Origin of the sequence: Exiguobacterium sp. s59, assembly GCF_018617475.1 — a bacterium.
Lineage (GTDB): Bacteria > Bacillota > Bacilli > Exiguobacteriales > Exiguobacteriaceae > Exiguobacterium > Exiguobacterium aestuarii.
Map to the genome: position 1 here is coordinate 168197 of NZ_JACSKG010000002.1, position 57671 is coordinate 225867.

Sequence of the window (57671 nt, forward strand, 5' to 3'; positions counted from 1 at the left end):
AGTTCGAGTAACCGAATGCCGATCAAATCCCCGTCTGCTGCGCGGTCGTCCACGAGATGCTCAATCGGATACGTTTGACGATATAGGATGTCGATTCGCTCACCGGATGGCGTGTAAACGCCGTCTTCGTCGACGAGTAAAGCGTGCAACGGTACGAATTCAGACGGTAAGTCAAGCGTTTCTTGTAAGAAGCGCGCCGTCCACTTGTCTTCGATATTGTCATCATGTGCCGTAAAGACAATCTTTGGAGTACCTTCTCGAGAAAGTCGTTGCCACGCGGCGACGATAGCTTTCCGCAGCTCGGTTTTCAGTTGGGCGGTGGCTTCCCTGTTCGGGTCGAGGAGACCAAACTCAGAAGCGACCACACCGTTCACGTCAAACAGCTCTTTAATAAAGGTCGGCGTATCTGCATTGAACTCCATCAACTTGAGTTGACCGTCTTTCATGATCCAGTCGTAACGACCGATGATCGTCTCCTGTGGCATCGTCTTCTCCCGTAAGAACGGCAGGCTCGCCTCGGGATAACCAAGCAGTCGGAGCGTCTCGTCAGGTAGCGTGCGTAACAATTGATTCATCTTCCGGAAAATCGAGTCAACCGCCTCGGTCGCCTCTCGGACAGAGGCAACCTGCGAGGCGGTCATCTCGAAACAATCGTATAAGGCATATTCTTCATCGTTTAAATCGGGCCAAAAATAAGGGATTTGACTGTAAAGTTCGTCACGCGTCATCCGCCGAATCCACCTTTAGAGCCACTGCCGAGTCCAGATTTTGATGATCCTGAATTTGAGCCGTTCGATACGGCGCCAGTCGCACCACCGTTGGCTTTATATGTCTTATATGACGAAGAACTCTTCAATGCGTTTTTTGAGCGGAACAGGCTTCCGAGTAAGAAGTAACTGCCGTAGTGCGGAGAACGGTCGTCATCGCAATAATACGACTCGGTCTCGTCATCCCAGTCCCAATCGTCACATTCGTAACCGGTCGGCTCTTCCGGGAGCGCCGCTTCTTCATATTCATCCCCACCGCAAGCAGCAAGGGAAGTCGTCAATACCGCGACGGAGAGTCCGCTTAAAATTTTCTTGCTTGTCTTCATGTTGATTCCTCCAATTCATAACCCGTCGGTGTGACGTAGATGACATACACACCACGATCTTCATCTGTTTCTGCTGAATCGCGTTCATATTCTTTGCCGGCGACATACAAGTACTGGCTCCCGAGCATGGCAAGCGCATCGAGGTGGCGGTCGACGTAATAGGCTTCGAGCAATGGGTTGTCAAATCGGTCATCGAGTGTGCGGATTTCGACTTTGATTTCGCTCGTTTCGTGCTTGTCCATCGGTCCCTCTGTATAGCGATCGACATAGATTAAAAAGTACTGATCGCCTTCTAGGGCAGACGAGCGCTGTTTGTATGTCATGCCGTCTTTGACGAAAAACTCACATTCGCGACGGGCCAACACTTCATCTAATCCGAGAGACGTGTAATGGTATAGTGGTTCGAACGATAATTCATTTTTATAGAGACGATACTCTAAGACGATTGAGTTCATATGTCAGTCCTTCCTTTTTTCTTTTTATACGGAATCACCATCAAAATGGTTTCGTGAATCTTTTTGTGGATACGTTTAGTATATAAGAGAGAAGGAGGGGGAAACAGTGCATATCTTATTTCGTTTATGGAAAGGGTTAGCGAAATTATCATTTTTGAATGTCATCTTAGCTTCGATTGGCATCATTATCCTAGGAACCGTGCTCGGTTACTGGTTAGAGCCAGAAACATTCGGGTCATTGTTTGATTCGTTCTGGTGGACGATGACGACATTGACGACCGTCGGATATGGAGATTTTTATCCGTCCTCCGTGGCAGGGCGATGGCTCGGGATTTTCTTATTCCTATTCGGGATTGGGATTATCGGGGCGTTGATTGGAAAATTGGTTGAAATCGGTGCGACGTTTCAACGGTTAAAACGGGAGGGAAGACTAGTGTATCGTGGAGAGGGACATTATGTGTATATCGGGTGGTCCCCGAAGACGAGAAAGGCAATCGATGAAGTGCTCAACTATGAACCGAAAGCAGAGATCGTCCTCATTGACCAGTTAATCGAGGAGCCGTACGTGCATGATCAAGTTCACTTCGTATCAGGAGATGCTTCAGATGAAGCGGTATTGTTGCAGGCGAACGTCTTGAAGGCACGACGCGTCGCCATTTTCGCGGATGCGCGCATCACGGAGACGTTACTCGCCGATGGGAAATCACTCTTGATCGCGTCAGCGGTCGAGGCGCTATCTTCTGAGCATCAGGTGGACTTGCATACAGTCGTTGAAGTGTGTGAAGAGCGGAACATCTCGAAATTCAAACACGTCCGGGTCGACGACTTTATTTTAGCGAACGACTCGGTCTCGCTCTTGATGGCGAAAGCGACGTTACAACCAGGAACGACGGCGATTTTCCGTCAATTGTTAAGCAAACAGTCGGGTGGGAACATTCAAGCCTTGAAACCAAAGGCCGAGTGGCAAAATGTTCGACAAGCGAACACGGCTTTACTTGAATCAGGGGTGACGCTCATCGCGGTCAATGACCGATTGGATGTGGCGACGATGCTCGATTTGCCGCTACAGGATTCAGACATGCTTTACGTCGTCTGTCACGACGATGTATTTGAACGATTATCGTAAGGAGTGAAACCATGCATAACGGAACGTTTATCCGAAAGATGACACGCATGCAAAACGTGCAACGATGGGACGAGTATGCCCCACATTATCATGACAACGCAGCGAGTCATAGCTTTCGTGTCGCGGTCTTCAGCTTGATCGCGGCTTATGTGGAGAAAGAGAACGGACGTGAAGTCGACTTGCTCGATTTGCTCGGGAAAGCTATTTTCCACGACATGAATGAAGTGCAGACCGGTCCAATCATGCACCGGACGAAAAAAGAACCGACCTTGATTGGGCACATCGAACGTATGGAGCGGACAGCAAGTCTCGGTCTTGTCGAACTGCTATCGCAATCGTTACGTCCTCACTTCCACCGTTTTGTTGTCGAGGCGGAAGATGATTCGTTCGAAGGGCGAATCGTGGACGGAATCGATTCATTCGATGCGATGCTGTTCGTGCGACGGGAAGTCGCACATGGCTCTCCGCATTTCGATGACAAACTAGAAGAGATGAAAGCCGCGCTTCGTCATCACCCGATTGATTCGGTCCGTTGGCTGTTCGATCAGGTTGAGGCAGAGACCGATGTGTTACGCTTCATCGAGAACGTCATGCGGATGGACAGTGTCCGGCGCTGGAAAGGTCGCTTCAATACGATTGATGACAACGATGCGATTCATGGTTTTCGGGCTGCCGCGCTCGGCATGTTCAGTGGACTCCTGGAGCGTGAAAAGTATAGTGTTGATGTCGATGTTGCCGAGCTTGTCGCTCGATTACTCTGTCACGACTTAGTCGAAGGCGTCACCGGGGACGTGCTCGGACCTGTCAAACATTCGACGAAAGAGACAGGGGCCGCATTTGAGGCATACGAGCGATCAGAGAGTGAACGTCTTCTCGGGTTGTTGCCGGCATATATGCAGCCGGCGTTCCGTCGATATATGGCTGATTCGAAAGATGATACGTATGAAGGGATGCTCGTCGACATGATGGATAAGCTTGATGCGCTCATCAAGATGAACATGGAGCGCAAGATGAACGGGGCTGAGTATGAGGTCACGTATCGCGAGCAACTCCGTAAAGTCCAGATGCGTTATGAGAACCCGAGTATGATCTTCTTCCTCGCCTATATTTTGCATGACCTGGATTACGTGACAAGTTAATGAATAGGCGGATGGCACAAGCCATCCGTCTTTGTTTCGTTCGACTGAACTATTCAAATGAAAAATAGTTAGGGAGAGAGAACTGTTTTTAGCTGTCTATCTATGCAACAAAATCAAAATCCTTCACAATGATTAATGCAAGCGCTTTCATTAATCGAATGAGGAGGAATGAATGATGTTGAAGAAACGACAAGGGATTGCTGTCTTAGCTGGAGTGACATCGATTGCACTGCTTTCAGGGCAACCGGTCGCACAAGCAGCAACCCCACAAAACGGTACGATGATGCAATATTTTGAATGGTACGTCCCAAATGACGGACAGCATTGGAACCGTCTCTCGAATGATGCGCAACATTTGAAAGACATTGGGGTCTCCACCGTTTGGATTCCGCCGGCATATAAAGGGACGTCGCAAAATGACGTCGGGTACGGTGCCTACGATTTGTATGATTTAGGCGAGTTCAATCAAAAAGGGACGACGCGGACGAAGTACGGGACGAAAGTACAGCTACAGTCGGCGATTTCAAACTTACGCGGAAAAGGAATCGGCGTATATGGAGATGTCGTCATGAACCATAAGGGGGGAGCGGATTATACGGAATCGGTCCAAGCGGTCGAGGTCAATCCTTCCAATCGAAATCAGGAAACGTCTGGGGAATATTCGATTTCTGCCTGGACTGGATTTAATTTTGCGGGAAGGAACAATACATACTCGCCATTCAAATGGCGTTGGTATCATTTTGACGGGACCGACTGGGATCAGTCACGTAGTTTGAGCCGGATTTACAAATTTAGAAGTACAGGTAAAGCATGGGATAGTGAAGTATCTGGAGAGAATGGGAACTACGACTATTTGATGTACGCCGATATCGACTTCGAACATCCGGAAGTGCGACAAGAAATGAAAAACTGGGGGAAATGGTACGCGGATTCGCTCGGGCTTGATGGCTTCCGTCTCGATGCGGTGAAACATATCAACCACTCCTATCTAAAAGAATGGGTAACGAGTGTCCGTCAAGCAACAGGAAAAGAAATGTTCACGGTCGCCGAGTATTGGAAGAACGACCTCGGGGCCATCAATGATTACTTGGCGAAGACAGGCTATACCCACTCGGTATTCGATGTGCCACTTCACTACAACTTCCAAGCGGCAGGGAACGGTGGCGGTTATTATGACATGCGCAATATCTTAAAAGGGACAGTCGTCGAGCAGCATCCGACACTTGCCGTCACCATTGTCGACAACCATGATTCGCAACCGGGGCAGTCACTTGAGTCAACGGTCGCGAACTGGTTCAAACCGCTCGCCTATGCGACGATTATGACGCGTGGTCAAGGGTATCCAACACTATTCTATGGGGATTATTACGGGACGAAAGGGACGACAAACCGTGAAATCCCAAACATGTCAGGGTCGCTTCAACCGATTTTGAAAGCGCGTAAAGACTTCGCCTACGGTACGCAACATGACTATATTAACCATCAAGACGTCATCGGATGGACACGTGAAGGTGTGACAGACCGGGCGAAGTCAGGTCTTGCGACGATTTTGTCGGATGGACCGGGTGGGTCGAAATGGATGTATGTCGGGAAGCAGAATGCAGGAGAAGTGTGGAAAGACATGACCGGAAATAACGGGCGTCTCGTGACGATCAATGCGGACGGTTGGGGCGAGTTCTTCGTCAACGGCGGGTCGGTTTCCATCTATACGCAGCAATAAATCCATCAGACTTGTCTCACTAAAAATGAGACAAGTCTTTTTTCTGAATTTTCACCACATATTTTTTATACATGATATAATGACCTAGTGTTAATTCTTGATAGGGACGACTTTCCGATCCATGAATTCACATTGAACAACGTCGGTTGTTGGTTTCATTTATATTTATGCGTTGTCACGCTGTTGAATTCAAGGAGGTTGTTATGAGTAAAGAAAAGATTGCCCAATTAAGAAAGCACGTCTCGCCGTTTGAAAAGTCCGATATCCGGATTAGTGTGCGGCAGATGATCAATACGATTTTACCGTTTCTCGTATCGTGGTTTTTAGCGTATCAACTACTGAGTGTCTCGATTTTCCTGACATTGCCGTTCACGTTGATTGCAGCAGGATTTGTCGTGCGCATGTTCATCATCTTCCATGACTGCACGCACGGTTCGTTCTTTAAAAATAAGAAGGCGAACGCGATTGTCGGAACAATCACAGGAATCTTGACGCTATTCCCTTACGAGAAGTGGAAGCGAGAGCATGCGATTCATCATGCATCGAGTGGAAACTTGGATAAACGAGGTGTCGGGGACATCTGGGTCATGACGATTGAGGAGTACATCGAAGCCTCGAAATGGACGCGATTGAAGTATCGCCTGTATCGCCATCCACTCGTCATGTTCGGACTCGGACCGCTCTGGCTCATTCTCGTGACGAGCCGCTTCAATCGAAAAGATGCTCGTAAAAAAGAACGCCAAAACACGTATATCATTAACATCTCGCTCGTCGTGTTATACAGCGCGTTAATTTATTTGGTCGGTTGGCAAGCTTTCCTCATCGTGCAGGGAACGACGATGTTCATCGCCGGCGTACTCGGGATTTGGTTGTTCTATGTCCAGCATACGTTCGAAGATTCATACTTCGAGGATGAGCAGGAATGGGATTATGTGAAGGCGGCGATCGAAGGGAGCTCGTATTACGAGTTGCCGAAAGTGCTTCAATGGGTGACGGGTAACATCGGTTTCCATCACGTCCACCATTTGAGCCCGCGTGTCCCGAACTACCATTTGGAGAAGGCACATACGTCAACACCGCCATTGCAGCGGGCGACAACGATCGGACTGTTTTCAAGTTTGAAATCGTTACGCTACAAATTGTACGATGCGAACAATAAAACATTCGTCACGTTCCGGGAAGTGCGTCATCTCTTGCGCCGAACGAACGCGGCATAAAAAAAGCTTGTCCCCGTCAAAAGGGACAAGCTTTTTAGCGTTTCCAGACCCATTCATCACTCTCATACTTTTTGACGAGCAAGTCAATTTCGGACTGTTGGTCTTCTGTGAAGACGAGCGGTTCGAACGTCAACGAGAAGGCGTCCTTGAAGCCGGTCTCGAACGCGGCGGCCACTTCGTCAAAGGAGACGAAGCGCTGTAACGTATCGTTCAAGGCGACGGCTTTCTCGCTGAACCGACTTTTGGCTTCACGCTTTTCGGCTTCCTCCATCGCGAAACAGTCGAACAATACCTCATCGTCGACAGAAAGAGGGATGGATCCATGTTGAAGGACCGCCCCTTGGTGGCGCACTTGCGCGCTACCCGCAATCTTTTTCCCATCGACGGCCAATTCATAGTAGGAAGCCGCATCGAAGCAGACAGCGGATTTCGGTTTGCGGAGTGCTTCGCGGTCCTCTTCTGTCAACGGGACCGAGAATTCGGCCGGTACACCGAGCTCGTGGTAACCACGGCGGACCCCTTCCGTGAGCAAGCGATAGCTCTCGATGATATTTGTCGGCAGGGCCGGTGTCGATTCGGGCAAGATGACGCTATACGTCAACTCGTCCGCGTGCAATACAGCCCGTCCTCCTGTCAGGCGACGTACGACCGGGATGTTGTTCGCCGTGAGGGCGTCACGGTCCAAGTCACGTGTCGCCCGTTGGAAACGCCCGACGCTGATCGCATGAGGTGCCCATGAATAAAAACGGAGCGTCGGTTTGAGTTCTCCCTTCGCGACCCAATTGGCGATGGCTTCGTCAATCGCCATGTTTTCGGCCGGTGAAGTCGATTCGGTTCTAAGTAAGTGCCACGTCGTACCAGTCATAATCTCTCTTCTTTCTGTTAGTCGATTGGCAACATCGTGTGGCGACGTGCCTTGTGTACTTGTTCATCCGCATGGTAAGACGAACGGACGAGCGGACCTGCCTCACAATGTGAGAATCCTTTTGATAGCGCAATCTCTTTCAACTCAGCGAACTCGTCTGGATGATAGTAACGTTCCACCTCGAGGTGTTTCTTCGTCGGTTGTAAGTATTGTCCGAGTGTCAAGATGTCGACGTTGTGCGCACGGAGGTCATCCATCGCTTCAATCAATTCTTCTTTCGTCTCCCCGAGTCCGACCATGATCGACGACTTCGTCGGGATATCCGGATTCAACTCTTTGGAACGCTTCAAGAATTCGAGTGTGCGGTCATATGTCGCTTTGGCACGCACTCTCGGTGTGAGGCGGCGAACCGTCTCTAAGTTATGGTTCATGATGTCAGGACCCGCATCGATCAACGTTTGTAAGGCAGAGAAGTCACCCATCATGTCAGACGGAAGTACTTCGATGGATGTCTCCGGATTCATAGAACGGACGGCGCGAACCGTTTCCGCGAAGACCGTCGCTCCGTAATCGTTCAAATCATCGCGTGCGACGGCAGTGATGACGACGTGCTTCAAGTTCATGAGACGGACCGATTCGGCGACGCGCTTTGGTTCTTCCCAATCGAGCTCGTTCGGTTTACCTGTCGTGACAGCGCAAAAGCGGCAGGCACGTGTACAAATACTCCCTAGAATCATGAATGTCGCAGTCCGACGTACCGCCCAGCATTCATGAATGTTCGGACACTTGGCTTCCTCACATACCGTATGTAGATTTTTCTCGCGCATCATCTTCTTCAGACCGGTATACGTGTCATTCGTGTTCAATTTAATCTTTAGCCATTCCGGCTTTCGTTTCAGTTCCCCTCTTGCCACAATAATTTCCCCCTTTTTGAAAGTTAACCTGTATCGAATTGAGTTTACCAAAAAAAGAATCAAAAACGAACCACGGAAATTATTGGTTTTGCCAATACAGTTTTCTGTGTATCAAAACAGAAACATTGTTTCAAAATGGTTACGCTTTCACGGGAGTGATTGTTTCTGAAAAGTGGAGTTGCTATACTGTTGTTGACCACCTGAATAAGAACCAAATGTAACTGATGCGATCAGGCATGGGGTGAACGAGCGTTGATGAGGCAACGCTTCTTCCTCCATGCCTTTTCGTTTGGGGGTCAGTCAAATTGGACTAAGGGGAGTGGGAACATGAACAAGGCATTGAACTGGACGGCAACTCTCGGATTGACGACGGCACTACTGATCTCATCGGTTCCGGCAGCGGATGCGGTCGTGGCGGAAGGGACGCCGACGATGTCGATTGACCAGCGTGTCAATACGAAGCTAGAGTCGATGACGCTCGAACAAAAAATCGGGCAGATGATCATGCCGGACTTCCGGCTTTGGAACGGGGCGAACCATACATCTCTTGCACCGGAAGTGGCGCGTGTCATCGATCGTTTTGATCTCGGCGGCGTGATTCTGTTTGCGGAGAACGTGAAAGAGACGGAGCAGACGACGAAACTCGTTCACGATTTACAGGAAGTCGTGAAGCAAGACGACAGTAACGATATTCCGCTCTTTGTCACGATTGACCAAGAGGGAGGCATCGTGACACGTCTCGGGACAGGGACGAACTTACCTGGGAATATGGCAATCGGCGCAACGCGAAACAGTCAATATGCATATGACGCTGGGAATATCATCGGTTCTGAACTACACGCACTCGGGGTAAACGTGAACTTCGGACCGGTACTTGACGTCAACAATAATCCGGGGAATCCGGTCATCGGGGTCCGTTCTTTCTCGAGTGACCCTGAACTAGTCGGTGAACTAGGTTCGGCGATGACGCAAGGCATTCAAGACCAAGGTGTCGCGGCGACGGCGAAGCATTTCCCGGGTCATGGAGATACCGCCGTCGACTCGCATTATGGGTTACCGGTTGTCGATAAGTCGCTCGACGAGTTGCGTGGTCTCGAGTTGCTCCCGTTTAAACGTGCCATCACGGAAGGGATCGATATGATTATGACGGCACACATCGGTATGCCACAAATCGAAGACGAGGTCGTCGAGTCGGATCGCGGCACATTCCCGCTCCCGGCGACACTTTCGGACGATGTCATTACAGGAGTGCTTCGTGAGGAGCTCGGATATGATGGGATTGTTGTGACCGATGCGCTCAACATGCAAGCCATCACGGACAACTTCACGGAAGCAGAGGCAGTCATCAAGACGTTTGAGGCAGGCGTCGATATCGCGCTCATGCCGACGATTTTGCGTTCAGAGGCAGACGTGATCAAACTCGAAGCTATCTTTGAAGAAGTCATCCAAGCGGTGAAAGATGGCCGCCTATCTGAAAAGACTATTGATGAATCAGTCGAACGTATTTTGACATTGAAGGCAGAGCGTGGCATTTGGGGAGAGACAATCGATTCGACGACACTCGAGGCGAAGCTGACAGAAGCGAACGCCGTCGTAGGTAGTGCGGAGCATAAAGCGAAAGAACGGGAAATCGCGGAAGCGGCCGTCACCCTCGTGAAGAATGAGGACAAGACACTCCCGTTCAAACCGAAAAAAGGGGACACGGTGCTCGTCTTGTCACCAGCAAAAGATCAGACGGATAGCATGGTGAAGACAATCAAGTCGCTCGAGAAGAACGCCGGGAATATGAAAGACGTGAACGTCATCACGGCCAACTATTCGGCGTCAACGCCACACTTGGCGCAGAATCCGGCGCTACAGCAACAAGTTGAGGCAGCCGATTATATCATCGTCGGTTCGAACGTGAACAATAGCGCGAAATTGAAGCCAACGTCAGCTGACCATTACGTGCCGGCCGAAGTGTTCCGTTACGCGAACGAGACAGGGAAGAAGTCGGTCTTACTCAGCTTGCGCAACCCATACGATGTCGCCGTTCAGCCAGACGCTCCGGCGCAGCTCTTGATTTATGGGTTCAAAGGCGACCCGAACGGACCGGACTCAGAAGCAGGGAACTTGAAATCGGCCGGACCAAACTTGCCGGCGGGCATTCGTGCCATCTTCGGTGAAGTGAAGCCGCAAGGGACGTTGCCAGTAGACGTACCGAAATTTGTGGACGGTGTGTTCCAAGACGAGAACTATGCACAGTTTGGAGATGGATTTACGAACTGGAATCGCTAAATGAAAATGAGCTCACCCGATAGAGGGGAGCTCATTTTTTATGCCTCGAAGTAGGCGATGACGAGTAGACCTGGACCGGTATGGGCACCGATGGCAGAGCCGACAAGTGTTTTCGTGATATGTTTCGGTTGGACATGCTCACGAACCATCTTCTCGAACTGTTCCGCTTTTTCTAGATCGTCACCGTGACCGATGAACAAGTGCCCGTTCTCGACGAGTGGCTTCGATTCCATCGTCCATTCGACCATGCGGCGCATGACTTTTTTGTGACCACGTACTTTTTCAATCGGCACGAGCTTTCCGTCCTCGACCGTCAGTAACGGCAGAATCGTCAACAAATCACCGATGAAAGCACTCGCTTTCGAGACACGTCCGCCGCGCATCAAGTATTCGAGTGACTCGACCGTGAACAAGTGACGGATCTTTCCAACGAGCGAAGCGGCATACGCGACCGTTTCTTCGTACGTATGGTCTTGCCCGTACTCCGCGACCGTCTTGACGAACAATGCTTGTCCGACCGAAGCCGTTCGCGTATCGAGAATCTCAAAGGTGCTGTCTGGATACTCCTCTTTGAGCATCTCCCCGACCATGACAGCCGTTTGGTATGTACCGGAGAGTTCTCCGGAAAATGCGAGATATAAAAACGGGATTTCGGCTTCAAGGTGTTGACGGAAACAATGCTCGATTCGCGACGCCTCGATTTGGAACGTCTTCGGCGTCTTGCCTTGACGCATTGCGTCGTACACGTCTTTCGCTTGAATCGTCTCTCCATCTAAAAACTCTTCGTTGTCGATGATGACACCGAGCGGTAAAATCTCAAGACCGTATTCGATGATTTGATCGTGGGTCAAATCGGCCCCGGTGTCTGTGATCAGTTTAAACATTGGATGAATCACTCCTCTGTTAATTGTTGTTCAATCTCGCGTAATGGTTCATTCCGTTTCCACATCCGGTCAAGTTGACTCACGAGTGTCGTTTGTTCTTCAGCCGTCAGTGACGCGTTTTGGAGCGTGCTGACTGTGGAAAGAACGCGGTAGGCCCGTGTGAGGACGTCCTGAACCGTAAGGGGGATACCGAGCAAGTCTTCAAGCGACGCCATCGTTTCCGGTACAATGGTAGGGTACGTAAATTTGGTCGTTTCCCCTTGAATCGCTAAGTCATAGAAGTCGCGGATGATTTCAGCACGTGCGCTGCCACTCTTCCTGACGCTCAAGTAAATTTGAACGGCGACGCCGCCACGGACGCGTCGTTGCGAAATACCGGCGAACTTTTTACCGTCAATCGACAAGTCGAAACTTCCCGGACAATAGGAGCCGACGACTTCCCCTGGGACGATGTCGTTCGTGACGTCTTGGAACATCTGTTGGATGAGTGAGGTCATGGCCTCATAGCCGCTGTCGATTTGAATCCCGTCTTTCTCGGGTAAGATTAAAGATAAGTTGAGGACATCATCGTCTAGGACGACGGCGAGTCCGCCTGAGTTTCGGACGACCGGTCGAAAGCCGCGCTCATGTAAATACCGGACCCCATCTTTTAAATGAGGCAACCTTGCATCTTGAATTCCGAGTACAATCGTATCGGTGTGCACCCATGCGCGCAAGACGGCGCCTAGTTGTTGGGTGGAAGCACACAACGTATCATCAGTCGCAAACGATTGTTCCGCTTGAAACATCGGGCCGAGGCTCGATTGGTCGATCACACGATAGCTCGGTTGGTTTAGTAATGGATGGATCATATACTTAATTCCTTTTCACAAATAATTTTCCTTCTCATTATAGCATGGAGGGAACGATTCGTTTGAAGTCGAATCTAGAACATAACGAAACGTAGGAGGGCATGTCATGTACTCGTCACGAGGACAATTATCTGGATCGAAAGTGTTTAAAGATCCGGTACACCGTTATATTTACGTCTACGATCATCTGATTTGGGAACTGATTAACACGAAAGAGTTTCAGCGCTTGCGTCGCATCAAACAACTTGGAACGTCCTTTTTAACGTTCCACGGCGCGGAGCACACACGCTTCCATCATTCTCTCGGCGTCTATGAGATTGCGCGCCAATTGATCGACCAGTTCCAACAATATCCAGAATGGGATGACCGCGACCGTGAATTACTGCTAGCAGCGGCGCTCTTGCACGATGTGGGTCATGGACCATTCTCGCACGCGTTCGAACATGTCTTCTCGGTTCGACATGAAGTGTGGACCGAGCGAATCATTCTAGGAGATACCGAGGTCAATCAAGTGTTGTCCGAGATGGGTGTCGGGTTCGCGGAAGAAGTGGCCGCCATCATCAATAAGACGCACCCGAACCGCTTGATTGTCAATATGCTCAGTTCGCAGCTTGATGTCGATCGGATGGATTATTTGCTCAGAGATGCGCATTTTGCGGGCGTCAGTTACGGGAAGTTTGATTTAGAACGGATGTTGCGCGTCCTCAGACCGGATGAAGACCAAGTCGTCGTCAAACAGTCGGGGATGCATACGATCGAAGATTACATCATGCGCCGCTATCAGATGTATTGGCAAGTGTACCTTCATCCGGCGACACGTTCGAGCGATCTTCTCTTAAAAGCGATTCTCGAGCGGGCACAGGAACTGTATGAGAGCGGGTATCCGTTTAAGATGACACCGAAGCACTTCTTACCGATTTTCGAACAAAACGGCATGTCACTTGACCAATATCTGAAGTTGGACGAGACGGTCGTCTACTTCTATTTCCAAGAGTGGATGGAAGAAGATGACGCGATTCTAGCCGATTTATCGAGCCGCTTCGTGAATCGGCGTTTATTGAAATATAAAAACTTCCCGGAGGCGAACCGCGTCCGCTATATGGAACGGTTACGTCAAACAATGGACGAGATCGGATTACCGCCCAAATACTATTTACTCGAAGATCAGCTGAGTCAATTGCCGTACGATTTATATAAAGGACAGGGCAAATATGAAGGCATTTATCTCCAGATGAATGATGGGGAGCGGAAAGAGATTTCGGAAGTGTCCATGCTCGTCCAATCGATTTTGAACTCGAGACAATCCGATGAAAAAATTTATTATCCAGAAGATGTGTTACTGAACTTAAGGGAGCATGCGAATGAGAAATCGTGGCTCTTGTCGACATTGAAATCCGAATAACCCGCAAAGGGGCGTGACACGATGGAGATTGCGACATTGATTGGTGGAATCGGGATTTTTTTGCTCGGGATGACGTTACTCACAGATACGCTCAAAAAGTGGGCCGGTACACGACTGCGTCATCGGTTGAACCAATTCACTGATGGCTCGCTGTCGGGTGCGACACTTGGGGCGACGCTGACAGCCTTATTCCAGTCCTCTACCGTGACGACGTTGATGACGATCGGCTTTGTGAGTGCGGGTCTGATTACGTTCACGCAAGCTTTGCCACTTGTCATCGGGGCGAACGTAGGTAGCGCGACGACCGGATGGATTATCGCCATCCTTGGCTATAATGTAGACGTACGTCAATTATTCTTGCCACTCATCGGAATCGGAATGGCGTTTCGTCTCTCAGCTCCACGTTTTCGCCGAGTCGGGCTTCTATTCGTCAGTATCGGTCTCATTTTTGTCGGGATTGGGACGCTACAGGATGCCATGGGAGATGCGGTGACGTTCTCGTTCGGACCAGTCGGGTCGATGAGTCTCACTCAACAAGCACTCCTCATTGGAATCGGTTTTGTGATGACCGTTGTCCTCCAGTCGTCGACAATCGGGCTCGTCTTAACGATGACCGCCCTTGCGACAGCTGCGATCACACTTCCACAAGCCGCTTACTTGGTACTCGGTCAAAGTGCTGGAACGAGTCTCGTCGTGGCACTCGGTTCGATTGGGGGCTGGAAGTCGGCTAGACGTATCGTGTTAGGCCACGCCATCTACCACGTGTCAATCGTTCTCATCGGATGGCTAACGTTCCCGATTCTCTTTTTTGTCGTCAATCGAGTAGCCGATTGGTTCAACTGGAACGACCTGTTACGCCTCGCCTTATTTCATACGACATTCCATGTGTTAGGGGCGCTTTTGTTTTTACCGCTTTATCAACCGTTTGCAAAACGTCTCTTAAAGTTGATTCCGAGCCGCTCAGAAAAATTGACACGCCTGCTCGACAAGAACATGTCTCAACTCCCGACCGTCGCCCTTGAGGCGGCACGGCGGTCCCTACTTGAAATCGAACGCTATTTAGGAAACGAGACCGAGTTGCTCGTTCGAGAGGGACGTCTCCGTGAAGATGAGTTGACGCTCGTCGATAAGACGCTGAGCGATGTACGTGTCTTTTTGAGTACGATTCGTCTCGACGATGTCGGGAAGCAGAACGATTACGGGCAACATTTGTCCCTGTTGCATACGATTGATCACCTCGAACGGTGGTTATACGTGTTGCGAGAAGTCGAGCCGGTTCAGTCACTGCGGGACACCGATTTTTTGGCGGCACGTGAACTCGTCTTGCACGAACTCGACCTTGTGCATCAATTGAACCATCATACGCCACCGGAAGACTCGAAGATGTGGAAGCAGGCATCGAAACAGCTGGCGGAGTATCGGAAGGCGCATCGCTCGGAGCTGTTAGAAGAAACGGCTGCGAATCAGCTAGAGATGGAGCAGACGATTCAAAAAGTACAAGTGCTACTCTGGCTCGACCGCATCGGTTACCACATTTGGCGGGCGACGCGTCACTTGATTAAGCCGACCGTACCGAGTGAACGGTTCGAAATGAACCGAGAAGACTGAAGGAAAATGGAGGAATGAGAATGGCAACATGGGTGACTCACTTTCGAATCGCGGAGGAGATTCTCGAGACGGATTCCGCGTTTGAGCGCATACCTTTTTTAGTAGGGAATATCGGTCCAGACTGTGGGCTGGTCGGAGCGGATGGACGTCCAGAACCGCCGAAAACAATCACACATTTCAAAACCGAGAACGGAATATCTGCTGACCTGTTCAAACAGACATATTTAGATGGGAACACATCAAAATCTGATGCGGTATGGTCTTATTTGGTAGGCTATTATTTTCATCTGGTCACAGACGAGTATTGGGTGCGGTTGACCCGTGCGAAAAAAGAAGAGCCGATTGTACGGGCGATCGTCGGGACACCAGACTATACCCGTTTAGTCAAAACGGACTGGTATGGAATCGACTTTGAATATCTGGCAAAACATCCGAATCATATCTTTTGGACGGACTTCCGCCACATCCATGGATTCGAAGACGTGTTACCGTTTTTCCCTCAAGGACAGACGGCGCAACAAATTCAAAACATCACATCCTTTTATGAGACGCACCCGTTCGACCCACATCATGAATATGTATATATGTCACCTGAAGAGGTTGATTCTTTCGTCGAGGAAGTGCTGGATGGTCTAAAAACGAAGATTCAAGAAGTTCAACGTATACATAGTTGACGTGGTGCTTAGATGAAAAACGGACTCCGATTCAAGGAGTCCGTTCGTCACTTATTTTTTGTCCGCGTGCATGACGCCGGCTTGCCCGTAGTGCGTCGCATCCATCTCTTCGATGAAGACGGTGATGTTTTCTTTCGGGGCATTCGTCGTCTCGGAGACGGCATCCGTCACTTTTTCGATCAACGCGCGTTTTTGTTCCACGGTCCGGCCCGGGAGCATTTTTACCGTTACGTAAGGCATGGTCATTCCTCCTTAGATGAAGTCTCTTTCATTGTAGTGAATCCCCTTCCTCTAGAAAAGAAAATTCTCATCTACCGAGAAACGTGAGCTCATTTTTACCGGATTTGGGGTAATAAACAACACAGAGCGAATGTAGGAGGAATCGAGATGAAGTGGAAAGGGAGACAACAGAGCCGGAACGTAGAGGATCGGCGGGGACGTAGTATCGGAGGAAAAGGGATTGCCGGGGTCGGGGGTGGTCTCGGATTGATTCTCGTCATCGTCTTCACGTTATTGAACGGAGGAAACCCGACCGACCTCGTCAATAATATCGGACTCGGTGAGCCTCAATCCGAAGGAACATACACCGGGACAGCACGAGAAGAAGAGATGGCGGACTTCGTAGCGGTCGTCCTGAAAGATACGGAGGAAGTATGGACGGACATTTTTGCGGAGAACGGCATGACGTATCAAGAACCAACGCTCGTCCTGTTTTCGGGACAAGTCGAATCCGCTTGTGGCATCGCTGGGTCAGCGGTCGGTCCCTTTTATTGTCCGGGCGACCAAAAGCTGTACATCGATTTAAGTTTTTATGACGAGTTGAGTCAACGCTTCAATGCGCCCGGTGATTTTGCGATGGCGTATGTCGTCGCCCATGAGGTCGGGCATCATGTTCAGACGCTTCTTGGGACGACAGAAGACATCATGCCGCTTCGTAATGAGATGAGCGAGACGGAATTCAATCGCTATCTCGTTCGTTTCGAATTACAGGCAGATTATTACGCGGGCGTATGGGCGCATCACGCGCAAGGACTTGGTTATCTTGAAGCAGGAGACGTCGAAGAGGCGATGAATGCGGCCCATCAAATTGGTGACGACACGTTGCAACGACAGGCTCGCGGTTACGTGACCCCTGATTCGTTCACGCATGGGACGTCAGAACAGCGGATGCGCTGGTTCGAAAGAGGCTTTGAGAACGGGTCGATTCAAGGTGGCGACACGTTCAATACGAACAACTTATAGGTCGGGCGTGCGCTCGACCTTTTTTAGCCGATTGGAATATGAGGAAAGAATCCGCTATCATAAAGGAACAACAGTTGCAGGAAGGGGATGACCCGATGGAATCCTTACTTACGAAAATCGATTTAGCAAAAGACGATATGACAGCGGTTGAAAAGAAAATCGCGGACTATATTTTGTCCCATTCAACGCTCATTCCAAATATGACGACGAAAGAGCTTGCCCAAAAGACGGATGTGTCTGAGGCGAGTATCGTCCGTTTCGCCCGAGTGATTGGAATTGATAGCTTTAAAGCGTTTAAACTCGCACTCGTGAAAGACTTGGCGGTCACCGAGACGACACTGACGGACTTCAACGTTCTCCAGCAAAAGGATACGCCATATGATTCGTTTCAAAAAGTCATTCATGTAAATAAAACAGCGATCGAAGCGTGCGCCGAAGCGATGGATAAACGGGAACTCGAACATGCGATCGACTTGTTCGCACGTGCGAATCGTGTCGTCTTTTATGGGGTCGGAGGATCATCGACCGCGGCCATCGATGCGCATTATAAATTCACGAAACTCGGGTATGCGGCTACGACGTCACCTGACTTTCATTACATGTTGTCGTTGATTCCGCATTTAGGAAAATCGGATGTCTTCGTCGCCATCAGCACGTCGGGACGGACGAAAGATGTGCTCGAACTTGTTCGTTTCGCTAAGAAGAAACGTGTGCCCGTCATCGCCATCACGAACTTGGACAAGTCCCCACTTTACCGGGAAGCGGACGTGCGACTTTGCACGCCGAACGTCGAGAGTGATTTCCGAATCGCGAGCATCGCCTCTCGGATGACGCAACTGACGATTGTCGATACGTTATACATGGGTCTCCTTCACCGTAAAGGAGAAGAGTTAATCGATCGCTATGCCGAAGCACGGGATGAGATGGTGAAGTTGCGCCGATGATTCGACCGTATACGAAAGACGACCGATCGGAGTTAGAAGACTTTTTGATGCGGCAACACACCTTCGCTCTCTTGAATGGACAGTCTATTCAGGAATTTCGTGATGAGAATGTGGCAGATTTTGAAGAAGACGGTACCGTCAGTCTGATTGATCGTGAAGATGGGCAGATTGTCGCAATCGCGGACCTGTTGAAACGACATCCGGTGGACGGCTCGCTTTGGCTCGGACTGTTTGTCGTCGATGAAGTCCTTCACGGGACAGGCTTGGCGCAAACGTTGTATGAACAACTCGAAGAACATTTTATGCGTCCGTATCAGACGGTATTTCGGTTAGGTGTCCTTCCGGATAACCTTCGCGCCCGTCGGTTTTGGGAACGGAACGGCTATGTATATGAGAGGGATTCTGTCACGAACAAAGGGGTACGCGTTCACGTCCTGAAGAAACAACTCATTCGAACGGAGTGAGTTTTTCTTTCACTCAATTATGAAATTTAGTTTCAATTAAATTTAATAATAAATTGACTTTAAATTTCAATATAGTACGATGAAACCATAGAGAAGAAAGGATGGTGGCGATGCTAGAGAAATTGGCTACAGAAAGACGGAACGAACGGACGATGCATCTAGACGAGATGTCGATTGAGGAGCGATTGACAATCATGAACAGTGAGGACCAACAAGTTCCGCAAGTGATTCAAGATCAGATTCCGGTCATCGCGCAAGTGGTAGAGCGGGTCATCGCATCCTTTCGTAAAGGCGGTCGCTTGATTTATATCGGGGCAGGCACGAGCGGTCGATTAGGGATTTTAGACGCTGCCGAGTGTGTGCCGACGTTCGGGGTGTCCCCGAATCAGGTCATCGGGTTGATCGCTGGCGGCGAACGAGCGCTCATTCAAGCGGTCGAGGGAGCGGAAGACAGTAAGGAATTGGCAGTCAATGATTTGAAAGCGCTTCAACTGACGGAGGACGACACGGTCATCGGCATTGCAGCGAGCGGACGGACGCCTTATGTGGTCGGTGGTCTCGATTATGCACGCGAAATCGGTGCGACAACGGCAGCCATTTCCTGTAATCAGGACGCGATCATCAGCCGACATGCGGATTATCCGATTGAAGTGGAGACCGGACCAGAAGTGTTGACCGGTTCGACACGATTGAAGGCAGGAACGGCCCAAAAACTTGTCCTCAACATGATTTCGACGACGTCGATGATTGGAGTAGGAAAAGTGTATCAAAACTTGATGGTCGATGTGCAACCAACGAACGAAAAGTTAGAAGTACGTGCCAAACGGATGATCGCAGAAGCGACAGGGGTCGACATGGAGACGGCCGCGCGTTATTTTGAGTCATCCAAAGGACATGTCAAAACGGCGATCGTTATGATTTTAGCGGACGTCTCTTACGAGGAGGCCGTCGAACGATTAGAGCGTGCGAACGGATTTGTCCGCGAGTCGCTATAAGGGGGAAAATCGAGATGAAGAAAGAAGAGGTTTTAGCACGGGATATCCTCGCACATGTCGGGGGGAAAGAGAACATTCGTCAACTTGCGCACTGTATGACGCGTGTCCGATTATCATTAAAAGATCCAACGAAAGCCGATCTTGACGCTTTAAAGAAAATTGATGGTGTCATGGGGGTCATCGATGATGAGACGTTACAAATCGTCGTCGGTCCAGGAACGGTGAATCGGGTCGCGGATTATATGAGTCATGAGACTGGTCTCGCGATTGGGGAAGAATCGGTGGATGCGAACTTGACGTTAGAAGAGCGCGCAGCGGTCGAACGTCAAAAAGTAAAAGAGAAGCAAAAGTCACCGTTCAAACGCTTCCTTCGTCGACTCGGGAACATCTTTATTCCGCTCATTCCGGGTCTCGTCGCTTCAGGAATTATCAACGGCGCGGCAAACTTTGCGGTCAACGCTGGTGTCGACCGAACAGAGACGTGGATGCAGATTCTACTCGTGCTCGGGAGCACGGTCTTCGCGTACTTAGCCATCCTTGTCGGGTGGAACACGGCGAAAGAGTTCGGGGGAACACCGGTGCTCGGGGCGATTGCTGGGGGGATTTTGTTCAACCCGCTCCTCGCGGACATCGTGATTTACGGGGAACCGCTCGTCGTCGGACGTGGTGGATTGTTCGGTGTCATTTTTGCCGGTTGGCTCATGACCTATATCGAGAAACACATTCGTCGCTTCATGCCAGTATCGATTGATATTATTTTTACACCACTCTTCACGGTTCTCATCGTCGGGTTTACGGCACTTTATGCAATCATGCCGGTCGCAGGCGTGTTGTCGGACGGCATCATGCGAGGCATCAATGCGACGCTTGAATTTGGAGGACCCGTCGCCGGGGCATTATTGGCAGGATTCTTCCTACCGCTCGTCATGGTCGGGTTACACCATGGCTTGACGCCAATCCATTTAGAATTGTTAAACACCGTCGGGACGACTGCGCTCCTTCCAATCTTGGCGATGGCAGGTGCCGGTCAAGTCGGTGCTGCTCTTGCCATCTTCGTGAAGACAAGCAACCCACGTCTCCGTAATATTATCAAAGGGGCGATCCCGGTCGGCTTCCTTGGAATCGGCGAACCGCTCCTTTACGGGGTCACGCTTCCGCTCGGACGTCCGTTCTTGACGGCATGTCTCGGGGCAGCAGTCGGTGGCGCCTTCCAGGCAACGATGAAGACGGCCGCACTCGGAATTGGCGTATCGGGTCTATCCCTTACGCCGCTGATTGACGACGGGATGTACTTGACGTACGTCGCCGGTCTATTGATTTCCTATACGGCAGGTTTCCTGTTTACTTATTTCTTCGGCTTCAAAGAAGAGATGGCAGACGGGATTTGACAAACAAAGATGGCTCGGTCGAGTCATCTTTTTCTATACGTTTTGTGAGGAGGGAAATAGATGAGAGGGATTTCCGTTTACTTAAGTGAGGAATTGACGCCTGCGTCCATTGATTGGATTGAACGCATGCGAGAGAGCGGATTTACGAGCATCTTCACGTCGCTTCATATTCCGGAAGACGATTCGACGTTATATACAGAACGGCTCCAGCAGTTAGGAGCGTTGGCAAAACGGCTTGAGATGGAACTCGTGGCAGATATCGCCCCGTCGTCTCTACAGGCGCTCGGGAAAGATTGGGATGATGCCCATACATTGTTAGAGTGGGGAGTTACGGGATTACGTGTCGACTATGGCGTCACACCGAAGCAAGTGGCGGACTTGTCACGCCATATGATGGTCGCACTCAATGCGAGTACGCTCACAGAAGTAGAACTTGATCAGATGTTGCAACATGGATTACTACGTGAGAATGTTGAAGCGTGGCATAATTTTTACCCGCGACCTGAGACGGGGCTCGACCGTCTTTGGTTTGACGAGAGAAATGCGTGGTTACATGCGCAAGGAATCAAGGTACAAGCGTTCATCCCTGGAGATGAACAATTACGCGGTCCCCTCCATGAGACGCTCCCGACACTTGAGGCTCACCGCCATCAGTCCCCCCTTTCGTGTTATATCGATTTAAAAGCCACGGTTGACCGGATTTTGATTGGCGACCCGTGCGTGTCAGAGCAGACGATGCGACAGTTTCAAGCGTATGAGGAAGGGGTAATCGTCCTGCGCGCCACTTCCGAGCATCGTGTCAAATCACTCCCGACACTCCATACGAATCGGATGGACCCGGCCCGGGACGTCCTCCGTTCGGTCGAATCGAGAGCATACGGACGACCGGGAGATCAACTGATTCAACCGCAAAAAACAGAAGGAAGACCGTTTGGAAGCATTACAATCGACAACGATCGTTACGGGCGTTATGCAGGGGAACTGCAAGTGACGAAGCGAGATTTGCCCGCGGATGAACGGGTCAATGTCATCGGTCGAGTCATCGAAATGGACCGTCCGCTCGTTCAATACATCGGACCAGGTGGACGATTCCAAATTGACTGGACGTGACTCAGGATTGCCACCATCCTATATCATTGTGTACAGTAGAGAGGGAGGGTGGAACATGAAAGACATTAATTTTAATATCATTTCAGACGATGCGACGGACGGACACGGCGGTTTTGGTGTCGGTTCGCTTAGCTTAAATAACATGTCCCCGGTCATCATTGACGTCGAGGCAGGCACAGCGACGATTGATATGGGCGCCATGCACGCCAAGTCAGCCATCGAGAAGCGCATCAAGTTTTTGACGGACCAAGAGGCGGTACCGAACGGGAAACCGTACTGGATCGTGTGGGTGACGGTCGGTCGGAAACCGGAAGGCTTTTACTATGGTGGCGTCGCGGCATGTGATATGTTGGTAGATGTCGAAGCGAGACGAGGCTATAAACTATTGCCTTATCACGTCAATCAAATGGACAAATCGTTGAAGGGTCGGATTTTAATCGACATGATGGACGCTCCGTCCCGCAGCGTATTGGCGAATTTCTTACAAGAACATCGTCCAGAAATTTGGACGAACTCGACTGAACTTCATGCAGAGCTCGAGCGCTTAAGCGCCGAGTAAAAAGATTGGACGAATTTTTCGTCTCCAATCTTTTTTGTTTCGCATTTTTGGGAGTAACAGGAAATTATGTAACTGAAGAGATATTCATTTGTAATTGTATGAAAATTCAGTATTATGATATACTGACTACATTGTGAAAAAAAGAAAGGGTGATACGATGAGCGAAACGAAAAAAATCTTAATCGGTCTCGCGCTAGGTGTTGTAGTTGGTCTCGGATTGGCGGGATTGCCGGATTCAATTTATGAGATTGTGAATCCGTATATTTTATCTCCGGTCGGAACGGTCTTTTTGAATCTGATTAAAATGTTAGTCGTGCCGATTGTCTTCTTCTCGATTATTTTAGGCGTAATGGGTCTCGGGGACCCGAAAGAGCTAGGTCGAGTCGGGACGAAGTCGATTTTGTTCTTCTTAGCGACGACAGCACTCGCCATTATGTTGGCGATGGGTGTCGCATCTGTTTTACAACCTGGGGAGCGTGGGGACTTCCAAACAACAGGTCTTGAATTTGAATCAACAGCGACCGAGGAATCGTCAAATATCGTACAGACATTCGTCAATATGATTCCGACGAACCCGATTACGGCACTCGCTGAAGGAAATATGCTTCAAATCATCGTCTTTGCGGCATTGATTGGATTCGCGTTGATTGCCCTTGGGGACAAAGCGAAGACATGGCGTCAATTCGTCAAACAAGGCGATCGCATCATGATGTACTTGATTCATCTCGTCATGAAGCTTGCTCCATACGGCGCATTCGCATTGATTGCTTCGGCAATCGGAGGCATCGGACTCGATGCGGTCGTTGCGATGGCATGGTATATGATTGCCGTCGTTTTGACACTCTTCTTACACGCCACGATTGTATACGGAGCAGCCGTTTACTTCATCGGGAAGATGAGCCCGGTGTTCTTCTTCAAGAACTTCTATGAAGCGATGACGTTTGCGTTCTCGACATCTTCGTCGAATGCGACGCTTCCGGTATCGATGGAAGTCGCACAGAAGAAACTCGGTGTACCACGTTCGATTTCGTCGTTCGTGCAACCACTCGGGGCAACGGTCAATATGGACGGGACAGCGATCATGCAAGGTGTCGCAACCATCTTCATCGCGCAAGTGTTCGCCTCTGACTTAACAATGACTCAATTGTTGACGGTCGTCATTACGGCGGTCCTCGCTTCGATTGGGACAGCGGGTGTACCAGGAGTCGGGCTTGTCATGCTTGCCCTCGTCCTTCAGTCAGTCAACTTGCCAGTAGAAGGAATCGCCCTCATCATTGGGGTCGACCGTATTCTTGATATGCTTCGCACATCTGTCAACATCACGGGGGATGCGGCATGTGCGGTTGTCGTTTCAAAATTAGAAGAAAAACATCTACCACCAGTCGACGAAGACTCGTGGGATGAAGCAGGTGCAACCTCTTCATCATCGCTATGATATAGTAAAGGACCATGACAACGCGTCATGGTCCTTATTTTGTAGATAGAAAGAGTGATGGTTATGGAATGGGAACTGCTCCCGCTCCCTTTATTTTTAATAATGAGTATTTTACTCAATAGTGTGATTGCAGTAGCCGGAGTTTTACCGAGTGCCTTTTTAACGGCAATCAACGTGAGTGTCCTCGGTCTCGTACCTGGTATTCTCGTCTCGATTGTCGGTGAGGCGGTAGGCGCCATCGTCAGTTTCATTCTTTATCGAAAAGCGCTGCATCGTTATACGTCCCCGGACGGCGGCCGGTTTCAGCGTCTCCGAGAGGCAACAGGGGCCGAGGCATGGTTTCTCGTCCTGGGCATGCGTCTCATGCCGTTCGTGCCGTCTGGTCTCGTCACGTTATCGGCAGCGTTCAGTCGTATGACCCTCGCCTCGTTCGCGGTCGCAAGTACGATTGGGAAAGTGCCTGCCCTCATCATGGAAGGATTTGCGGTGACGGCAGCGATGCAATTGACGATCGGGTGGCAGCTGTTCTTGGTCGGTCTCGTCGGGATTGCTTACCTCGTCTGGCGAATGCGTCAGAGAAGGGGCGAAAAGATATGACAAAACGCCTCGACAAATCGTTTACCGGTCGTTTTTTTCCGCAACACGGCCCAGTCAATTAAAATGGACTCCTCAAAATCTTTTAAAAAGGCTTCGTGAAGTTGCTGAATCGACGTCGTATCGAATTGAGCGATCATCATCTCGTGATTGAGAAACATGCTCCGAAAGTCGAAGTTGGCTGACCCGACAAGGGCGACTTTCCCATCAATCAAGAGTGTTTTCGCATGGATGAAATGGCGATTGTATTTATAAATTTTGATGTTCCGTTTCAGCAACTGTTCAAAATAATACTCAGTCGCATGGAAGCTGAACCATTCGTCTCCTTTTCCTGGGACGACGATTCGTACATCGATTCCACTTCGCCCTGCGACTTCGAGAATCGCCAACAGTTCAGGCGGAGGTACAAGGTATGGGGTGGTGAGCCAAATCGACTCTTTTGCCTCCATGAGTAGACGCATCAATCCATCGCGGATGGTCACATCTTTTCCCGGTGACGTGACCAAAAGTTGCGTCGCTCCGTTTTGCCCTTTCGGTTCATTTACAAAGTATTGAGAGAGATGTTCTTCGTCTGCGAAGAGATCCCATGTCTCATCAATGGTCCCTTGACCTGCATATAGCCAGTTCTCGACAAAGAGCTGCTGAAGTTCTCGGACGAGCGGACCTTCGAGGCGTAGATGGGTGTCACGCCAGAAACCGAGTTTCTCATTTTTCCCAAGATACTCATCCCCGACGTTCAACCCGCCTGTGAGCGCGATTCGTCCATCCACGACAATCAATTTTTGGTGGTTGCGGAAATTGGCATTGAAGACGAGATAAGGGTGTAGGACCGGGTCGAACGCTTGGACGTGGACACGGGACTCCCGTAACGGTTGAATAAAATCTTCTCCGATTTCTTGGCTACCGAGCCCGTCATATAAAAAGCGAACGATGACGTTCTCATTCGATTTTTGGATGAGTGCATCTCGTACCTTTAAGGAAATCTCGTCGGTTCTAAATAAATAGTATTGAATGTGGATATGGTCGGTCGCGCTGTTGATGGCGTCTAACAACGCCTCGAATTTTTCTTCGCCGTTGACGAGGAGAGTCGTCGACGTGTGAGCGTCCGCACCGCTTGCTCCTAATTTTTCGAGTGTACGTGTCAGCGGATAAGTAGATACGAGATCGGGAGAAGTCTCGATTTTTTCACTTTCAATCGCTTGCCTTAGCATCCGGATTTCTGACGAGGTTCGTTTAAAGCGTCGATGGCGACGCGGCGTACGACCGAACATGACCCATGCCAACACACCGATGAACGGTATAAAGAATACGGTCAATAACCAGGCGAGCTTCCCTTGGGGCTGTACTTGGTCAAATAATATCTGCCAACCGACGACGAGCGGTGCGACGATTGCGATTCCGATTAATACGGGAATGAGGACATCGAGCCAAAACAAGAGACCGACGAGCAAGATGACGCTGATGATCATGATGATGAGTTGAATGACGCGACGTTTCAAAGGAAACACCACCTTTCTATAAACGATGAAAACGAGGGGGAATTCCCCTCGTTTTTTAGTATACGCTGTTCAAGACAGCGTTGATTTCGTCCGCGTAACGAACGAAGAAGTATACATTCACTGCGAGAGAGAACAAGACGAGGAAGAGACCGAACTGTGCTTTAACCCGATTCCGATTCCAATAGTAGAAGACGGACAAGAGCACCGCCAGTCCTACGAATAGAGCGATGACTTCAACGATTCCCCAGACGATATCCTTGGATAAAAACATGTCGACGATTGTCATGACGACGTAGATGAAGACGACAATCCCCATAATCACGACTAAAATAGCTAAAATGATGCTAATCCAATCCGAACTAACTGCGTCAATTAGGTTTTCAATGGCCATTTCGTATTCGCTCACAACCGTTCCTCCTTTCGACAGATTGCATAACTATACATTCATTACCCTTTTTTTCATTTCTAAAATCAGGCTTTCACTGGCGAATGGATGAATGAGGGAAGTGGAATTTTAGAAACAATTGCCACGACCGCAAATACATAGAGCCAACTGTTCGGCGGGAAGAAGAGAACGAGTAGCACGATGATGGCTAGCGGTTGTCGCATCGCCGTCGCAAGCAAGGCGCTCGTCGTCAGAACGACCGAAAATGTCATATCGATTTCAAATAAGAGGCTGAAAAAATAGCCAAGCGTGAACGAAGAAAAGAGAAGCGGATAAATATGTCCACCACGCCAGCCGGTCGCGAGACAGAAGGCCGTAAAGAGAAGTTTCAAAACGCTGTAGAGAAGAAGGGTGTACAGCGGGATGAGTTGCCAGTCTTCTGCATATTCGAGAATCGTTTCTTCTCCAGAGAAGAGGAGGTCAGGATATAGGAGAGCCATTCCCCCGATCCCGATACCGCCGAGTGTGGTGAGCAATAAGATTGGGATGTTTGAAAAGAGTCGCATCAATGCGTGTTCACTGATTAAATAAAGCCAACCGAGAACCATGCCGCCAAGAACCATCAGTAACATCGTCCAATCGAGTTGGACACTTTCAATCGCGGGAAATTTAATGATGAACGGTGGACGTTCGTCAAGTTGGTTGAGTAAATAAAACGTCCCGATTCCAGCAAGTGTCGCAAGCAAGTTCAGCATTGGTTGTCTCTTCTGCTCGGTCTCCTCTGCCGCGATTGCTCCAAAGAGCGGCGCATTGAAGACAATCCCGAGAACGACCGCGTGTCCGACTTCTTGCAATTCCGCTAATTCTTGACGGACGTGACGAATGCGCTCCGAGAACCACGTTGTGAGCCCGCCGACGATTCCGACGAGCGCTGCCTCAGGACCGAGGCTTGCACCTCCGATGAGCACGAGAAGGGCGGTCAACGTCGTGAAGCCTATTAAACGATAGTCAATCCGGCCAGTTCCTTTTCGTTCTTCTAACACTTCAGGCATGAGACGTGGCATTCGACCGTACCGGCGTTGCAATAGACCGATGCATATACCGGCGATGACCGGGACAAGAAACACATAAAAAGGAAAATCAAATTGTTCTGGTACCGTATGCCATACAACATGAATCCCTTTATACACGACAGATAAGAAAATCCAACTGATTAAACCGATCAAGACCCCAAGTACGATGGCATAACCACTGACAATCCATGATTTCATGTACATCTCCACCTCTTTCGCTCGCATCAATCTTCTATAATATGCTATCTCCTGAACACCTATGGCCGAAACCTAAAAATCAATGAAATCCGACAGAAGTGGGGAATAGGTTCTGTTCACCATGGAAAATAAAAAAGTGCAGGCTTCCGACGAAGTCGATGCCCACACTTGGAATAAAGAAACGTGCTTATGCTGTTTTGATGGCGTGCTCTTTCGCAGGAGCCGGTTTTCCGAAGAAATATCCTTGCGCCAAATCGAATCCGAGCTCACGGCACACATCGGCTTCTTCGATACGCTCGACACCTTCGGCGAGGAGCGTGATGCCCATCGTGTGTGTCAAAGCACGTACTTTTTTGAGGAACTCCCGCTTCTCAGCATCCTCGTCACAAAATGAAACATACGAACGGTCAATTTTGACATAGTCGGGCTCGAGTCGTTTCAACATATCAATGGTCGAGAAGCCTGCACCGACATCGTCTAATGCAACTTGCATCCCCCGTTTTTTATATGTAGAAAATACGTGCTGTAAATGATCGACGTCATGTACCTTCTCCGTCTCCACGACTTCAAAGATGAAGCGGTCCGGACTTAGTTCATATCGGTCGATGATGTCGAACGTATGCTGGAGGCAATAGTCCGGGTTGTAAATCGTTGAGGGTAAGAAGTTGATGAATGTCTTTTGGTGAGGGGCAACGACTTCGTATGTCGCTTTAATCGCCTCAGCACGAGCCCGCTGATCGAGCTTCGAATGAAGACCGAAACGGTTTGCCGTCCGGAATAAATCATAAGGCGAGATGTTGGCACCGCTACGGAGAAGTGCTTCGTATCCGAACGTTTCCGTAGAATCGAGGAAGATGATGGGCTGGAGATGACTCTCAAACGTGCCGTGCTGAATCTGTTCAATGATATGCCGATTGGCAAGCTGATCCTTTAACACTTCGACCTCAAGCGGCGGGGTCTGACGGTTCGATGCAGGATCAACACAGTAGACCATTCCGTTTGCTTGTGTGAGAAGTGCATCTAGTTCTTCAAACGATGTATACGGGTATTCCTGGAATGTCGTGACGAGTGTCCCTTGAGCAATCAAAGGAATTGTTGTATTACAAGAAGCGCAGGGTGACCACATACTATTCCACCTTTCCATTTAAAATTGGTTCATTCAGTATATCGGTCACGTCTCACAAAAAACTCACATTCGGGAATCATTCTTCAAAAAAATCGTGCAAAATGGGTACAGGTTTTGTATACTTCCTATCGTATGATTAAGAAGCGCCTCAAAACGCCACTCGCATACGAACAACTTTTTGAACAGAAAGGGGTTCTATCGATGGACCAAAAATTAAAATTATGGTTTACGGAGCACCAAACAGAAGATTACGGGATTACGTTCCGTGTAAACCACGTTTATGAGAGCGAACAAACGGAGTTTCAACGACTAGAAATGGTCGAAACGGACGAGTTCGGAACGATGTTGTTACTTGACGGGATGGTCATGACGACGGATAAGGACGAATTCGTCTATCACGAGATGGTCGCACACGTCCCACTTTTCACACACCCGAATCCTAAGCATGTGCTAGTAGTCGGTGGGGGAGACGGCGGTGTCATCCGTGAAATCATGAAACACCCATCAGTTGAAAAAGCGGTTCTCGTTGATATCGACGGGAAAGTCATTGAATATTCGAAGAAATACTTGCCGAACATTGCCGGTGAACTTGATAACCCACGTGTTGAAGTCATCGTCGGTGACGGTTTCATGCATATCGCCAAGTCAGAGAACGAGTACGACGTCATCATGGTCGACTCGACAGAACCGGTCGGACCAGCAGCGAATCTCTTCACAAAAGGATTCTATGCAGGCATTTCGAAAGCGCTCAAAGAAGATGGCATCTTTGTCGCACAAACGGACAACCCATGGTTCACGCCAGAACTCATCCAAACGGTTCAACGTGACGTGAAGGAAATCTTCCCAATCACGAAACTATACACGGCGAACGTACCGACTTACCCGAGCGGCATGTGGACGTTCACGATCGGTTCGAAGAAGTACGATCCGGAACAAGTATCGGCTGAGCGTTTCCATGACATCGAAACAAAATACTACACGCCGAAGCTTCATAACGCGGCATTCGTCCTTCCGAAATTCGTGGAGGATTTGACAAAATGATCAAACGCTTTGATGAAGCATACTCAGGTAAAGTATTTATCGCCAGTCTCCCAGAGGTGACAGAGGCGAAGACGGTTCTTTATGGGATGCCAATGGACTGGACGGTCAGTTTCCGTCCGGGCTCGCGTTTCGGTCCGAACCGGATTCGTGAAGTATCGATCGGACTTGAGGAATACAGCCCTTATTTAGACGGTGATTTGGCAGATGCAGCGGTGTACGATGCGGGAGATATTCCACTTCCGTTCGGGAACGCACCAAAGTCGCTCGACATGATCGAGGCGTTCGTCAAAGATATCGTCAAAGCAGGCAAGTTCCCACTCGGAATGGGTGGCGAGCACCTCGTCACATGGCCGATCATCAAGGCGATGCATGACGTGTATGGTGACGACTTCGTCATCATCCACTTAGATGCACATACCGACCTTCGGGATGAGTATGAAGGCGAGCCTCTCTCACACTCGACTCCGCTTAAAAAAGCGGCGAACTTGATTGGACCATCGAACTGTTACTCGTTCGGAATCCGTTCAGGGATGAAAGAAGAGTTTGAGTGGGCGCGTGAAGTTGGTTACAACATGCATCAATTTGAGGTCATCGAGCCACTCAAACGCGTCTTACCGACGCTCGCAGGGAAAAAAGTATATGTCACGATCGATATCGACGTCCTCGACCCGTCAGCAGCACCAGGGACAGGCACACAAGAAATCGGTGGCATCTCGACGAAAGAATTGCTAGAAGCAGTACACGCGATTGCGAATGCAGATCTCGACATCATCGGTGCAGACCTTGTCGAAGTATCACCGGCATACGATCAGTCGGATATGACAGCCATCGCGGCAGCAAAAATTCTTCGTGAGATGATGATTGGATTCGTGAAGTAAATGCGGAAAAAAGGTCAGCTGGAAATGGAACTGAGCGCCCGGATCACCCAATGGGAGAAAGAATACTTGGGTCGCGGGTCATTGACGTGTAAGGCAGACCTGCTTCGGGACCTGGCCATCGTTACGCTCCAAGGGGTGTTGACGCCGGCTGAGTATGACTTGGCCACCAAGTCGGCAGGTCGCGAGCAACTGAAAAAGTACCGCAACAATCTCGTCGAATCGGGGCGCAGTCAACTTGAAACGATTGTCGGGCAAGTGCTCGGTCGTTCCATTGTCTCGCTCCACACGGACATCAGTACGAAAACGGGGGAGCGTCTCATCGTCTTTCGCTTAGATGCACCTTGGGATCAAACCGATTGACAACGAATCGTCGACTTTTTAAAATAAAAGGCAGAGACGTGAGCGGAGCGAATGGACGAGTCACTATGAAGCGTGCTTTCGAGATCTTCTTACGGAGCTACTGACTAATTTAATTTACCGACAGTTGTCGGCTAGACGGAGCGATTATTCGAGCCGTCGGCATACAGCGCACGCCTTCTTTAGGTGTGCGCTTTTTTGTCGCCAAGGAGGAAAACATATGGAATTGTTTGTATTTCTATTGACGAGCGCTCCCGTGCTTCTATTTGTGACGGGTGTAATCGCCGCAGTCGGGAAATCGAATTTGAAGATTCCTGACTCGCTGAGCACGACGCTCAACATTTACTTACTACTCGCTATTGGATTAAAAGGGGGGATGGGACTCGCCTCGGTATCACTAGAAGAAATCGCATTACCACTGACCGTCACACTATTGATTGGCATATTGTTACCGCTCCTCGCATTTCTTGCAGGAGGTCTCCTGAAGTTCACTTTTCCTGAACGGATTGCCATGGCTGCGACGTTCGGGTCCGTCTCGCTCGTGACCTATGTGGCCGCATCGACGCAACTCGAGCGACTCGGGATTGGGTATGAACCGTTCATGACGACATTGGTCGTCGTGCTCGAAATCCCAGGATTGATTGTGGCGTTATTGTTGTATAACCAGACACAGGTGATGGGAATCACGGCAACGTCGGGCAAGACGAGCTCACTGTCTGTCCTTCGGGATAGCTTATTTTCAAAGAGCATCTTGCTCATGCTTGCAGGTCTTGTTGTCGGACTCGTGACACCAGACGCGACGCCGCTCAAACCATTCTTTGTCGACTTGTTCCCGGGTGTATTGCTCCTCTTTTTACTCGGTTTAGGGGTGAAAGTGGGACAACAATTGAAGACCGTACCGTCATATGGATTGAAATTCGTCGCCATGGGAATGCTGTTCCCATTGATTGGGGCATTGGTTGGCTTTTTGGCGGCGGGTGTCGCTGGTCTTTCGGAAGGAGGAACGATTCTCCTCATGACACTAGCAGCGAGCGGTTCATACATCGCAGCTCCTGCGATGCTACAAGCATCGGTCCCGGAAGCAAAACCGTCCTTTTATTTGACCCTTTCCCTTGCGGTCACGTTCCCGTTCAACTTATTGATTGGTATCCCACTGTATATCGCAATCGTTACATGAATAAGCGCCGACTCAAAAGAGTCGGCGCTTATTTTGCGTTCGTTTTACATCATTGCGTCACTTTTTGCGATTCCATGCATTTGAGAGCGGCCGTCCAGCTTCCAAAGAGGACGTTGATGGTCGATGTACTCGGTACGTTTCGACCTTCCGCCCATTTTCGATAATGAAGGATGCTGAAGTGGGGCAATTCTTTTTTCGCAAGCCGGAGGGCTTCAATCACATCTTCCTCATCCCATTTTCGTTTCGGAGGAGCGATATCTAACACGAAAAGAGCATAGCTCCAAGAACCATACTTTCGAGCGATAGTCGCCACGGTCGGATAGCCGCGTTCTTGCGCCCAAACGGCATAATGTTGGGACGTGAGGCGTTCGAGTTCTTCCGAAGCTTCGATCAATGCTTGGATGATGCGTTCCTCACTATTTTTAGCGGCGGTTGTTTGAAGTTTGGCTTCGCGGAGTGCATTCGACCATGAACCAAAACGACTGCTGATGAGTGTGAGAGAAGGCGAACGTGTCACTTTTGACCATTCTCGGTACGTTTGACTCGTGAATAGCGTGAGCTCTTCTGCAGCTTTGTTTAACGCACGTAGAATATCTTCGTCTGAATAATAATGAAACGAAAGCTTGATTTGTGCTGCAACGAGGGCTTCGCGCCACGAACCAAATTGGTGAATGACGGTGGAAAGGGAAGGGACGTTTTTGTCATGAGACCAAACACTGTATTGTTTGGAATCAAGTTCTGCATATTCTTGGGCAGCCAATTGCAAAGCTTGTACGATTTGAGGTCGTGTCCATTTTTTCATCTTGGTGTCTCTCCTTTTGTGTGAACGCTCACGGGCGTCTCAGAAGGTCTCTTGGTGTGAATGAACATGTATGTTGTCAGATTGGTCGTACAGAAGTGAAGCGGCGATGTGTGACGGGTACCTCCTTTTTGATCAAAAACATAGCTGTCAACAACATCCAATTTTATTTGGTATGTTCTTTCCATTCCCGCTGAGGAGAAAAATATTCATTATGTGAAAGAAAAGATGAGAATAACTTTGTGAACTTATTTGTTACAGCGATTTCATTAATAACAAAAAGCTCGCATTATCCTTAAATTTGTTACAACGACTCGGGTAGTTTACTAGCATCAACGCTTTCTTCGCACACCATACCCAACACGATCAATCAACTAGACATTTGGAGGTGCAATACACGATGGCTACACTCGTCAACGTATATCGAAGAAATCGCAGAAACTTATTATTTTTCTGCGTCGATATCGCAATCGTCTCAATCGTCTTATATATGACGTTTGACATTTTATTTTCGAAAGTGATGCCGTATACCGCAACAACATATGATCTGTTGCTGATGGTATCGATTAAGATGATTAGCTTTATGCTCGTCGGAGCACTTTTGAAAATTCATCGAATCGATTGGCGTTACGCTTCAATCCATGAAATGAAACAAGTAACCATTGCGTTGATTAGTAGCGACCTGATTCTATTTGCCTACAATCAGTTTCAATTCGGACGTGGACTCGGCGTCATGATTGCGGTGCAAGGGCTACTAGCATTTAACCTGATTTTATTCACGCGTTTCTTGGCCCGACATCACGTCCTGCATACGTTCAAACCACATGCTGCTCCCCAAGGACGGAAGACACTGATTATCGGAGCCGGGAACTCCGGACAGCTCATCGTTCGCGAGTTAAAAGAATATCGGACGAACGTACTTCATGTAGTTGGAATTCTCGACGACGATCCGATGCTCGCCTCTTTATATGTACACGGTGTTCCGATTCTCGGAACGACAGACGATTTAGAACGAATTATTGAGGAGCAAGGAATCGAGGTCGTGATTTTCTCTATCCCGAGCTTGGCGCACGCGAGACGAATCGAGTTGTTGAAGCGGATTGAAAAGACCGGGGTGGAATCACACGCACTGCCGATGTTATCTGAACTGGCGACCGGAAATGTTTCAATCAATGAAATTCGCGAAGTAAAGATCGAGGATTTGTTGGGACGAGAACCTGTACAACTTGATATTTCAGGCATCTCGAAACACGTAGAAGGGGCAACAGTCCTCGTGACAGGAGCGGGAGGTTCAATCGGTTCGGAATTGTGTCGTCAATTGATTAAGTTCAAACCGGCCGAGATGATTCTTCTCGGACATGGTGAAAACAGCATTTATTTAATCGAAAAAGAATTGAACGGACTCGGGCTCGAGACAATACTTCGTCCAGTCATCGGAGATGTGCAAGACCTAGAGCGACTCGAACACGTCTTTCAAACGTATCGCCCAGAAATCGTCTACCATGCGGCAGCCCACAAACACGTTCCATTAATGCAAGACAACCCACTTGAAGCAGTCAAAAATAACATCTATGGCACGAAAAATATGGTCGATGTGGCCTCGAAATATCGGGTCGATCGATTCGTGATGGTCTCGACCGATAAAGCGGTCAATCCGACGAACGTCATGGGGTCGACGAAGCGAATCGCAGAGATGATTGTCCAAGAAAAAGCGCGTTCAAGCGATACGATCTTCGCAGTCGTTCGATTCGGAAATGTTCTCGGCAGTCGTGGTTCGGTCGTCCCTCTCTTCAAGGAACAGATTGCCCAAGGAGGACCGGTCACCGTAACAGATTCGGAGATGACACGTTATTTCATGACGATTCCAGAAGCGAGTCGACTCGTCATTCAAGCGAGCGTATTATCCCGAGGCGGGGAAATCTTTGTCCTCGATATGGGAGAACCGGTCAAAATCATCGACTTAGCGAAGAAGATGATTGAACTCAGTGGATTTACGATTGAGCAGATCCCGATCGAAGTGACGGGAATCCGGCCTGGGGAGAAATTATACGAAGAATTGTTAGCCACAAATGAATTAGATCCAGATGCCAACATCTTCCCGAAAATTTTTGTTGGTTGTACGCGTCCTTTCACATCGGTCGCTCCGATTTTGCGGTTAATCGAACACTTTCGACCGAACGGTCCAGCATTGACGGACGCTTTACTGTTCGTTGCGAACAGTGACGACATTGATGGTGATCTACAACGAATTTTTACAAGTGGATTTGAATTTATCCCGGCTCGGCAAGTGCATATCCGTGTCGTCGATGGAAATTAAGGGGGGAGTGCAATGGATCGTGTCATGGTGATCGGTGTGTCCACGTTCAAGGGATTCCATCTTGCTCGACGACTACTCAAAGAAGGATACGAAGTGATTGGCATTGATGACGAAGGAGAAGCGAAAACGCAACTCGCGAGACAGCGGCTATACGTCTTGTCTCACCCATCGTTCCATCTCATTCGGACAGATGTCTTCCACAAACCACATATGCGCCAAATTGCAACGATGTATGAACCGAATCATGTCATTCTATGCTGTGGGTCTTCTAGCACAAATCAGGAGCGAAAAATCGAACGTTACGAGCAAGTGAAGCAACTCGTCATGAATCAAAAAAGTCGAGTGCCGATTCAATCATTCATCACGTTCGACCTTCCTGTTGAACAGACTTGTCACTCGTCATCAGCTCTTCACCTCATTACAGAGGATGTCTACGGACCTTGGGATGATCCGACGACACTTTTTTCAAAAGCAGTACTCGCCGTCGATCAAGGTCATCGTATGGTCGGATACTATGCAACAGATATTGTAAAAGCATCTTATATCGATGATGTGGTTGAAACCGTCGTTCGAGTCATCAAATTGATTCAGTCGGGATTGTCGCTTGTTGGACAGTTCCGAATTGATGCCTCCGATTACGTACATGTCCAAACACTATTAGCTGAAATTGGACATCAGCTCCATCGACCCGTCCATATATCTCTTCCGATGCGTGAACATGTCTTTCAAGAAACCGATTTACCTACGCTAGAAGCGATGATTGGATTTCGACCACGAACCCCACTGCACGAAGGATTGCGACAGACCATTGAATGGTATGACGCCTATCAAACCATGATGAAGGAGGACATGAGCACATGAATATTTTATTATCGAAACCGCACATGTCCGGACGAGAGATGGCATATGTGGAAGAAGCGTTCTCAAGTAATTGGATTGCGCCACTCGGTCCGAACGTCAACGCTTTTGAAGAAGAGCTTGGGAAATATGTCGATCATCCGTATACACTCGCGACGAGTTCTGGCACAGCGGCACTCCACCTCGCTCTATTGACGTTAGGAATCGAAAGAGGGGATGTCATCTTTTGTCAGTCGCTCACATTCGTCGCTTCGGTCAATCCGATTCTCTATGTCGGGGCGACCCCAGTATTCATCGATTCAGAACAAGAGACGTGGAACATGTCACCGGAAGCATTGCGAAAAGCACTTGTCCAAGCCGCTACAAAAGGAAAGTTGCCGAAAGCAGTCATCGTCGTCCATCTATACGGGGTGGTCGCGAAGATTGGTGAGATTCGTCACATTTGCCAAGAGTTTGGGGTGCCCCTGATTGAAGATGCTGCGGAATCACTCGGAGCGACTTGGCAAGGCCAGATGACCGGTACGATTGGTGACATCGGATTCTATTCGTTCAATGGGAACAAAATCATCACCACATCGGGTGGAGGGATGCTATTGCTAGGCTCTGAAAGTCAGCGCCAATATGCGTTGAAACTTGCAACGCAGGCAAGGGAGAACGTTTTACATTACGAGCATGAAGAAGTCGGTTACAACTATCGCTTGAGCAATGTGTCGGCAGGAATCGGTCGTGGACAGCTTGAGGTCATCGAGCAACGAGTCAGGGCGCGACGTAACGTCTTTCGTCGATATGAACAAATGTTTTCATCGATTGATGTCACGTATCAACAAGAAATCCCATTCTCTCGTGCGAATCGTTGGTTGACCGCCATGCAAGTTGGGCGAGACATTGCCAGCCGCGATCAGCTGATTCAACAGTTAAGTGATGCTGGAATTGAATCACGACCAGTCTGGAAACCGATGCACCTACAACCGCTCTATCGAGATGCAGAATACGTCACGGTGGACAAGGAAGACGTGAGTCGTCATTTATTTGAAAATGGTATTTGCTTGCCGTCGAGTTCGAGCTTGACGATTGGTGAACAACAGAAAGTGATTCAAGCCGTGCTAGATACACGCCATTTCGTGAAAGAAAAAAGCGTGTAAGGAGGATATGAAATGAAAACGGAAGCAGAGATCATTCGAGCGCTTCAAACCGCAGCATCTCTGACTCCATCTCTCACGGTGACACAATATCAACGATGGAGCCAAGGACAAAATGCTCCCACGTTTCTTGACATTTTATCTGTATATGGGACATGGACGAATGCCCTGAAGGCATCGGGATTGTTAGAAATAAGACGTTATGAATCCCAGGATATGATTCAGGCACTTCGGCTTGCATCGGTAGAAGAAGGAAGGCTAACGAGTGCTCAATATCGGCGATGGGCATCCGGAAGAAGCGTTCCTTCATTAGGCGATATTATTAACCATTTCGGGTCGTGGAGTCTCGCCGTTAAAGCGGTCGAGCGTTTAGAAGAGGAACATTTCACCGTACAACCCTCAAAAGACAAGGCGGAGATTGTACAAGCGTTATATGAAGCCTACCGAGTATTAAAGCCTTTCAACGCGATTACGTATCAAAAATGGGCAAAGCGTTTTAATAAACCAAGCGTCGCAAAAGTGTCGAGACGATTCGGTTCATGGAAGCGGGCTCTATGCGAACTTGGGATTCATGAAATGACGGATCAAAAGTGATCAATGGAGGGATCGAGAGATGACTAGACCGATTGTACTCATGATTAGTGACCATCATACATCCACTTTCGTCTATCACGCTATCCGCGATTTAGGCGTGACACATGTCATTCAAGAAGACGGTCCCACTGAACATCGACCGCAGTCGCTCAAACAATGGATGACTCATCTATATATTCGATGGGCGACACCGCTTATGAAATGGACGAGTCAAGCGCGTATTCGAGAAGTGAGAGAGCGTTATCCATTACAGGATTCTCCGATTCCTCCTCATCACCTCATCCATGTCTCATCCTTGAACGATGACAAAACGCTCATGTGGCTCGAACGACTTGCACCGAAGCTGCTCGTGATTCATGAGACCGGACCAATCGAGTCGAGTCGTTTGAACCAGTTGCCATGCCCAATCATCACCGTTCGTCCGTCGATGGCGGAAGGGCAGCTACAAGCCTATTGGGCGATTCAATCCGTGCCTTCTTTTTGTGAGGCGACGCTCGAACAGTGGACGACACAAGGATGGCGCGTTCTCGATCAGGCGGTCATCTATAAAGGCGGAAGCGACAATTTTGCCACATATCCTTATTTACAATTGACCACGGTGTTACCGATGTTGCGCCGACACATCGAAACACTAGATCTCGTACAACCAGACCGCCGACAAATTAAAGTCCAAGCCTAAGGCTTGGACTTAACTGTTGGCGATACAATAATATTGGATGGCTTCGTTATAGTACGATGCAAGACCTGGTTCGAAGCGGTCATAATAGGCGGTGAATCGCTCATCCGCTACATACATCTGTCCGAGTCCGCTGAACATGTCGAGCGAGCAATCATAAAAGTGAGTGTGGATGAACAGATGATTGTCTCTGACGACCGATTGAACGCGGTCATCTTCAATTGCGACTTGTGAACGAAACAAATCGACAAGTGGTGCAATCAAATCGAGTTGCATCTGATTCATGCGTTCCCAGTCTGCTTTCGAGCGCTTCGCAGCTCGTTCTTGCGCAGTTTCGTAAGCGGAACTGTCTCCCCAACGCTCAATTACCTCGTCTTGATGTTTTGACTCATGTGCTTGAATCTCTTCATAAGATAATCCCTCGAACAATGACTTGTCTTCCATCGGAATCCCTCCTTTGAGTGAGGTGAGGGTCGCTTCCGCCGTCTCCGCGAGTTGCGCGAAATAGGCGGCTTTTTGTCGTAACGCCTCGACATGTTCGTTCAATACTTCGACTCGATCAAACGCCGATGCATCGAGCAACTGTCCGATTTGATCGAGCGGAACGTCTAGTGTTCGATACAGTAAGATAAGCTGTAGACGCTCGGCATCACGCGACGTATAACGGCGGTACCCATTGTCGTCACGCATGGGGACGAGTAATCCAATCGAGTCGTAATGGCGAAGCGTCCGTGTCGTCGTTCCGGCGAGTGACGCAAGCTGTTGAATCGTATACATCCCTTCACCTCCTTAGAACAAGCGTAAAGGTTGACGTCACGTCAAGGTCAAGCCTGTTTTTCAAATAAAGAAAATCCGTTCCTTTCTCCGATATAGCGGAAGCCGAATTGAGGATAGTACCCATTCAAGAACGTGTTGTCTGCGACGCAATCCAATCGAACGGTCGAAGCAGTGTGAGATAGGGCGTACTGCATCAAACGCTCGCCGATGCGTTCTCCTTTTACGTTCGAGTCTGTGACGAGTCGGTGCAAGTAGACGGCACCGTCCGCGTCATTCCATAGATTATGATCCCAATCGGTCGGTGGAATCAGACTGACCGCACCGACGACTTGGTGGTCACGTTCATACACAAACACGGACCCTTTCATTAAATCATGGCGGACATATTCGGAACGACTCGGCTCTAAATATTTGACCCATTGCGACTTCCCGGCTGCCTGAAACTCTTTCGCTTTCTTTACAATCAATTGGTCGATGGCCGAAAAATCATCAAGTGTAGCGAATCGAAACATGATGAGGCACCTCGCTTTCATTTCTTTTCAAAATCGTGTAGGGTACACGTTGAGTATGCTGATGAAACATCTTTGTATCATCGAATGTTTTTTGGTAAGATAAATTTATTGCATCGTGCAAACGATTGCGCTAATGATATAAAGTTCACAGCACGAATAAGATGATTATATATGATGAGCAGTGAGTTTTGGGATAAGGAGTATCTAGATCACATGCAACTTTTACAACGAGAACAACAAACACAAACGCTTAAACGCAACTGGTGGAAAGAAGCCGTCGCCTATCAAATTTACCCGCGTAGCTTTTATGACGCGAACGGAGACGGAATTGGAGACATTCAAGGAATCATTGATAAGCTCGACTATTTGAAAGACCTTGGCATTGATGTCATCTGGATTTGCCCGATGTACAAATCGCCAAACGATGATAACGGGTATGACATTAGTGACTATCAAGACATCATGGACGAATTCGGTACGATGGAAGACTTCGATCGTTTATTAGACGAAGTGCATCAGCGCGGTATGAAGCTATTGCTCGACCTCGTCGTCAACCATACGTCAGATGAGCACCCTTGGTTCATTGAATCGAAGAGCTCAAAAGACAATCCGAAACGGGACTGGTACATCTGGCGCGACGGGAAGCCGGACGGATCAAAGCCGAACAACTGGGAATCAATTTTCGGTGGATCGGCTTGGGAATTCGATGAAGCGACAGAGCAATACTACTTGCACGTCTTCTCGAAGAAACAACCGGACCTCAACTGGGAAAATCCTGAGATGCGCACAGCTGTGTACGACATGATCAACTGGTGGCTCGAAAAAGGAATCGACGGGTTCCGCGTGGATGCAATTAGCCATATCCGCAAGAATCCGACGTTCGCCGACTTGCCGAACCCGAACGACCTTGACTTTGTACCGTCATTCGAGATGCACATGAACGTGGACGGGATTCACGATTATTTAGAAGAGCTTCGTGACGAGACGTTCAATAAACATGACATCATGACAGTCGGTGAAGCGAACGGCGTATCACCTGACGATGCACACCTTTGGGTCGGTGAAAAAGAAGGGAAGATGAACATGGTCTTCCAATTCGAACACATGGACCTATGGAGTGAAGACGCCGATTCGAAACTTGATGTCGTCCACTTGAAGAACGTGTTGACGAAATGGCAAAAGGGTCTCGAAGCTGACGGATGGAACGCGCTTTACGTCGAAAACCATGACCAGACACGTACGGTTTCGAAATGGGGAGACGATGAGCGTTACTGGAAAGAGAGCGCGAAATCGATAGCGATGATGTACTTCCTCATGCAAGGGACGCCGTTCATCTATCAAGGTCAAGAAATCGGGATGACGAACGTCAAATTCGATTCAATCGATCAATATGACGATATCGCGACACGCAATCGCTACTATATCGGCGTCGAGCAAGGGAAGAGTCACGACGAGATGATGCGCATCACGTGGAACTCGTCACGCGACAACACGCGCACACCGATGCAATGGAGTGATGCTCCGAACGCCGGCTTCACGTTTGCAGAGAAGCCATGGGTCGGCATCAACCCGAACTATACAGACATCAACGTCGAATCACAGCTTGAAGATGAGGACTCCATCTTTAACTTCTATAAAGAGATGATTCAACTTCGTAAAGACGATGAGACGTTTGTTTACGGTGCGTATGATGTCGTCTTACCGGATCACCCGGAAGTCTATGCGTATACGCGTACGCTCGGTGACACGCAGTACCTCGTCGTCACGAACTTGACGGCGAAAGAGACGATGTTCGATATGGACCAGACACTTCGTGCGAAAGATGTCGTCTTGAGCAACATGCCGATTGAAGGCGACGTTGAATCGACGCTTCTTCACTTGAAGCCGTTCGAAGGTCGCGTATATAAAATGAGCTAATCTTTCATGACCTGAAGACCGTGGACGAAAATTCGTCTACGGTCTTTTTGTGCGAATAAAGGAGATGACAAGGAAGGATGAGAATGCTTTAAAGGGATTCACGGAGGAGGAAAATCAAAATGAAACTATTGCTGACTTCCGCAGGTATCAAAAATGAGAGCATCAAGCAGGCACTTTTGGAATTATTGGACAAGCCAATTGAAGAGTGTACGGCACTTTGTATCCCGACAGCCATCTATGCGTTGAACGGGGGAACGCAGCACGCATGGAACTTTTTCAAGGGGGATTTCTCGACACCGATGTGTGAGTTGGGTTGGAAGTCGATCGGGGTGCTCGAACTGAGCGCGCTCCCGAGCATCGATGAATCGGTATGGAGACCGACATTTGAACGGGCGGACGTGTTATTGGTGAATGGTGGCGATCCGCTGTTTTTACATCACTGGATGAAACAGTCCGGGGTGGCGGCATTACTCCCATCTTGGGAAGGTGTCTATGTCGGATTGAGCGCAGGTAGCATGGTGATGACGCCACGAATCGGAGAAGCATTTGTCGGATGGCGTTCATCTGATGAGCAGAGCGATGAGACGTTAGGGTTTGTCGACTTCTCAATCTTTCCACACCTCGACCACGAGATGTTACCGGAGAATACGTCACGAGATGCGGCAGAATGGGCGGAGACATTACAGTCGCCGGCCTATGCGATCGACGACGAGACCGCGATTCGTGTAAATGAAGGGAAGGTCGATTTGATTTCGGAAGGAAAATGGAAGAGGTTTTTCTGAATGCATACGAAAAGAGTATAAATGAATTGGAGTTGAGGGATTGAATCCATTTACATATCATCGAAAAACAAATCGAATCATCGTCCGACCGTTAGAGAAACAAGATTATGACGCATGGTTACGTGGCTTTACAGACCGTCTTGTTTCACAACATGAGTATGATCCGGGGAAGTTAGATATGAGCGACTGTACGTCCGTTTGGTTCGGTCAGCTAGTCGACACACATCAATCACTCGCACATGAAGACCGTGCGCATGTTTTTGCGATTTTCCGGCTTGAAGATGGAGCGCATCTTGGCATGGTGGATTTCTCGACATTGGCACGAGATGGATTTCATTGGGGACGGGTCGGGTATACCATCCATAATCAGCATTGGGGTCAGGGGTATGGCACCGAAGCAGTCGACCTAGCGGTGCGCATCGCCTTTGACGATTTGAACTTTCAACGAATCGAGGCACATATCAATCTCGACAATGAGGCGTCCATTCGTCTCGCGGAGCGTGTCGGCATGTCGTACGAGTGCACGAGAGAAGGATTCATATATGAGAATGATGAGTGGGTAGACCATCTCGTCTATGTCAAAACGAAGCACCGTCGATAGAACGACTCCTACTAGATATGGTACGATGAGTTGACGGAAAGGGGGATGAGCATGGCGATTGAACCACTTCGCGTGCGTGTCCAGCAAACAACACGGATGAGTGACATCCCGGAGCCGATCGAACTATCGGCTGACGGCTTATACTATCCATTGAAGACTGGCTTTATTTTAATGTTTGACCAACAACAAGAGGACGGAACGGTCCCGACGACAATCAAGTACACCCCGGAACGATTGGCGCTCATCTGTAAAGGACCGATTGAGATGAACCATTCCTTTATCGAAGGTCGCTTCACGCAAAGCTTATATAAGAATGCCTATATGTCGATGACGATGGCGACGACGACATCACGCCTCGACGTGTCAGAAGAATCGTGTACGTTCGTATATGAATTGTCCATGAATGAAGAAGATGTAGGTATATACGAAGTACATGTCACATGGACATTTGAAGGAGGAGAGGGCGCATGAACTTTACAGAACGCGTAAACAAGATTGAAGAGATGTTGAATGAAGACTGGTTTGAGATGCTTGAAACGAACGAAGAAGAGTATGAAGAGTGGCGAGGTCGCCTCGAAGATCATGCCGAACAAGTCATTACACATTACGACCAGGAGAACGGCGTCGATGTCAATTCAGTCGATAAACTGCTCCAATTGAACGATGAGTTCCCGCTCCTATACGGAGAGGACACCGTTCGCCTGTATATCGCACTCATTGAGGCACGCCCAGAAGACAAAGCGGTCTACGATCGGTACGTCGATTACTTAGCAGCCATCAGCGATGCATCGCACGAACAGTTTTTACATTTCCACACGCTCGTCGAAGCAGGACGGTTGGAGGAAGCGAGACAACTCGCTCCACACATGCCACAACGTCTCGGACTCGAAGAGTAAGTATATCAAAAGTGTCATCTGAACAGGATGGCACTTTTTTTCATGCCTGAAAGGGGGACAAGATTCGAACAGGACGTCCATTTTTATTCGATGATCTGTTCTCTAAGATGAAGGAACAAGGAAATCAATCAGAGAACGCGAATGGAAATGGGTAAAGGGGGAATTGTGGTGTTAAGACTAATCAAAACATCTGTCAAACAAAAAGAACAGATTCTCGCATTTTTACAGGAATGGTACGAACGAGATGAACGAATCGTTCCGACCTCAGTCGACCGTGAAACGACGGACTTCGAGGCATACGTCAACACGTTACGTCAGAAAGAGTTACGTGAGAATATAGAGGAAGGCTGGGTCCCGAGTACGACGTATTGGCTCACGGACGGGGAAGAGCTTTTAGGCGCGGCGAACATTCGTCACGAGTTGAACGAATCACTCTTAAAAATCGGTGGCCATGTCGGATACGGGGTGAAACCGAGCGCGCGTGGGCGAGGACTCGCCACACTTCAACTAAAACTTGCGCTTGAGAAAGTGAAAGAGCTTGGAATCGAGCGTGCACTCATTACGTGTAATCGGACAAACGTCGCTTCCCGTCAAGTCATTTTAAACAACAGGGGTGTCGCGGACACACCATATACGGAAGAAGATGGGACGATCGTCGAACGGTTTTGGATTGACTTGAGAGGATGAAGATGAGATGGCGAACTGGATCATCATCTATTTGGCATTGATTAATTTCTTCGGCATTTATTTGTTTCGGGAAGAGACCGTGCCCTCTAAGAAATGGTTCTCATTCTCGAGCGGAATCGCCATCACGTATTTCTTCATGTATCTTTTGCCCTCCCTGAATAAACGCCAGGACACGCTTCGTGTCGATTGGTTGAACCTGGCCTTGCCGTCAGAGATTTACATCGTCAGTCTCATTGGGTTCACGCTGTTCTACGGTACGATGCGGTTCGTTCGAACCCCTCACTTCCAAGATGAGGCGGTCGATCGGGCCGTTTCGTATTGGCTCCAGGTGACGCTTCTCACGGCGTACATGACATTTTCAGCGTATGTGGTGACGGCCGACTCGGTGACGTTCGTCTCGAGAAGCTTCTATGCGACGGCACTCGGTGTGCACTTCTTGGCGCTCGGGCATGATTTGAACCGCCACTATGGCGAACGCTATATGCGACAGGGACGATATTTGTTGAGCGGTGGGATTTTACTCGGAGGTTTCGTTTCGCGTTGGATTGACTTGGCCCCACACGTCGAAGCACTCTGTTTTGCGTTCGTAGCCGGGGCGATGATTCTCAATATCGTGAAGTTTGAACTGCCGTCCGACCGAAATCTACACTTTCGAACATTCGTTTTGGCCGTGTGCAGTTATGGTGGATTATTGCTCATCTTGAAACATCTTCTAAACTTCTGACGAGAACTTCACAAAAATGAATGACTGTTCATTCATCATTTGATATACTGAATTCAAGATTGAATCCGTTTTCATAAGGGGGAGTTTTGGGGATGTCTACATTTTTAATCGTCAACTGGATTCTATTCTTGCTCGTCCTCGGCTATGGTGTGTATTTATTCGCTACGCTGGTTCATCAGCGCTATACATTCATCAAGCTCGGGAAGAAGGCAGAATGGAGCCAAACGAACAAAGAACGACTCGAACAGGTCATGATCAACGTGTTCGGTCAAAAAAAATTGTTGAAGGATAAGAAGAGTGGCGCAATTCACGTCATGATGTTTTATGGCTTCATCCTCGTCCAATTCGGGGCGATTGATTTTATTTGGAAAGGACTAGCGGTCGGAACACGTTTCCCGCACATCCCGCTCGGTCCGCTCTATCCAATCTTCACGTTCATGCAAGAAATCGTCATGCTCATGATTCTCGTCGCGGTCGTTTGGGGATTCTACCGTCGTTACGTCGAGAAGCTCGTGCGCTTGAAACGAAACTTTTTAGCAGGTCTTGCCCTCATCTTCATCGGCGGGTTGATGGTTTCCGTCTTGTTCGGGAACGGGTTCTACCTCGTCTATAAAGAAGAGCTTCCGATGTGGGGTGAGCCGGTCGCGACACTCATCGGTTCAGCGTTTTCTTGGGTACCTGGGTCGGTCGCTTTCGCATTGTTCGTCGTCTTTTGGTGGATGCACCTTTTGTTCTTGCTCAGTTTCATGGTCTACATCCCACAAGGAAAACACGCGCATTTGATTGCCGGAACACTCAACGTCTGGCTCGGGCGCACGCACAAAGTCGGTCGCTTGGCACCTGTTGATTTTTCAGCGATGGAAGAAGCGGAAGAGTCAGATGAAGAGATTGTGTTTGGGGTCAACAAGATTGAAGACTTTAACCAGAAGCAGCTTGTCGACTTGTACGCTTGTGTTGAGTGTGGACGTTGTACGAATGTGTGTCCGGCAACCGGTACGGGTAAGATGTTGTCGCCGATGGACTTGATCGTCAAACTTCGCGACCATATGAATATGAAAGGTGCAGCGGTCACAAGAAAATCACCTTGGGCACCGGCACTTATGTTCCAAAACACGCAAGGCGCCGAGATTGCAGCTGCGGCGCAAGAAGGTCACATGCTCGTCGCAGACGAGTTGATTGGCAACGTCATCACGGAAGAAGAAATTTGGGCGTGTACGACTTGCCGTAACTGTGAAGACCAATGTCCGGTCATGAACGAGCATGTTGATAAAATCATCGATCTTCGTCGTTACCTCGTTATGATGGAAGGGAAGATGGACCCTGAGGCACAGCGCACGGTCGCAAACATCGAGCGTCAAGGAAACCCGTGGGGGATGAACCGAAAAGAACGCGAGAACTGGCGTAAGGATACAGAACTCGTCATCCCGACAGCGAAAGAGAAGAAAAAAGCAGGCGAAGAATTCGAATATCTCTTCTGGGTCGGTGCGATGGGTTCATACGACAGCCGTAGCCAAAAAGTCGCGCAAAGCTTTGCGAGCGTGTTGAACAAGGCGGGCGTCTCATTCGCTATTCTCGGAAATGAAGAGAAAAACTCAGGAGACACACCACGTCGAATCGGGAACGAGTTGCTCTTCCAAGAACTCGCCGAAGCGAACATCAAATTGTTTGAGAAGTATGGGGTGACGAAAATCGTCACGGTTGACCCACACGCATACAACACATTTAAAAATGAGTATCCAGACTTTGGACTCGATGGTGTGAAAGTGTATCACCATACAGAGTTGCTTGCTGAGTTGCTCGATACAGGTCGGATCCAACCAGATCTTCAAGTGAATGAACGTGTCGTCTATCACGACTCTTGCTACCTCGGTCGTTACAATGGCATTTATGACGCACCGCGATTCGTCCTCGAACGCATACCGGGTGTCGAACTCGTCGAAGCGACACGTAACCGTGAAAACGGTATGTGCTGTGGAGCAGGTGGAGGTCTCATGTGGCAGGAAGAGAAAGTCGGGACACGTGTCAACGTGGCTCGGACGGAACAACTGCTTGAGACGAAACCGACCGTCATCGGTTCGGCGTGTCCGTACTGCTTGACGATGTTGTCTGATGGAACGAAGGCGAAAGAAGTCGATGAGACGGTCGGCACATTTGACGTCGTCGAATTGCTCGATCGCTCGCTGAAAGCCATCGAGATACCAGAACCGGTTGTACAATAATACAGAAAGGCACGGTCCGCGGACCGTGCCTTGTTTGTTTACTGCATCTCAGAGGTCGATAGTAGGGAAGAGGTCAAGTGAGATAACCCTTGTGTCGTCTCGTTGATCGATGAAATGGTCTCAACCATCTGACTAAGGTCTTGTTTGTTTCGTTCGAAGGAAAGGACGTATTGACCCATCTCTTCTTGAACGGTCGAAAAACCAGATTTGACGGCATTCAGTTGACGCATCGCTTCATCATTCGTCTGATGCATTTGTCCCATTTGATCGAGGAGTGCTGCGATATTCGTCTCGTTTTCATGAATGAGTACATTGATTTGACTGCTCAGTTGTTTCGCGTTTTCCGCCAGTGTGCGTACTTCGGTGGCGACGACGGCGAATCCTTTGCCGTGTTCTCCTGCACGAGCTGCTTCAATCGAGGCGTTCAAGGCGAGCAAGTTCGTTTGGTTGGCGATTTGTTCGATGCTCTTAGTCATGCTGACGATTTCTTGAGATCCATTTTTTAAAGCGGTGATGCGATCGAGCGAAGTGTCGACGTAGGTGGCCGACTGTTTGAATTCGACTTCCATCTGTTCGATTTGGCTTCCGTTCGTATGCGTCAACGTCATCAAATGACGGCTCATCTTTTCCGTTTGCTCGGTTTCCGCAAGAACTTGGTGCGCGCGATCACTCGTTTCAGACATCGCTTGTCCCGTTTGCTCCATCGTGGTGGCGACTTCTGAACTGACACGTGAGACGTCGCTTAAAAGCGCGGCACGGGCTTGGTTCGCAGACTCGATTTCATCGAGGCGGGCGTTGACGTATTGTTCGGTGACGATTTGCGCGTCTAAGTTCATTGCGTGCGATAACGCTAAGAGAGATTCTGTCAAAGTAGACGGGTCATGTTGATACGTCTCAACCACTTTTGGGATGAGGAGTGTGTTAAAAGCAGAATATGTCGCGAGGAACCAGACGACAGGAACCGCAAAATGATGATGCGTCTGTCCCATCCGTTTCCGCATCGCCAAGAATTTGTCATCGATGTTCCCGGTCAATAAACTACGGAAATAATCGGCGAATACGTTCTTTAAACGCTCTCTCGTTGATGAGGCGTTAGCGATTCGAACCATTTCGGGTTGAAGCATCAAGTGGTCGAGTACGTTTTCAAGTACTTCATCTAGTACGGACTCCACGAGTGGAGCCATGTCTTGTAGGCGTTTCACTTGAGAGGCCGTATACCCCATATAGTGAGCCCGTCCGTTCAAACTCGAGTCAGCTGGTTTAGCGATTGTCTGGACTTCAGGAAAACCGGTAGTTGCGACGAAGTGATTGGATGTTGTTTTACGAAAAAGTGCCATGTATTTTTCTCCTTCTCTTTTATATCTAAATTAATGTTCTCTTCTATATCGGCAAAAGATTGAAGAAACTGAGAAGTTAATGTGTTGTGGAAAAGGTTCGTAGACGAATGGAACTGGGAAAGGATGATTGAGGAACGGAATATCCAATCTCAATGTAAGGAGTGTGTCCCATGAAAAACATGGTTGTCCTATTGACGATTGTCAGTGCCCTGAGTAGCCAAATTCTGCCGCAAATCTTGTTTTTGTCCATTATGGCAGTCGAAGAAGGAGTCGGACGATTGATTCCATTCCTCATCTTTTACGTATCGAGCATGTCAGGTCTTTTATTGTGGGTGTATGTCATCGGACGACGGGGTTCAAAGGATACATTTCTCATTGCCTTGTCTGTGCTCGTCGTCGGTCTCGTTTGTTTTGTGCTTCCCTTTGACAGCGCCATTGAATGGAGCGCATTCTTGGTCGGCGTTGGCTCGATTGGGGTCGGTACAATTATGACGACCATTCTCTCGCAATTGAACGAGCTGAAGCCTGCAGAAGATTCGGAGTCAAAAGAAGAGGGTGGCAGTTCGTGGCCGTTGGTTCTTATGTTAGTCGGTTGGATTGCGGTGTTCTCGTATGCGTTGACGCAGTCGTACAATCTTGCCATTGCCCTGTTCCTAGTGAGTCTCATTTTGCCGTGGCTGTTCGTGCGAAAGTTACCGCTCCAAAAATCTGCGACATGGCAGTTTGATACCCGTTCCTTTCTCCGTGCTTTTATCGCGGTCACCGTCTTTACGTTGATTAGTCGCTTGCTTAGTCTCTTAGAAGGGGCGCGTGGCTATATCGAAGTGTTTGGCTTAATGATCATTTTGCTCGTCTATGTCGCATGGTTACTGTTGCAAAAGCGGGTTCGTGATTTTATCGGTGCAAGTCGTACCCGGCAGGTTCAATTATTATCGTTTGTGATTGGGTTGTTCGGTGGCTGGACGCTAATCGGAGCCGTCTTTGTCAGTCTTGCTCTGTATTCGTTCCAAGTTCTCATCTTTTATGTGTTCGTTCCATTTTTAGCCGGTGTCATCGGTTGGATCTTATTTAGTCGCATCTTTGATTTTGCGCGCCATCCGTACATCGTCTTGTTCCTATCCTCGCTCTTCTTTTTCGTTGGCTTTATCGAGCCACTTGCCTTCATACCGGTATTGTTTGTCAGTGGTTATACGCAGACGATGTATTCGAGTGTCAGTCATATGTATTTGTTTGACCAGTATGGGGAAAACCAAGAGTTCGCGTCGTTACTGCTACAGCTGTGGAAACGATTTGGCATGGTCGTGGCATATTCATTCTTAATGATTGGATTGCTCGGTTATGGTTTATATGTGGGTCAAACAGTAAATGAAGAATTGTCGTTCCAGATTCCACGCGCGTGGATGTTTGGTGTCTCAGGGTTGACATGGGTATTTAATATCGGATTGATCAGTCTGTACTGGTTCCGTACTAAAACCGAGACATCACACGATTCATAATTTCCTCTAGCTTTTTTATATCGCTTTTGTTTATAATGAGGAGTGATGTTTAACTAGTGACGGAAAAGGAGTGTCCTTTAATGAATAAATCGTTGATTGATTTCGTTTATGAACTTCTCCAAGAAACTGGCGAGCAGCCTGTTTCTTTTGATGAGATTCGCGAAAAAATCAAGCAAAACTATACGTTTGCGAGTGAAGAAGAAGAGCTCGAGAAAATCGCACAACTTTACACCGATTTGAACATCGACGGGTTGTTCGTCAACTTGGGAGCAAACCGTTGGGCGCTTCGCGTATGGTACCCATTCGACAAGTCGGATGAAGATCTCGTCATCGAAGCACGTCAACGTGGTGAGCTTGACGAGTTCGAAGAAGAGTTTGAAGAAGCAGACGAAGGCATCGTCGATATCGAAGATGACTTGGATGTATTCGCAAAAGTAGAAGATTACGATTCATCTGAATTTGACGATGAGGACGAAGAAGAAAAAGTAGAAGGCCTTGACGACTTCAAGGACGATGACTTGGACGACGACCTCGATCTCGAAGACGAGGATGATTTATAAGAGACCGCAAAAAGCCGGGCATCGCGCCCGGCTAGGCGTGTCTCTTTTTCTTTTTTAGTCGTTTTCATCGACTTGAAAAAAAGAAAAAAATAATATCTTGACGACTGTATCGTCTCTGGCGTAAATTAGTCATGGGCTAGTTTAGCACGTAACGATGCAGCAAAAGTGTCCTCCATTCACGGGGGCACTTTTGCTTTTTTTGTTTTTTCGTTTCCCGATGGTTGGTATTCAAGAGAGGAGAAAGAAACATGACAAAGTACATTTTCGTAACAGGCGGGGTAGTATCTTCGCTCGGTAAAGGGATTACGGCAGCTTCACTCGCGCGTCTACTCAAAAATCGAGGACTCAACGTCACGATTCAGAAGTTTGACCCATACATCAACATTGACCCAGGTACGATGAGCCCGTATCAACACGGAGAAGTATTCGTCACAGATGATGGTGCTGAGACTGACCTTGACCTCGGACACTATGAGCGTTTCATCGACATCAACTTGTCGCAAAACGCGAACGTCACATCAGGGCGCATTTATTCGACTGTCTTGAAGAAAGAGCGTCGTGGAGACTATAACGGTGGAACGGTTCAGGTCATTCCGCATATCACGAACGAAATCAAAGACCGTGTCTTCCGTGCAGGGCGCGAGACGAACGCCGATGTCGTCATCACTGAGATTGGTGGAACAGTCGGGGATATCGAATCCCTCCCGTTCATCGAAGCGATTCGCCAAGTGAAGAATGACATCGGGAAAGAGAACGTCATGTACGTCCACTGTACACTCGTTCCTTACCTTCGTGCCGCAGGTGAAATGAAGACAAAACCGACACAGCACAGTGTCAAAGAGCTTCGCAGCTACGGGATTCAACCGGACATCATCGTCCTTCGTACCGAGCATGACATCCCAGAAGACATGCGCGAGAAAATCGCACTCTTCTGTGATACACGCAAAGAGGCGGTCATCGAGGCGCAAGACGCATCGACACTTTATGAAGTACCACTCAACCTTCAAAAACAAGGAATGGACCAACTCGTCAACGACTACTTCGGTTTCAATTCACCGGCTGCTGACATGACGGCGTGGAAAGAACTCGTCCACACGGTCACACACCTTGAGAAGAAAGTGAAAATCGCACTCGTCGGGAAATATGTCGAATTGCGTGATGCGTATATCTCGGTTGCGGAAGCACTTAAACATGCGGGTTATGCGTTCAATGCGGATATCGACATCGACTGGATCAACGCGGAAGACGTGACGGCTGAAAACGTCTCGGACATCCTCGGTGATGCGGACGGAATCCTCGTCCCAGGTGGATTCGGTGAGCGTGGAATCGAAGGGAAGATTGAAGCGACACGTTTCGCTCGTGAAAACAACGTCCCATTCTTCGGGATCTGTCTCGGGATGCAACTCGCGACGGTCGAGTTTGCCCGTAACGTCTTGAAGTTGGACGGCGCGCACACGGCTGAAATCGATCCATCGACTCCGTATCCGATCATCGACCTTCTTCCAGAACAAAAGGACATCGAAGACCTTGGGGGTACACTCCGTCTCGGACTCTACCCATGTAAACTTGAAAAAGGGACGAAAGCACATGCGGCTTACGATCAAGAGCTCGTGTACGAGCGCCATCGTCACCGCTATGAGTTCAACAACGAATATCGTGAAGCGTTCGAAGCAGAAGGCTTCAAGTTCTCAGGTACGAGCCCAGACGGTCGTCTTGTGGAAATCATTGAGATTCCAGAACACAAGTGGTTCGTGGCATCACAGTTCCACCCTGAGCTCATCTCACGTCCAGAACGTCCACAACGTCTATTCCATGACTTCATCCAAGCGTCACTTGGAGAATAATGAATTGAAAGCCACGACCCATTACGGGTTGTGGCTTTTTTCTACGCCAAAAGCATGAGAGGGAAGGTGCCTTTGGCATGATACATCACCTTCACTTTGTGGGTACACTAGAAGTAGAACGGGGAGAGGGCGATGGCTTATGAAAGAACGACATTCGATTTATCTAGGGTATGGGCTGGGGCTTGTCGCGCTCAGTCTGTTGCCGTTCGTCGTCTTGCCTTCCCTCTTATTGCCGTACCAACTTGGATGGACAGGCGTTGTCTTACTCGCGCTCTCAGTCGGGCTCCTTCGGTCGATTCGCGACGGCTCAAACATGATCTTGAAGCAGATGTGGAAAATCACGTTCTCGCTCTTTTTAATCTTTGTGTTTGTCTATTACGTATCGTTCGGACTCGTCCTCTATGATACGTATGGGTTAGATCGTCTATTAGAACAGTATGAACGACAGGCGGTATGGGTATTCGCAGCATTCAGTTTTTTACAACCGATTGCGTTACCCGTCCCGGAAGCGGTCAGTGTGCCGATCGGGAGCGTCGCACTCGGACCGTTTCGTGCCGCTTTAGTCGGGAGTGTGTCGACCACGCTTGGCATCTTTGTCATGTATGGTCTGGCCCGATTCGGCCGTGAGCGAATCATTCGTTGGGTCGATGAGGAGAAGTTAAAGACATATGACCGATATGTCGAAAAGTATGGTCTTGGCATCTTGCTCGTCTTGTTCATTATTCCGATTTTACCGGATGAGGTCATCTGTCTGGCCGCAGGGTTTAGTCGCGTTCCGTTCCCGCGCTTTGCGGGTATTGCGTTCGGCGCAAAAATCGTCACGTCGTTCGGACTCGCTTATTCTGTCTCGATTGGGCAATTGTTTATGACGGGCTCGAGTCCGATTGCCATCGTCTCTGTCATGGCAAGTTTAATCGTGTTGATTCTCGCGTTCATTTGGCGCAAACGGAAAAAAGGAGATTCAAACGGTACGCAAGAATAAGGTAAGGACGCTATATAGAAAGGAAGACAAGATGCGACAAGATCAAGAAGTGGTCATTCGACCAATTGAAGAAAAAGACTTATCACGACTATGGGAATTGATTTATCGAGAGGCGACACCGGAATGGAAACAATGGGATGCGCCTTACTTTGAACACAAAGCGATGTCTTATGAGGAATTTCAGCAAATCGAACGGTCGTTTATCCAGAAAGAAGACATGTGGGTCATTGAAGTGGATGGAACGGTATATGGGACCGTTTCTTACTATTTTGAAGATGCCGGACGAGAGTGGCTCGAGATGGGCATCATCTTGCATCAGCCCGACCGTTGGAATCGAGGAGTCGGGACGCGTGCCCTTCGCTTATGGAGCGAGCATTTATTTGAGACGTTACCTGTCGTCCGTGTCGGCTTGACGACGTGGTCAGGGAATGAGCGGATGATGCGAGTCGCTGAAAAAGTGGGGCTGCAGCTCGAAGGTCGAATCCGTCAAGTGCGTGTCGTGAACGGGAAGCGCTATGATTCGATTCGGATGGGCATGTTACGAGAAGAGTGGAAAGCATAAAAAAGCACCGCGGATGAAACAATCCGCGGTGTGTTGTGTTACTTCACTTTTTGATCTTTAATCGGGAACCAACCGGCACGAGTCGTAATCGCATTCCAGAGTGGGGCTGGCACGGCGAGTTCGGCTTGTTTATCCAAGTCGAGTTCTGTCTCGATTTCGTCTTCGCGGTCTGTTTTCACTTTCTCGAGCCATTCTGGGTCGATGATGAGTTCGCGACCGAGCGCGGCGAGGTCGACAACGTCGAGTGCATCTTCCACTTGCCCAGGACGTTGGAGCTGTCCGACCCCGATGAGTGGGATAGCGCCGTTGATCCGTTTGGCAATCCGATCGATGGAACGCTCTGTGACGTTTTCGTCACGCATCGAAGCTGTGTTGAAGTTCCAAAGAGAAGCGTGAATATAATCGACGCCTTCTTCTAAAATCATATCAAGCAGGACATCTGTGTCATCAAGTGTGATCCCTGGCTCTTCAATCTCTTCTGGTGAGAAGCGATAACCGATTAAGAAGTCTTCTGCATCTGCTGCGGCTTCTTTGACACGGCGAATGACTTCGCGTGGGAACGTCAAACGACCATGGACATCACCGCCGAAGCGATCTTCACGGCGATTCGAGTGTGGTGAGAAGAATTGTTGAATCAAGTATGTGTTCGCTCCGTGAATCTCGACTCCGTCAAACCCGGCTTCGATAGCGCGACGAGTCGCTTCACCGAACGCATCGATGATGGCTTCGACTTCTGACGTCTCGAGCGCACGTGGTGTGACGGCGCCTTCACGAACAGGTGCGACCGCACTTGCGCTCACTGGTTGTTCGTTCGGGACGAGTTCAGGTGGCGACATACGTCCTGCGTGGAAAATTTGAAGAATGGCTTTTGCGCCTTCTGCTTTTAAACTTTCCGCCAATTGACGAAGACCTGTGATGAATTTGTCATCATTGACCCCGAATGCGTTCGGGAATCCTTTCCCGTCTTCTGTCACGTACGCGCAAGCCGTGATGGCGAGCCCGACGTTTTGTGCACGTTTCCGATAATATGCGAGCTCGTGCTCAGATACTTCGCCCGTTGGTTCTGATGAGTAGTGCGTCATCGGCGCCAATACAAGGCGGTTCGGTACTTCAACGCCATTTTTAAACTGAAAAGGTTGTAACATACGTTTCATCTGAAATCCTCCTTCAACATGATACCTTGAAGTCTAAGCTTCTCGATTGCAAAATGCGAGTCGGATGCTTGTGAAACGACACATTGCAGATTGATCAAGCGTAAGAGATGATTGAACTCAAAAGAATAGGGTATAATACAGGAGAAAAGTTGATATTCGGTTCGAGACAATAGAGAGACCACAACAGAAGGGGGAAGCCTTGTTTTTGTTGTGGTCTCTTTTTCTATCCATTGAACCGTACTTACTATAGGAGGGAATAAGATGGAAATCAGAAATTTCTCAGCAAAAGAACGAGCGAAACGATATGAACAACTGACAAGTGAACGTCATGACGTTCTTGTTGTCGGTGGAGGGATTACGGGAGCGGGGATTGCGCTTGATGCGTCGTCGCGTGGGATGAAGACAGCCGTTCTTGAGATGCAAGACTTTGCAGCAGGGACGTCAAGCCGTTCGACGAAACTTGTTCACGGGGGACTCCGCTATTTGAAACAATTCGAAGTGGCGCTCGTCGCAGAAGTCGGGAAAGAGCGGGCCATCGTATATGAGAATGGTCCACACGTCACGACGCCGGAGCAAATGCTCTTACCGATGCACAAGGGAGGCACGTTCGGTCCATTCTCGACATCAATCGGACTCATGGTGTATGACTTCCTCGCAGGTGTAAAACGTGCAGAGCGTCGCATGATGCTCAAACCAGATGAAGTCATCAAAAAGGCACCACTCGTGAAAAAAGACGACTTGGTCGGAGGCGGCTATTACGTCGAGTACCGGACAGATGATGCACGATTGACGATTGAAGTGGCGAAAGAAGCAGCGAATCATGGTGCGCTTCTAATGAACTATGCGAAAGTGACAGGATTGATTTACGAAAACGGCAAAGTGGCCGGTGTACACGTCGAAGATCAGATTGACGGGTCGACGTATGACGTATATGCGAAGAAAATCATCAATGCGACCGGTCCATGGGTCGACGAGTTACGAGAAGAAGATAACTCGAAAAAAGGGAAGCAGCTTCGTCTGACAAAAGGGATTCACTTGGTCATCGACCAGTCGAAATTCCCACTCAAACAAGCGATCTATTTCGATACACCAGACGGACGCATGGTCTTTGCGATTCCACGTGGCAATAAAGCATACGTCGGAACGACGGATACGTTCTTCGATAAAAACAAAGCGCATCCACGCATGACGACGGAAGACCGCGATTATATTTTAGAAGCCATTCACTATATGTTCCCAGACGTCAATGTCACAGCGGATGACGTAGAGTCGAGCTGGGCAGGTATTCGTCCGTTGATTTATGAAGAAGGAAAAGACCCTTCTGAAATTTCACGTAAGGACGAAATCTGGCAGTCGGACAGCGGCTTGATCACGATTGCCGGCGGTAAATTGACTGGGTATCGGAAGATGTCGGAAACGGTCGTCGACCTCGTCGCGAAACTGTTGAAAGAAGAAGACGGTGTCGTCTACTTGGCAAGCCGGACGAAGCATATGCCGATGTCAGGTGGTCATGTCGGTGGATCGAAAGGCTTCAAAGATTTCCTTGAG

The 57671-nt window shown here is 48.9% G+C and carries 57 protein-coding genes (2 of these 57 running past the window's edge); 40 read left to right on the plus strand and 17 right to left on the minus strand.

The genetic code is table 11. The annotated features are described in order from the left end of the window. The 3 genes in view from KNO91_RS04240 to KNO91_RS04250 are tightly spaced (each overlapping or abutting the next) and all read right to left on the minus strand, a layout consistent with a single transcriptional unit that may run on beyond the window. Window positions 1–728: the 5' portion of a glutathionylspermidine synthase family protein gene (locus tag KNO91_RS04240; RefSeq protein WP_214816416.1), read on the minus strand. 502 nt of this gene lie to the left of the window's left edge; only the first 728 of its 1230 coding nucleotides appear in the window; it begins with the start codon at window positions 726–728; its stop codon lies beyond the left edge, outside the window. Continuing rightward, window positions 725–1093 (minus strand): hypothetical protein, encoded by a 369-nt coding sequence (locus KNO91_RS04245; protein WP_012727458.1) that lies wholly within the window; start codon window positions 1091–1093, stop codon window positions 725–727. Before KNO91_RS04245 ends, KNO91_RS04240 begins: the two co-directional genes overlap by 4 nt. After that, on the minus strand, window positions 1090–1548 hold the full coding sequence (locus tag KNO91_RS04250; RefSeq protein ID WP_214694705.1) for a hypothetical protein: 459 nt from the start codon (window positions 1546–1548) through the stop codon (window positions 1090–1092). The genes KNO91_RS04245 and KNO91_RS04250 overlap by 4 nt, the downstream gene beginning before the upstream one ends. Before the next feature lie 106 nt (window positions 1549–1654). Here KNO91_RS04250 and KNO91_RS04255 point away from each other — a divergent pair, with 106 nt between their 5' ends. The 4 genes from KNO91_RS04255 to desA all read left to right on the plus strand — a co-directional run bounded on the left by KNO91_RS04255 (window position 1655) and on the right by desA (window position 6750). Continuing rightward, window positions 1655–2674, plus strand: coding sequence for an ion channel (locus KNO91_RS04255; protein WP_214792762.1), 1020 nt, complete (start codon window positions 1655–1657; stop codon window positions 2672–2674). Window positions 2675–2685: 11 nt separating this feature from the next. Further along, window positions 2686–3813 (plus strand): YfbR-like 5'-deoxynucleotidase, encoded by a 1128-nt coding sequence (locus KNO91_RS04260; protein WP_214816419.1) that lies wholly within the window; start codon window positions 2686–2688, stop codon window positions 3811–3813. 178 nt (window positions 3814–3991) lie between these two features. Next, window positions 3992–5533: an alpha-amylase gene (amyS, locus tag KNO91_RS04265; protein ID WP_371816641.1), complete on the plus strand. Its 1542-nt coding sequence runs from the start codon at window positions 3992–3994 to the stop codon at window positions 5531–5533. A gap of 203 nt (window positions 5534–5736) precedes the next feature. Further along, window positions 5737–6750 carry a Delta(5) desaturase DesA gene (gene desA, locus KNO91_RS04270; protein ID WP_214792772.1) on the plus strand — a complete coding sequence of 338 codons (1014 nt, stop codon included), beginning with the start codon at window positions 5737–5739 and terminating at the stop codon, window positions 6748–6750. A 34-nt stretch (window positions 6751–6784) separates the two neighbouring features. Here desA and KNO91_RS04275 read toward each other — a convergent pair whose 3' ends face one another. Both KNO91_RS04275 and lipA read right to left on the minus strand, forming a co-directional pair. Beyond that, window positions 6785–7615: a lipoate--protein ligase family protein gene (locus tag KNO91_RS04275; protein ID WP_214816425.1), complete on the minus strand. Its 831-nt coding sequence runs from the start codon at window positions 7613–7615 to the stop codon at window positions 6785–6787. A gap of 17 nt (window positions 7616–7632) precedes the next feature. Beyond that, window positions 7633–8535 carry a lipoyl synthase gene (gene lipA / locus KNO91_RS04280; protein ID WP_333781802.1) on the minus strand — a complete coding sequence of 301 codons (903 nt, stop codon included), beginning with the start codon at window positions 8533–8535 and terminating at the stop codon, window positions 7633–7635. 321 nt (window positions 8536–8856) lie between these two features. On the opposite strand from lipA, the gene KNO91_RS04285 reads away from it, so the two are divergent. After that, on the plus strand, window positions 8857–10806 hold the full coding sequence (locus KNO91_RS04285) for a glycoside hydrolase family 3 protein (protein WP_214816427.1): 1950 nt from the start codon (window positions 8857–8859) through the stop codon (window positions 10804–10806). Window positions 10807–10844: 38 nt separating this feature from the next. On the opposite strand, the gene KNO91_RS04290 is transcribed toward KNO91_RS04285, so the two are convergent. Both KNO91_RS04290 and KNO91_RS04295 read right to left on the minus strand, forming a co-directional pair. Further along, entirely contained in the window at window positions 10845–11690 is an 846-nt protein-coding gene (locus KNO91_RS04290; RefSeq protein ID WP_214786155.1) for a DegV family protein, read from the minus strand. Between the two features lie 8 nt (window positions 11691–11698). Continuing rightward, entirely contained in the window at window positions 11699–12541 is an 843-nt protein-coding gene (locus KNO91_RS04295; protein ID WP_214786157.1) for a lipoate--protein ligase family protein, read from the minus strand. 106 nt (window positions 12542–12647) lie between these two features. Between KNO91_RS04295 and KNO91_RS04300 the strand changes: the two genes are divergently transcribed. The 3 genes from KNO91_RS04300 to KNO91_RS04310 are packed head-to-tail and all read left to right on the plus strand — an operon-like array spanning window position 12648 to window position 16225. Beyond that, complete coding sequence (locus KNO91_RS04300; protein ID WP_214786159.1) at window positions 12648–13943, plus strand: HD domain-containing protein; 1296 nt, start codon at window positions 12648–12650, stop codon at window positions 13941–13943. A gap of 21 nt (window positions 13944–13964) precedes the next feature. Next, on the plus strand, window positions 13965–15551 hold the full coding sequence (locus tag KNO91_RS04305) for a Na/Pi cotransporter family protein (protein WP_214816430.1): 1587 nt from the start codon (window positions 13965–13967) through the stop codon (window positions 15549–15551). Window positions 15552–15571: 20 nt separating this feature from the next. Beyond that, the gene (locus tag KNO91_RS04310; RefSeq protein ID WP_214786163.1) at window positions 15572–16225 is read left to right on the plus strand and encodes a hypothetical protein; all 654 of its coding nucleotides are present in this window, start codon (window positions 15572–15574) and stop codon (window positions 16223–16225) included. 51 nt (window positions 16226–16276) lie between these two features. On the opposite strand, the gene KNO91_RS04315 is transcribed toward KNO91_RS04310, so the two are convergent. Beyond that, complete coding sequence (locus tag KNO91_RS04315) at window positions 16277–16465, minus strand: 2-hydroxymuconate tautomerase (protein WP_012727443.1); 189 nt, start codon at window positions 16463–16465, stop codon at window positions 16277–16279. 147 nt (window positions 16466–16612) lie between these two features. On the opposite strand from KNO91_RS04315, the gene ypfJ reads away from it, so the two are divergent. From ypfJ to KNO91_RS04360, 9 genes are all read left to right on the plus strand, one after another. Continuing rightward, window positions 16613–17467 (plus strand): KPN_02809 family neutral zinc metallopeptidase, encoded by an 855-nt coding sequence (gene ypfJ, locus KNO91_RS04320; RefSeq protein WP_214786165.1) that lies wholly within the window; start codon window positions 16613–16615, stop codon window positions 17465–17467. 95 nt (window positions 17468–17562) lie between these two features. After that, window positions 17563–18411, plus strand: a complete 849-nt coding sequence (locus tag KNO91_RS04325) for a MurR/RpiR family transcriptional regulator (RefSeq protein WP_214792786.1) — start codon at window positions 17563–17565, stop codon at window positions 18409–18411. Next, a complete protein-coding gene (locus tag KNO91_RS04330) occupies window positions 18408–18875 on the plus strand; it encodes a GNAT family N-acetyltransferase (RefSeq protein WP_214816433.1) in 468 nt (155 codons plus the stop codon). Before KNO91_RS04325 ends, KNO91_RS04330 begins: the two co-directional genes overlap by 4 nt. Before the next feature lie 101 nt (window positions 18876–18976). After that, window positions 18977–19870, plus strand: coding sequence for an N-acetylmuramic acid 6-phosphate etherase (gene murQ / locus KNO91_RS04335; RefSeq protein WP_214792792.1), 894 nt, complete (start codon window positions 18977–18979; stop codon window positions 19868–19870). A gap of 14 nt (window positions 19871–19884) precedes the next feature. Continuing rightward, on the plus strand, window positions 19885–21258 hold the full coding sequence (locus KNO91_RS04340; RefSeq protein WP_214786174.1) for a PTS transporter subunit EIIC: 1374 nt from the start codon (window positions 19885–19887) through the stop codon (window positions 21256–21258). A gap of 60 nt (window positions 21259–21318) precedes the next feature. Then, window positions 21319–22368, plus strand: a complete 1050-nt coding sequence (locus KNO91_RS04345) for a DUF871 domain-containing protein (protein ID WP_214786175.1) — start codon at window positions 21319–21321, stop codon at window positions 22366–22368. Between the two features lie 55 nt (window positions 22369–22423). After that, window positions 22424–22927 (plus strand): YwhD family protein, encoded by a 504-nt coding sequence (locus KNO91_RS04350; protein ID WP_214792799.1) that lies wholly within the window; start codon window positions 22424–22426, stop codon window positions 22925–22927. Window positions 22928–23084: 157 nt separating this feature from the next. Continuing rightward, window positions 23085–24362: a dicarboxylate/amino acid:cation symporter gene (locus KNO91_RS04355; RefSeq protein ID WP_214784869.1), complete on the plus strand. Its 1278-nt coding sequence runs from the start codon at window positions 23085–23087 to the stop codon at window positions 24360–24362. Between the two features lie 63 nt (window positions 24363–24425). Continuing rightward, window positions 24426–24959 carry a TVP38/TMEM64 family protein gene (locus KNO91_RS04360; protein ID WP_251126543.1) on the plus strand — a complete coding sequence of 178 codons (534 nt, stop codon included), beginning with the start codon at window positions 24426–24428 and terminating at the stop codon, window positions 24957–24959. Here KNO91_RS04360 and cls read toward each other — a convergent pair. The 4 genes from cls to KNO91_RS04380 form a co-directional block, all read right to left on the minus strand. Then, the gene (gene cls / locus KNO91_RS04365; RefSeq protein ID WP_371816633.1) at window positions 24935–26464 is read right to left on the minus strand and encodes a cardiolipin synthase; all 1530 of its coding nucleotides are present in this window, start codon (window positions 26462–26464) and stop codon (window positions 24935–24937) included. The genes KNO91_RS04360 and cls overlap by 25 nt on opposite strands. 46 nt (window positions 26465–26510) lie before the next feature. Then, the gene (locus KNO91_RS04370) at window positions 26511–26861 is read right to left on the minus strand and encodes a hypothetical protein (RefSeq protein WP_074035622.1); all 351 of its coding nucleotides are present in this window, start codon (window positions 26859–26861) and stop codon (window positions 26511–26513) included. A gap of 65 nt (window positions 26862–26926) precedes the next feature. Then, window positions 26927–28111: a chloride channel protein gene (locus tag KNO91_RS04375; RefSeq protein WP_214792807.1), complete on the minus strand. Its 1185-nt coding sequence runs from the start codon at window positions 28109–28111 to the stop codon at window positions 26927–26929. A gap of 187 nt (window positions 28112–28298) precedes the next feature. Continuing rightward, window positions 28299–29237, minus strand: coding sequence for an EAL domain-containing protein (locus tag KNO91_RS04380; RefSeq protein ID WP_214816439.1), 939 nt, complete (start codon window positions 29235–29237; stop codon window positions 28299–28301). A 201-nt stretch (window positions 29238–29438) separates the two neighbouring features. On the opposite strand from KNO91_RS04380, the gene speE reads away from it, so the two are divergent. From speE to KNO91_RS04400, 4 genes are all read left to right on the plus strand, one after another. Next, window positions 29439–30278 (plus strand): polyamine aminopropyltransferase, encoded by an 840-nt coding sequence (speE, locus tag KNO91_RS04385; protein WP_012727429.1) that lies wholly within the window; start codon window positions 29439–29441, stop codon window positions 30276–30278. Further along, entirely contained in the window at window positions 30275–31156 is an 882-nt protein-coding gene (gene speB / locus KNO91_RS04390) for an agmatinase (protein WP_214786188.1), read from the plus strand. The genes speE and speB overlap by 4 nt, the downstream gene beginning before the upstream one ends. Further along, window positions 31157–31516 carry a Na-translocating system protein MpsC family protein gene (locus KNO91_RS04395; RefSeq protein WP_214786190.1) on the plus strand — a complete coding sequence of 120 codons (360 nt, stop codon included), beginning with the start codon at window positions 31157–31159 and terminating at the stop codon, window positions 31514–31516. A 217-nt stretch (window positions 31517–31733) separates the two neighbouring features. Then, the gene (locus KNO91_RS04400) at window positions 31734–32690 is read left to right on the plus strand and encodes a sodium-dependent bicarbonate transport family permease (RefSeq protein ID WP_214816442.1); all 957 of its coding nucleotides are present in this window, start codon (window positions 31734–31736) and stop codon (window positions 32688–32690) included. Between the two features lie 49 nt (window positions 32691–32739). Here KNO91_RS04400 and KNO91_RS04405 read toward each other — a convergent pair whose 3' ends face one another. Further along, on the minus strand, window positions 32740–33492 hold the full coding sequence (locus KNO91_RS04405; RefSeq protein WP_214786195.1) for a homing endonuclease associated repeat-containing protein: 753 nt from the start codon (window positions 33490–33492) through the stop codon (window positions 32740–32742). Window positions 33493–33889: 397 nt separating this feature from the next. On the opposite strand from KNO91_RS04405, the gene KNO91_RS04410 reads away from it, so the two are divergent. Genes KNO91_RS04410 through KNO91_RS04430 form a run of 5 tightly spaced genes read left to right on the plus strand, consistent with a single transcriptional unit; the run spans window position 33890 to window position 39076 of the window. Further along, window positions 33890–35806 carry a polysaccharide biosynthesis protein gene (locus KNO91_RS04410; RefSeq protein WP_214816445.1) on the plus strand — a complete coding sequence of 639 codons (1917 nt, stop codon included), beginning with the start codon at window positions 33890–33892 and terminating at the stop codon, window positions 35804–35806. 12 nt (window positions 35807–35818) lie between these two features. Beyond that, window positions 35819–36667 carry an NAD-dependent epimerase/dehydratase family protein gene (locus KNO91_RS04415; protein ID WP_214816448.1) on the plus strand — a complete coding sequence of 283 codons (849 nt, stop codon included), beginning with the start codon at window positions 35819–35821 and terminating at the stop codon, window positions 36665–36667. After that, window positions 36664–37806 carry an aminotransferase class I/II-fold pyridoxal phosphate-dependent enzyme gene (locus KNO91_RS04420; protein ID WP_214816451.1) on the plus strand — a complete coding sequence of 381 codons (1143 nt, stop codon included), beginning with the start codon at window positions 36664–36666 and terminating at the stop codon, window positions 37804–37806. The genes KNO91_RS04415 and KNO91_RS04420 overlap by 4 nt, the downstream gene beginning before the upstream one ends. Window positions 37807–37818: 12 nt before the next feature. Next, window positions 37819–38397, plus strand: a complete 579-nt coding sequence (locus KNO91_RS04425; protein ID WP_214792824.1) for a hypothetical protein — start codon at window positions 37819–37821, stop codon at window positions 38395–38397. 19 nt (window positions 38398–38416) lie between these two features. Continuing rightward, window positions 38417–39076, plus strand: a complete 660-nt coding sequence (locus KNO91_RS04430; protein ID WP_214792827.1) for a hypothetical protein — start codon at window positions 38417–38419, stop codon at window positions 39074–39076. Between the two features lie 9 nt (window positions 39077–39085). Here the strand turns inward: KNO91_RS04430 and KNO91_RS04435 are convergent, their stop codons facing one another. Then, window positions 39086–39850 carry a MerR family transcriptional regulator gene (locus tag KNO91_RS04435; protein ID WP_214792829.1) on the minus strand — a complete coding sequence of 255 codons (765 nt, stop codon included), beginning with the start codon at window positions 39848–39850 and terminating at the stop codon, window positions 39086–39088. Window positions 39851–39897: 47 nt separating this feature from the next. Further along, window positions 39898–40362 (minus strand): GNAT family N-acetyltransferase, encoded by a 465-nt coding sequence (locus tag KNO91_RS04440; RefSeq protein ID WP_214792832.1) that lies wholly within the window; start codon window positions 40360–40362, stop codon window positions 39898–39900. Window positions 40363–40575: 213 nt separating this feature from the next. On the opposite strand from KNO91_RS04440, the gene KNO91_RS04445 reads away from it, so the two are divergent. From KNO91_RS04445 to KNO91_RS04480, 8 genes are all read left to right on the plus strand, one after another. Then, window positions 40576–42279 carry a glycoside hydrolase family 13 protein gene (locus KNO91_RS04445; protein ID WP_214786210.1) on the plus strand — a complete coding sequence of 568 codons (1704 nt, stop codon included), beginning with the start codon at window positions 40576–40578 and terminating at the stop codon, window positions 42277–42279. Between the two features lie 119 nt (window positions 42280–42398). After that, window positions 42399–43061, plus strand: a complete 663-nt coding sequence (locus tag KNO91_RS04450) for a Type 1 glutamine amidotransferase-like domain-containing protein (RefSeq protein WP_214816453.1) — start codon at window positions 42399–42401, stop codon at window positions 43059–43061. 40 nt (window positions 43062–43101) lie between these two features. After that, window positions 43102–43662 carry a GNAT family N-acetyltransferase gene (locus KNO91_RS04455; RefSeq protein WP_214792841.1) on the plus strand — a complete coding sequence of 187 codons (561 nt, stop codon included), beginning with the start codon at window positions 43102–43104 and terminating at the stop codon, window positions 43660–43662. Between the two features lie 51 nt (window positions 43663–43713). Continuing rightward, a complete protein-coding gene (locus tag KNO91_RS04460) occupies window positions 43714–44133 on the plus strand; it encodes a YwiB family protein (protein WP_214792844.1) in 420 nt (139 codons plus the stop codon). After that, window positions 44130–44558 carry a hypothetical protein gene (locus KNO91_RS04465; protein WP_214786218.1) on the plus strand — a complete coding sequence of 143 codons (429 nt, stop codon included), beginning with the start codon at window positions 44130–44132 and terminating at the stop codon, window positions 44556–44558. Before KNO91_RS04460 ends, KNO91_RS04465 begins: the two co-directional genes overlap by 4 nt. Window positions 44559–44726: 168 nt before the next feature. Beyond that, window positions 44727–45245 carry a GNAT family N-acetyltransferase gene (locus KNO91_RS04470; protein WP_214816455.1) on the plus strand — a complete coding sequence of 173 codons (519 nt, stop codon included), beginning with the start codon at window positions 44727–44729 and terminating at the stop codon, window positions 45243–45245. Between the two features lie 7 nt (window positions 45246–45252). After that, the gene (locus KNO91_RS04475; RefSeq protein ID WP_214792850.1) at window positions 45253–45969 is read left to right on the plus strand and encodes a hypothetical protein; all 717 of its coding nucleotides are present in this window, start codon (window positions 45253–45255) and stop codon (window positions 45967–45969) included. Between the two features lie 92 nt (window positions 45970–46061). Further along, window positions 46062–48188 carry a (Fe-S)-binding protein gene (locus KNO91_RS04480; RefSeq protein WP_214792854.1) on the plus strand — a complete coding sequence of 709 codons (2127 nt, stop codon included), beginning with the start codon at window positions 46062–46064 and terminating at the stop codon, window positions 48186–48188. A gap of 38 nt (window positions 48189–48226) precedes the next feature. Here KNO91_RS04480 and KNO91_RS04485 read toward each other — a convergent pair whose 3' ends face one another. Beyond that, the gene (locus KNO91_RS04485) at window positions 48227–49525 is read right to left on the minus strand and encodes a methyl-accepting chemotaxis protein (RefSeq protein ID WP_214816457.1); all 1299 of its coding nucleotides are present in this window, start codon (window positions 49523–49525) and stop codon (window positions 48227–48229) included. 170 nt (window positions 49526–49695) lie between these two features. On the opposite strand from KNO91_RS04485, the gene KNO91_RS04490 reads away from it, so the two are divergent. The 5 genes from KNO91_RS04490 to KNO91_RS04510 all read left to right on the plus strand — a co-directional run bounded on the left by KNO91_RS04490 (window position 49696) and on the right by KNO91_RS04510 (window position 54969). After that, window positions 49696–51021 (plus strand): hypothetical protein, encoded by a 1326-nt coding sequence (locus KNO91_RS04490; RefSeq protein WP_214816459.1) that lies wholly within the window; start codon window positions 49696–49698, stop codon window positions 51019–51021. A gap of 80 nt (window positions 51022–51101) precedes the next feature. After that, complete coding sequence (rpoE, locus tag KNO91_RS04495) at window positions 51102–51581, plus strand: DNA-directed RNA polymerase subunit delta (protein ID WP_012727404.1); 480 nt, start codon at window positions 51102–51104, stop codon at window positions 51579–51581. Between the two features lie 248 nt (window positions 51582–51829). Continuing rightward, a complete protein-coding gene (locus tag KNO91_RS04500) occupies window positions 51830–53425 on the plus strand; it encodes a CTP synthase (protein WP_214792861.1) in 1596 nt (531 codons plus the stop codon). A gap of 139 nt (window positions 53426–53564) precedes the next feature. Further along, window positions 53565–54407 carry a TVP38/TMEM64 family protein gene (locus tag KNO91_RS04505; protein ID WP_214792870.1) on the plus strand — a complete coding sequence of 281 codons (843 nt, stop codon included), beginning with the start codon at window positions 53565–53567 and terminating at the stop codon, window positions 54405–54407. Window positions 54408–54438: 31 nt separating this feature from the next. Continuing rightward, the gene (locus KNO91_RS04510) at window positions 54439–54969 is read left to right on the plus strand and encodes a GNAT family N-acetyltransferase (RefSeq protein WP_214792874.1); all 531 of its coding nucleotides are present in this window, start codon (window positions 54439–54441) and stop codon (window positions 54967–54969) included. Window positions 54970–55007: 38 nt separating this feature from the next. Here the strand turns inward: KNO91_RS04510 and KNO91_RS04515 are convergent, their stop codons facing one another. Then, the gene (locus KNO91_RS04515; RefSeq protein WP_214786241.1) at window positions 55008–56123 is read right to left on the minus strand and encodes an NADH-dependent flavin oxidoreductase; all 1116 of its coding nucleotides are present in this window, start codon (window positions 56121–56123) and stop codon (window positions 55008–55010) included. 261 nt (window positions 56124–56384) lie between these two features. On the opposite strand from KNO91_RS04515, the gene KNO91_RS04520 reads away from it, so the two are divergent. Further along, window positions 56385–57671 carry the 5' portion of a glycerol-3-phosphate dehydrogenase/oxidase gene (locus tag KNO91_RS04520; protein ID WP_214816461.1) on the plus strand. The gene runs 372 nt beyond the window's last position, so the window shows 1287 of its 1659 coding nt (coding positions 1–1287); it begins with the start codon at window positions 56385–56387; its stop codon lies off the right edge, out of view.

Coding starts and splice junctions, on each gene's coding strand:
- KNO91_RS04245 (WP_012727458.1), bottom strand. CDS start 1,093: ATGAAGACAAGCAAGAAAATTTTAAGCGGACTCTCCGTCGCGGTATTG.
- KNO91_RS04250 (WP_214694705.1), bottom strand. CDS start 1,548: ATGAACTCAATCGTCTTAGAGTATCGTCTCTATAAAAATGAATTATCG.
- KNO91_RS04260 (WP_214816419.1), top strand. CDS start 2,686: ATGCATAACGGAACGTTTATCCGAAAGATGACACGCATGCAAAACGTG.
- desA (WP_214792772.1), top strand. CDS start 5,737: ATGAGTAAAGAAAAGATTGCCCAATTAAGAAAGCACGTCTCGCCGTTT.
- KNO91_RS04275 (WP_214816425.1), bottom strand. CDS start 7,615: ATGACTGGTACGACGTGGCACTTACTTAGAACCGAATCGACTTCACCG.
- KNO91_RS04285 (WP_214816427.1), top strand. CDS start 8,857: ATGAACAAGGCATTGAACTGGACGGCAACTCTCGGATTGACGACGGCA.
- KNO91_RS04290 (WP_214786155.1), bottom strand. CDS start 11,690: ATGTTTAAACTGATCACAGACACCGGGGCCGATTTGACCCACGATCAA.
- KNO91_RS04295 (WP_214786157.1), bottom strand. CDS start 12,541: ATGATCCATCCATTACTAAACCAACCGAGCTATCGTGTGATCGACCAA.
- KNO91_RS04300 (WP_214786159.1), top strand. CDS start 12,648: ATGTACTCGTCACGAGGACAATTATCTGGATCGAAAGTGTTTAAAGAT.
- KNO91_RS04305 (WP_214816430.1), top strand. CDS start 13,965: ATGGAGATTGCGACATTGATTGGTGGAATCGGGATTTTTTTGCTCGGG.
- KNO91_RS04310 (WP_214786163.1), top strand. CDS start 15,572: ATGGCAACATGGGTGACTCACTTTCGAATCGCGGAGGAGATTCTCGAG.
- KNO91_RS04315 (WP_012727443.1), bottom strand. CDS start 16,465: ATGCCTTACGTAACGGTAAAAATGCTCCCGGGCCGGACCGTGGAACAA.
- ypfJ (WP_214786165.1), top strand. CDS start 16,613: ATGAAGTGGAAAGGGAGACAACAGAGCCGGAACGTAGAGGATCGGCGG.
- KNO91_RS04325 (WP_214792786.1), top strand. CDS start 17,563: ATGGAATCCTTACTTACGAAAATCGATTTAGCAAAAGACGATATGACA.
- KNO91_RS04330 (WP_214816433.1), top strand. CDS start 18,408: ATGATTCGACCGTATACGAAAGACGACCGATCGGAGTTAGAAGACTTT.
- murQ (WP_214792792.1), top strand. CDS start 18,977: ATGGTGGCGATGCTAGAGAAATTGGCTACAGAAAGACGGAACGAACGG.
- KNO91_RS04340 (WP_214786174.1), top strand. CDS start 19,885: ATGAAGAAAGAAGAGGTTTTAGCACGGGATATCCTCGCACATGTCGGG.
- KNO91_RS04345 (WP_214786175.1), top strand. CDS start 21,319: ATGAGAGGGATTTCCGTTTACTTAAGTGAGGAATTGACGCCTGCGTCC.
- KNO91_RS04350 (WP_214792799.1), top strand. CDS start 22,424: ATGAAAGACATTAATTTTAATATCATTTCAGACGATGCGACGGACGGA.
- KNO91_RS04355 (WP_214784869.1), top strand. CDS start 23,085: ATGAGCGAAACGAAAAAAATCTTAATCGGTCTCGCGCTAGGTGTTGTA.
- KNO91_RS04360 (WP_251126543.1), top strand. CDS start 24,426: ATGGAATGGGAACTGCTCCCGCTCCCTTTATTTTTAATAATGAGTATT.
- KNO91_RS04375 (WP_214792807.1), bottom strand. CDS start 28,111: ATGAAATCATGGATTGTCAGTGGTTATGCCATCGTACTTGGGGTCTTG.
- KNO91_RS04380 (WP_214816439.1), bottom strand. CDS start 29,237: ATGTGGTCACCCTGCGCTTCTTGTAATACAACAATTCCTTTGATTGCT.
- speE (WP_012727429.1), top strand. CDS start 29,439: ATGGACCAAAAATTAAAATTATGGTTTACGGAGCACCAAACAGAAGAT.
- speB (WP_214786188.1), top strand. CDS start 30,275: ATGATCAAACGCTTTGATGAAGCATACTCAGGTAAAGTATTTATCGCC.
- KNO91_RS04395 (WP_214786190.1), top strand. CDS start 31,157: ATGCGGAAAAAAGGTCAGCTGGAAATGGAACTGAGCGCCCGGATCACC.
- KNO91_RS04400 (WP_214816442.1), top strand. CDS start 31,734: ATGGAATTGTTTGTATTTCTATTGACGAGCGCTCCCGTGCTTCTATTT.
- KNO91_RS04405 (WP_214786195.1), bottom strand. CDS start 33,492: ATGAAAAAATGGACACGACCTCAAATCGTACAAGCTTTGCAATTGGCT.
- KNO91_RS04410 (WP_214816445.1), top strand. CDS start 33,890: ATGGCTACACTCGTCAACGTATATCGAAGAAATCGCAGAAACTTATTA.
- KNO91_RS04415 (WP_214816448.1), top strand. CDS start 35,819: ATGGATCGTGTCATGGTGATCGGTGTGTCCACGTTCAAGGGATTCCAT.
- KNO91_RS04420 (WP_214816451.1), top strand. CDS start 36,664: ATGAATATTTTATTATCGAAACCGCACATGTCCGGACGAGAGATGGCA.
- KNO91_RS04425 (WP_214792824.1), top strand. CDS start 37,819: ATGAAAACGGAAGCAGAGATCATTCGAGCGCTTCAAACCGCAGCATCT.
- KNO91_RS04430 (WP_214792827.1), top strand. CDS start 38,417: ATGACTAGACCGATTGTACTCATGATTAGTGACCATCATACATCCACT.
- KNO91_RS04435 (WP_214792829.1), bottom strand. CDS start 39,850: ATGTATACGATTCAACAGCTTGCGTCACTCGCCGGAACGACGACACGG.
- KNO91_RS04440 (WP_214792832.1), bottom strand. CDS start 40,362: ATGTTTCGATTCGCTACACTTGATGATTTTTCGGCCATCGACCAATTG.
- KNO91_RS04445 (WP_214786210.1), top strand. CDS start 40,576: ATGCAACTTTTACAACGAGAACAACAAACACAAACGCTTAAACGCAAC.
- KNO91_RS04450 (WP_214816453.1), top strand. CDS start 42,399: ATGAAACTATTGCTGACTTCCGCAGGTATCAAAAATGAGAGCATCAAG.
- KNO91_RS04460 (WP_214792844.1), top strand. CDS start 43,714: ATGGCGATTGAACCACTTCGCGTGCGTGTCCAGCAAACAACACGGATG.
- KNO91_RS04465 (WP_214786218.1), top strand. CDS start 44,130: ATGAACTTTACAGAACGCGTAAACAAGATTGAAGAGATGTTGAATGAA.
- KNO91_RS04475 (WP_214792850.1), top strand. CDS start 45,253: ATGGCGAACTGGATCATCATCTATTTGGCATTGATTAATTTCTTCGGC.
- KNO91_RS04480 (WP_214792854.1), top strand. CDS start 46,062: ATGTCTACATTTTTAATCGTCAACTGGATTCTATTCTTGCTCGTCCTC.
- KNO91_RS04485 (WP_214816457.1), bottom strand. CDS start 49,525: ATGGCACTTTTTCGTAAAACAACATCCAATCACTTCGTCGCAACTACC.
- KNO91_RS04490 (WP_214816459.1), top strand. CDS start 49,696: ATGAAAAACATGGTTGTCCTATTGACGATTGTCAGTGCCCTGAGTAGC.
- rpoE (WP_012727404.1), top strand. CDS start 51,102: ATGAATAAATCGTTGATTGATTTCGTTTATGAACTTCTCCAAGAAACT.
- KNO91_RS04500 (WP_214792861.1), top strand. CDS start 51,830: ATGACAAAGTACATTTTCGTAACAGGCGGGGTAGTATCTTCGCTCGGT.
- KNO91_RS04505 (WP_214792870.1), top strand. CDS start 53,565: ATGAAAGAACGACATTCGATTTATCTAGGGTATGGGCTGGGGCTTGTC.
- KNO91_RS04510 (WP_214792874.1), top strand. CDS start 54,439: ATGCGACAAGATCAAGAAGTGGTCATTCGACCAATTGAAGAAAAAGAC.
- KNO91_RS04515 (WP_214786241.1), bottom strand. CDS start 56,123: ATGAAACGTATGTTACAACCTTTTCAGTTTAAAAATGGCGTTGAAGTA.